Raw genomic sequence first — 57,671 nt, forward strand, 5'->3', positions numbered from 1 at the left:
AAATGAAAAGACAACATTCACCGAAGCCTTTTCGATGGCCGACGATGTTCTCTATCAGGGCGTGAAGGGTGTGACCGATCTTATGGTCCGTCCCGGCCTGATCAACCTTGATTTTGCCGACGTGCGCGCTGTCATGGACGAAATGGGCAAGGCGATGATGGGCACCGGTGAGGCCGAGGGCGAAGATCGCGCGGTTCAGGCCGCCGAAAAGGCAATCGCGAATCCGCTGCTGGACGAAATCAGCCTGCGCGGTGCCAAGGGTGTGCTGATCAATATTACAGGTGGCCATGATCTGACCTTGTTCGAGCTTGACGAGGCGGCCAACCGCATTCGCGAAGAAGTCGATCCAGAGGCGAACATCATTGTCGGCTCCACATTGGACGAGGATATCGGCGGCATGATGCGCGTCAGCGTTGTCGCGACGGGTATTGATGCGATGGATGTGAACACTGAAATGCCAGTACCGCGCCGCTCCATGAGCCAGCCACTGCCTCAGCAAACAACCGATGCTCCCGCCGCGGCAGTCGCAGCCTCCGTTTCAGCCCCTGTTGCCACTGAAGAGAAAGAAGAGCAGGCACCCCTGTTCGAAGACATGGATGTGCAAAAGGTCGCTGCTCAGGAACAGGCTGAAGATATTTTTGCTGAAGATTCATCGGATGCCGACGATTTGCCACCACCGGCCTATCAGCCGCAGGTTGCCGCGTTTGAACCGCGCCGCGAAGAAGACATCGAAGCAAAACCGGATTCCTTTGTTGCACCACGCGCACCGGCCCCCGGCACACCTTCCCCCGAAGCGCTGGCGCGCCTGCGTGCCGCAGCCCAGAAAAGCAACGGTGCTGAGCAGAGCCAGCCACAGCAGCAGCGCCCCGATGCCGCAGCTCAAGGACCCGCAGGCGGTCAGGCGGGTGGCGAAAAGCCCCGTTTTGGCATCAATTCACTGATCAACCGGATGACAGGTCATGCCGAAGGTGAGGGCCAGTCACAGCAACGCCCAGCCCGTCAGCAACCGCCCGTCCAGCAGCAGCAACCACGTGTTGCCGCCGCACCGCAATCGGTTCAAGAGCCGGACCCGGAACAGGAACGCATTGAAATCCCGGCATTCCTGCGCCGTCAAGCGAACTAATTCGTTCAAAACCGTTACAATTTGGACCGCCTTCGGGCGGTCCTTTTTCTTTTGATTACAGGCAATTGGGTGCTGATCGGCGTCATTGTGCCCATTTGTTACAGCCATGTTTCAGTCGGTTGCAAAGTTTGAGTTGAGTGCAGCAACAGCAGCGCATAGGTCATACTCAACTTAGACTATGTTCTATGAAACCGGGGTTAATGCGTGCAGACAACTATCAAATCACCGATCAGTTTCGGCGGCAAAGGCCTGCATTCAGGTGCCCCTGCCACTGTTACAGTTCGCCCTGCAGGCATGCACCATGGTATTTGGTTTTCCCGGACTGACATTTCTGTCGGCGACCGGATGATCCCGGCACGTTGGGATGCGGTCAATCGTTCGCCATTGTGCACCAAGATTGAAAATGCTGCAGGTCTTTCTGTTTCGACCGTCGAACATTTGATGGCGGCGCTCGCGGGCTGCGGTATTCATAACGCTCTGGTTGAAATCGACGGTCCGGAAGTGCCGATTCTCGATGGATCGGCCGTACCATTTGTACGTGGTTTCATGCAGCGCGGTATTCGCCAGCTTGCCGCGCCTGTGATGGCTTTCGAAGTTTTGCAGACTGTCAGTGTCTCCGAAGGCGATGCAACAGCGACCATTTCCCCTTCCGATACGTTGCGGATCGATTTTGAAATTGATTTTGTCGATGCCGCTATCGGGCATCAGGCCAAGTCGTTGGTGATGAACAACGGGTCTTTTGCCCGTGAATTGTGCGACAGTCGTACATTCTGTCGTCAGGCGGATGTTGATGCAATGCAGGCCAATGGCCTTGCGCTGGGCGGGAACTCTGGCGAAAATGCGGTGGTCTTTGACGGTGACACCGTGGTCAGCCCCGGCGGCTTGCGCCACGCGGATGAACCTGTGCGTCACAAGATGCTGGATGCTCTGGGCGATCTGGCTCTGGCAGGGGCACCATTGCTGGGACATTATACCGGTCTGCGTGCAGGACATTCGCTCACCAACACCTTGTTGCGCAAATTGTTTGCAACACCTGGCGCGGTGCGTCTGATTGAATGTGATGCCGCCATGGCGCAGCGTCTTCCTGGGTATGGTCTGGTGTGGGACGAAGTCCCGCAGGTCGCATAACCCTCTGCCTTGGCCTGTCGGGGCCGGCAATCAACCCGTTTTTGTACCATTCTGCTGCTGGATGTACCTGTGACGCTCGGGTTCGCACTTGATGATTTGTTCGGATCGTGGTCAGAAGCATTGCAATCGGCGTTTTGCATTGCAGATTAATGTGCTAGCAAGAGCGCAAGATAGGTTGCAAAGACCAAAGGTGTGACGATGCGAATGGTGCAGGCAAGACAGGCAACACTGGCAAAGCTGTTAGGCGGATTGGCGGCGCGCAAGCGTTTGGTGGGTGCAATTGTTGTGGTGGCCAGCCTTGCCGCATGTGGCGGCAATCGCAACGCGGGACTGGTGGGAGGGAGCCTTTTCAACCCGCAGGATATTCCGCTTGAAACCTATTCGGCCGAACAGATTTTCGAACGTGGTGAATACGAGTTGAATCGCCGACAAGCAGGCGAGGCGGCATTTTACTTCTCTGAAATCGAACGGCTTTATCCTTATTCCGATTGGGCCCGACGTGCCTTGATCATGCAGGCCTTCAGCTATCACCGTGACAAGGATTATCCGAATTCACGCTCTGCCGCGCAACGTTTCATTGATTTTTATCCGGCTGATGATGACGCAGCCTATGCGCAATATCTGCTGGCGCTCAGCTATTATGACCAGATTGACGAAGTAGGCCGTGATCAGGGGCTGACCTTTCAGGCGTTGCAGTCGTTGCGAACGGTGATCGAGAACTATCCAGACAGCGAATATGCAAAATCCGCGATCCTGAAATTCGACCTCGCTTTCGACCACCTTGCAGGTAAAGAGATGGAAATCGGGCGGTATTACCTGCGCCGCGATCATTACACGGCGGCAATCAATCGGTTCCGCGTCGTAGTTGAGGATTTCCAGACCACAACCCACACTGCCGAGGCGCTGCACCGCTTGGTTGAAAGCTATCTGTCGCTGGGTCTGACCAAAGAAGCCCAGACCGCCGGTGCGATACTTGGCCACAACTTCCGCTCAACCGAATGGTATCAGGACAGTTATAGGCTGCTGACGGGACAAGGGCTTGAGCCTGCGTTCTTCAAGGACAATTGGTTGGCTGCCATGTATCGCCAGACGATCAAAGGCGAGTGGCTCTAGAATCGGTGGGTTTTGCCCACCCGACGGGACAGACAGATGCTGCGCGGCCTTGATATTTCTGACATGCTGATCATTGAACGGTTGGAACTCAGCTTTCAACCGGGGCTGAACGTGCTCACCGGTGAAACCGGTGCAGGTAAATCCATCCTGCTGGATTCCCTTGGTTTTGTTCTGGGCTGGCGGGGGCGTGCCGATCTGGTGCGACAGGGGGCGGCACAGGGCGAAGTTACGGCATGGTTCGATCTCACCGACAATCACCCGGCCCGTGCAGTCCTGCAAGAGGCGGGTCTGCCTTGCGGGGATGAGCTGATCTTGCGACGGATCAACACCAGTGAGGGGCGTAAGACGGCCTGGGTCAACGACCGCCGCTGTTCGGGGGAGGTGCTGCGGGCCTTGTCGGAAACGCTGGTTGAATTGCACGGGCAGCACGACGATCGCGGGCTTTTGAACCCGCGTGGGCATCGTGCCATCCTTGATGATTTTGCTGACACAGGGGCCGCACGGGCGAAAGTACGCCAGGCTTGGACCACTCTGGGAGCAGCGCGAAAAGCAGCGGCAAGGGCGGCAGAGGAACGCGCCGCGATCATGGCAGAAGAGGATTTTCTGCGCCATGCCGTTGCGGAACTGGACAAGTTGAACCCGGCTGAGGGAGAGGAAGCGCTGCTCGACGCGCGCCGTCGTCAGATGCAAGCAGCCGAAAAGATCCGCGCCGATGTTGTAAATGCATATGAAGCGATGGGCCAGAACGGGGCGGAAGGTAGCCTGGGGGAGGCGCTGCGCTGGCTCGACGGTGCGGCAGAGCGGGCGGAAGGAGCACTGGAGAGCCCAATGGCTGCGCTCGGGCGGGCGATGGTGGAACTGGACGAAGCGATGACTGGCGTGGCCAGCGCGATGGATGCCATGACCTTTGACCCGATGGAACTGGAAGAGACAGAAGAGCGTCTGTTTGCAATCCGCGCAATGGCACGCAAGCATGATGTCTCACCAGAAGAACTCGCCGGATTTGGTGCGACGTTGCGCGCCAAGTTGGACGCGCTTGATGCCAGCGAAGTGGCCGAAATCGCACTTGCCAAAGCGGTTGAGGAAGCCGAAGCGCATTATGACAACGCCGCCGCCGCCTTGAGCGCGGCACGCAAGAATGCAGCCAAGAAACTGGACAAGGCCGTGTCAGGAGAACTTGCGCCGCTCAAGATGGAGCGGGCGGTTTTCGAAACACAAATCACCTTGGAAGAAGCCGGTGCAGAAGGGCGCGATGCAGTAGGTTTCACGGTGGCCACCAACCCCGGTGCACCCGCCGGTCCATTGGGCAAGATTGCCTCGGGGGGCGAACTCAGCCGTTTCTTGTTGGCGCTCAAGGTTTGTCTCACGCGGGGGCAATCCGGCATCACGATGATATTTGACGAAATCGACCGCGGCGTCGGCGGTGCCACGGCTGATGCTGTCGGGCGGCGCCTGTCCGCGCTTGCAAGTGGCGGGCAGGTCCTGGTCGTGACGCACAGCCCGCAAGTGGCCGCGCTGGGTGCCCATCACTGGCGGGTTCAAAAAGGGGTTTCCAAGGGGGTCACCACCTCAAGCGTGGTGCCCCTGTCGCCGCCGGAACGGGTTGATGAAGTGGCGCGGATGCTGGCCGGTGATACCATCACTGATGCAGCGCGCGCCGCAGCCGAAGTGTTGCTGGCTGGCTGATGACAAAGGGGCCTCAAAACAAGAACGCGCCCGGATTCATCGCACATCAGGTCGGCTTGAGCGTCGAAACGCTAAAGCATGCATTGCAGGTGATCCGCCATCGCGGTCCCGGCAAGGTCACCTTTTGGTTCATCGCTTTGGTCATCGGCGTCGCCGCGGGCTTTGCCGCCCTGTTGTTTCGCAAGGGCATCGATTTCCTGCAGGAAACGCTCTACGGCACGGAAGATGTGAATACACTTCACAGCTTTATCAGCGGGTTGGAATGGTATTGGGTTGTTCTGATCCCGACGCTCGGCGGGCTGACAGTTGGCCTGATCCTGCACCACTTTACCAATGATGCGCGGGTAAGGACCGTCAGCGACGTGATCCTCGGCGCGGCCATGCACGAGGGTCGGGTCGAAATCAAAGCGGGCATTGCATCGGCCTTTGCCTCCTTGATAACACTGTCCACTGGGGGCTCGTCAGGGCGTGAAGGACCGGTGGTACATATTGCCGGCGTGGTTTCAACTTGGGTCAGCGATCGCATTAATGCGGATGGGATTACGGGACGCGACCTGTTGGGCTGTGCGGTTGCCGCAGCGGTGGCGGCATCGTTCAATGCGCCGATTGCAGGGGCATTATTCGCCCTTGAGGTGGTGTTGCGCCATTTTGCGGTCCACGCCTTTGCACCGATTGTGATAGCCTCTGTTGCGGGGGCTATCATCAACCGGATTGAATTTGGCGGGGTCACGGAATTTGTCCTGCCAACCTATGGCGATCTGCAGTTTTATGTAGAGCTTCCTGCCTTTCTTCTATTGGGCCTGACCTGTGGGGCAGTGGCCGTGGCGTTGATGCGCAGCGTCTTCTGGGCCGAGGATATTGGCGATTTTCTGGAAAAATTCACGGGTTGGCCCCGCTGGCTGCGCCCCGCAGTGGCAGGGGCGATGCTGGGCATCATCGCGCTGTGGTTCCCGCATATCATCGGCGTCGGATACGAAACAATGTCGCTGGCTTTGACCGGGGCGCTGACCCTGCATGAGGTGGTGGTCTTTGCCATCCTCAAGGTGACAGCGGTGGCTATTACCATGGGGGGTCGCATGGGCGGCGGCATGTTTTCGCCCTCATTGATGATTGGTGCACTGACAGGGCTGGGATTTGGCCTGATTGCGACGGGCGTGTTTCCAGATGTGTCGGGTTCTTCGACGCTTTATGCCCTTGCCGGCATGGGGGCTGTTTCAGCGGCGGTATTGGGGGCGCCGATCTCGACCACATTGATCGTATTCGAATTGACAGGCGACTGGCAGACCGCAATGGCGGTGATGGTGGCGGTAAGCATGTCCACAGCGCTGGCCAGCCGGCTTGTTGACCGCAGTTTCTTTCTCACCCAGATCGAGCGGCGCGGCATCCATCTTGCCGCCGGCCCACAGGCCTATCTTCTGGCAATGTTCACCGTCGCGCGCATCATGCGCAGGCCCGACGATACTAATTCAGCAGACCAAGAGACCTGTTGGGAACTGATCAACGCGGGCGTCTATATTGACGGGAGCGCGACCCTGGAAGCGGCAATGCCGATGTTTGAAACCAGCGGCGCCTCGCTGATCCCGGTTGTTGCCCTGTCGCCCGATGCACCTCCCGAGCTATTGGGCGCGCTTTTTCAGGTAGATGCGCTCAAGGCCTATAACAGGGCATTGGCGGCCACAGCAGCCGAGGAACACTCGTAAACAATTGGTAAAGTGTTTCAAGTTGCTGGGTAATTTGCCAAAGGACGGCGCAACTGTTTCCGCCAAGGCACCAATTGACGCGGATTGGTGATGGAAAGTCATAGCATTGGCTTCGCCATTGGGTATTGTTTCAATAGTTGATGCAATTACAGGAGCTTTGTTGCCATGCTCGCCTACCTTCTTCTTCCATTGCTTGGAATTGGCCTTCTTGCGACCCTTTTCGACAATGATGATGATTCCGTTGTCGAACCACCGGTTGACCCGGAAAATGAAATCAACGGCACTGACGGCCCAGACAAGCTGACGGGGACCGGTGCCAATGACCTGATGCTCGGGCATGGCGGTGATGATGAATTGCGCGGTTACGGCGGTGACGACACCTTGATCGGCGGCAGCGGCGATGACCTTGAAGTTGGTGGCGACGGTGACGATTCGATGCAGGGGAACAATGGAGAGGATACCCTATGGGGCCGCGACGGCGATGACCGGATGAACGGCGGCAACGGCGCGGATACCCTGCGTGGTGACAATGGGGACGACATCATGCGTGGCGGTGGCGGCGACGATGTCTTGCTGGGCGGACCGGGCGATGATGCGCTGCTGGGGAACCAGGGCGATGATGTACTTCAGGCCGGTAACGGCGCGGATTCTCTCTTTGGGGGCAATGGTGCGGATACGCTTACCGGCTACAACCTGCCTGTCGGCGAGGGGATGCTGGCGGGCGTGGACGATCTGCTGGTGGACCAGCTTGACGGTGGGAGCGGCGATGACGTCATTACCGGAAACAAGGGTGATCTGGTGACAGGTGGCACCGGCGCAGATCTGATCCGCACCATCGGGTTCGATCAGGAAGACGGGGGCGGAGTAACCGTCACGGACTTTGACCCGGATGAGGATATGCTGTTGATGGCGTCGAGCACGGGACCGGACCTGTCGTTGGAGGCCGACGATGACCGCATCGATATCGTTCAGGATGGTACCAGCACGAATATCTTATTTGAAGATACATTGATCGCCGTGTTGCAGAATACAAATGCGGCCGCATTGGCGGCGGATACCTCCTGGTTCGCGAATTTTGCGTCTGAACCCGTGAACCAGATCGACGGGACCAGCGGAAATGACCGTATTTCAGGCACTGGCGGCCCTGATAACATTGACGCAGGGCCGGGCGACGACGAAGTTCGCGCCTTCGGCAATGATGATACGGTCTCAGGTGGAACCGGCGATGACTTCCTTGTCGGTGGCGAGGGCGTGGATGCACTGCGCGGCGAGGATGGCAATGACACGCTTTGGGGTCTGGTCGGCGATGATGTGATTGATGGCGGCGACGGCAACGACATCGTGCGCGGCGATCCCGGTAATGATCTGATCAATGGAGGACACGGTACCGACGCGCTGGTTGGCGGTGACGGGAATGATACGATCAACGGAGGGAATGACAACGATGTCATCGTTACCGGTAATGGCGCCGATGTTGCCAACGGCGATGATGGCAGTGACCGGATCACCGGGTTTCAGGAAGGTGCCTCTGGCGCGGCCGGGGTCGGACTGGATGACGGCGCAGCCGATACGTTGAACGGTGGCAATGGCAACGATACCATCACGGCCAATGACGGCGACGTCGTCACCGGCGGCAATGGAAATGATGTGGTGCGTGCCCTGGGGCTGGGACAATCCGAACAGGATGCTGTCGTCGTCACAGACTTTGACCCTGCTCAGGATGTGCTGGTGCTGGTCGGCCCGGATGGCGAGGACGCTGCGATCAGCGATGGCGAGAACCTGCTGGTGCGTGCAACTGCCGATGGTCAGAGTACCGAGGTGGTTTACCGCGGTCAGGTTATGGCGCTCTTGCAGGGCACCGAGGCAACCGGTCTGAGCCTGACGCAGCCCTGGTTCGGCACCCCCTTCGCCTTGCCAACGACACCGGCTGCGGTTGCCTGAGGGGGACAGGCCTGTAGCATCGCCAAGGCAGGCGTTGCCTTGCCTCAACGGGCGTCGCAATCCTTGCGGCGCTCAAATCTGTTCGATGGTGATTTCATCCATGCGGTGAAAGGCCAGATAACCCTTGATTTCGGCCACATCAGGCTTCGGGTTTTCATAGGACCAGACCGAATTTTCCAAGGTCCGGCTTTTGGTCACCACGGAATAATAGGTGGCATCGCCCTTGTGCGGACAATGGCTGGTGCTGTCGCTGGCATCAAGGAAAGCCACGGCAATGTCTTCGCGCGGGAAATAGATGACCGGAGGATAACCGCCCTCGTGCAGCTCAAGCGCATTCCGGCTTTCGCCCAGAACAGCTCCGCCAGCGCGCACCGTCCAGGATCCCGGTGCCTTGGTAATCTTGATGTGACTTGTTGCCATCTGCTTTTCCCTTAAGTGCCTGTTCTGCGCATTAGATTGGCGCGGTTGCGGCATCCAACCACAATTTTGTCTCTGGCGATACCCGTGGACCGATCTTTTCAGCGACCTCGGCATGATAGCTGTTGAGCCAGGCCAGTGCCGCAGGATCCAGCAATTCGGCAACAATCAGCCGCTTGTCGATGGGAACAAAACTCAGGGTCTCCCAGACAAACATCTTGCGGTGGGCATCGCCCTCGGACAGGGCGGGGGCAGGACGGACGACAAGCAGGTTTTCAAGGCGGATGCCAAAGGCGCCTTCACGATAATAGCCCGGTTCATTGCTCAGGATCATGCCCGCCTGCAGGGGGACCAGGCTGACGCGGCTCAGGCGCTGGGGGCCTTCATGCACGCTGAGATAGGCACCGACGCCATGGCCCAGCCCGTGATCAAAATCCTGTCCCGCCTGCCAAAGCGGCACGCGCCCCACGGCTTCGATATGGGCCCCTGCCAACCCCTCTGGCCAACGCAGGCGGCTCATCGCGATCATACCGGCAAGCACACGGGTAAAGGCGGCGCAGGCCTCTTTCGGCGGGCGGCCTATGGCGATCGTCCGGGTGATGTCAGTGGTCCCGTCTAGGTATTGACCGCCGGAATCCAGCACGATCAGATCTCCCTCCTGCAGGTGGCTGTCGGTTTCCTCGGTCACACGGTAATGAATGATGGCCCCGTTTGCTCCCGTACCCGCGATGGTCTCAAAGCTGATGTCGCGCAGGGCGTTGTCCTTGCGTCTTTCGGCTTCGAGGTGCGTCACAAGCTGTGTTTCGGTGATGCTGCCCGGAGACTGCATATCCAGCCAGGCCAATGTCTCGCACAAAGCGGCGCCATCGCGCAAATGCGCCTGTGCCGTGCCCTTGATTTCGGCATCGTTCTTGCAGGCTTTGGGCAGGGCGCAGGGGTCATCCCCCCATACGGCCTTGTCACCCAGTGTTTCCGCGACGATCATCGGTGCCGATTGCCTGTCCAGCCTGACAGGCGCTTGCAGGGCTGTGATGGCCTCCAGAAAGGTTTCAGGCGGATGGCAACGCACCTGCGGACCAAGATGATCCGCCAGCCCCTCCACTTTGGCCGCAGCCATGAACAGATCTACCGTCGCATCCCTGTGCAGCACGGCAAAGCCATGGGCGACGGGATTGCGCGGAATGTCTGCACCTCTGATATTGAGCAACCAGTTGTGACTGTCCGGCAAGGTGATGACTGCCGCGGATTGCCCCGACTCTGCCAGGTCCTGGGCCAGTCTTTCGCGTTTTACAGCATGGCTCTCGCCGGCAAATTCGACCGGATGGGCTTTGGCGACCTGCATCGGTGGCGGCGGTTGATCTTTCCAGATCCGGTCTACAAGATTTGTGCCGGGCTGCAAAAACACACCGCTGCCCTTCAGGGCATCGCGGGCCTGCGTGATCTGATTGGGGGTATGAAGCCAGGGATCAAAGCCGATTGTGCCTCCGTCGGGCAATTGTTCCTTCAGCCAATCGGCCAGGGACACTTCGGGCCATGGTACTGGCGTATAGACTGGTGCTACCTGTGCCTTGACCTGCGTACGATAGCGCCCGTCAATGAACACGCCTGCCACAGCCTGCAGAACACAGCAAAAACCCGCTGATCCGGTAAAACCGGTCAGCCAGGTCAGGCGGTCGTCATGGGGTGCAACATATTCTCCCTGATGCGCATCGGCGCGTGGCACCAGAAATCCGTCCAGCCCTTCGGCATCCAGTTCATCGCGCAATGCCGACAGGCGGGGTGGCCCCTGTTCCGGCCTCGCGGTCACCTCGAAACTCTGGAACATCCGCCCCTCCTTCATCTTGCCTTTAAACTCATTTTCGACCGATCAACCTGCGCGGCGCATGCCCATGACACGCGCCCGTGCCCGTGGATCGCTGTCAAACAGCGCCGCCAGTTGTTCGGTCATTGCCCCTGCCAGTTGATCCACATCGGTAATCGTTACCGCACGGTCATAATAACGGGTCACATCATGGCCGATGCCGATTGCCAGCAATTCAACCGCTTTGCGTTTCTCGACCATGGCGATCACGTCGCGCAGGTGTTTTTCCAGATAATTCGCCGGATTCACCGACAGGGTGGAATCGTCCACCGGTGCGCCATCAGAAATCACCATCAGGATCTTGCGGGCCTCATGACGCGCGGTCATCCGGCGATGTGCCCATTCCAGGGCCTCGCCGTCGATGTTTTCTTTCAACAATCCTTCTTTCATCATCAAGCCCAGATTGTCGCGGGTCCGTCGCCAGGGCGCATCGGCACTTTTATAGATAATGTGGCGCAGATCGTTCAATCGGCCCGGTTGCACGGGACGGCCATCGTTCAGCCATGCCTCGCGGGCCTGGCCGCCTTTCCACGCACGGGTGGTAAAGCCGAGGATCTCGACCTTGACGTTGCAGCGTTCCAGGGTGCGGGCCAGAACATCGGCGCAGATCGCCGCAATCGAAATCGGACGGCCCCGCATCGAGCCGGAGTTATCCAGCAAGAGCGTCACACAGGTATCGCGGAATTCAGTGTCTTTTTCCTGTTTGAAGGACAGGGGCGTGGTCGGATTCGCCACCACACGCGCAAGGCGTCCGGCGTCCAGCGTGCCTTCTTCCAGATCGAATTCCCAGGAGCGATTCTGCTGGGCCTGCAGTCGGCGTTGCAACTTGTTGGCAAGGCGGCTGACCGCCCCTTTCAAGGGCTCCAACTGCTGATCCAGGTAGGCGCGCAGACGCTCCAGTTCAATCGGATCGGCCAGATCTTCGGCTCCGATCACCTCGTCATGACTATCCAGATAGACCAGATAATTCGGGTCCGCGTCGGAAACCGGTTGCGGGGCGGGGGGCTCCATCGGAGCGTCGCCCTCGGGCATCTCTGCTTCTTCGCCCAGTTCCTGATCGGCCATGTCGTCCATGGAAACCTGGGCTTCGGAAGAATCCTGCTGGTCTTCCTGTGACTGCTCGGCGCTGCCCTCGGCATCATTCTCGTCCTGATCATCCTGACCGGTGCTGTCGGGGTCCTGTTCCTCTTCGGCACCTTCTTCGGCTTCATCCTCCTGATCCTGGTCAAGCATGTCAGGATCGTCACCCAGTTGGTCACCATACCCGAGATCACTGATCATCTGGCGTGCAAGTTTGGCAAAGGCCGATTGGTCCTCAAGGATGTCGTTCAGATGATCAAGCGTGCCGCTGGCCTGTTCCTCGATAAACCCGCGCCAGAGTTCCATGGCGGTATCAGCCCCGGCGGGCAGGTCGCGTCCCGTTGCCAGATGGCGCACCAGATAGCCGGCGGCAGTTGCCAGCGGCACCTCGCTGGCCTGCTTGGCCTGATCATAGCCCTTGCGCAGGGCTTCGTGTTTGATTTTCACGTCAATGTTGGTCGCCGTGCCCGGCATGTCGCGGGCTCCCATGGCCTCACATCTTGCGGTTTCCATCGCTTCATAGAGATCACGCGCCATCTCTCCCTGCGGGGCGTAGCGGGCATGGGTCTGGCCGTTGTGGTACCGCCGGTTCAAGGCAAGGGCGTCGGCAGTGCCACGGGCCAACAGAACCTCTTCGCGGGTCATGCGGCGGGATACCTGCGGCAGGCGCATGGTCTCGCCGGACAGGCCCGAAGGGTCGACGGAATAGGTGACATTCAGATCGGAATCATTTGCCATGACCTTTGACGCTTCGGCCAGGGCTTTCTTGAAGGCATCTGCGGGATTGTCGGTCGATTTGCTCATGCGGATGTCCTTCGCCTAATTCAGATATGGTTTCGCAGGTTTTGACGGAGGGGTCAAAGGGGGGCTTTGGGGATTACTCCAAGAAATATGGAACCCGGCTCAGGCGGGGGGTGTTTATGATATGAACGCCCCAGCGGCCGACGCGACATGGCCGCATCCATTCGGGGGGCAATAAAGAAGGAAACGAAATGACCAAGCTCAAAAACGCCGCCACCCTTTTTACGATTGCGATGTTGTCGACGGCACCTGTGGCCGCTTTCGCAACGCAAACAGGCTCGCCACAACAATCGGTGGATGCCGACCCTGATGAGGATGTTTCCAAGAAAAAAGTCGAAGGTGACTCTCTGGAAGACACGGCCAAGGCTGACCAGGGCGCGAAAGCCTATGAGGATGCGGATATCGTGGATGACGCAGAGGGGTCACTTGTCGAGGATGACGCCAAAACCGACAGCTAACCTTTCCCCGAAAGGTAAAACAACAGCCCCGCAGGCAATGCCTGCGGGGCTGTTTTCATGGGGTTTGATGCCTGCCGGTGGCCGATTAGCCCAGGCTGACGTTTGCGGCGCTTTCGGGCAGTTCCTCATCAAACAGACGCTGATAGAATTCAGCCACGGTCTGGCGCTCCAGTTCATCACATTTGTTCAGGAACGAGAGCCGGAAGGCATAACCGACGTTGTGGAAAATCTGTGCATTCTGCGCCCAAGCGATCACGGTTCGGGGTGACATGACGGTGGATAACTCGCCGCTCATGAAAGCCGTGCGCGTCAGATCGGCCACTGTCACCATCTGCTTGACGATCTTGCGTCCCTCAGCCGTGTTGTAATGGGGGTTTTTGGAAAGGACGATGGCCGTTTCTGCATCGATTGATAGATAGTTGAGCGTAGCGACCAGCGACCAGCGGTCCATTTGGCCCTGGTTGATCTGCTGGGTACCGTGGTAAAGACCTGTTGTATCGCCTAGTCCCACGGTGTTGGCCGTGGCGAAAAGGCGAAAATAGGGGTGGGGTTCGATTACCTGGTTCTGATCCAGCAGTGTCAGTTTTCCATCTACTTCCAGCACGCGCTGGATCACGAACATCACATCGGCGCGCCCGGCGTCATATTCATCAAACACGATTGCCGTCGGGTTACGCAAAGCCCAGGGCAGGATTCCTTCTTGAAATTCAGTTACTTGCACGCCGTCTTTCAGCTTGATTGCATCTTTGCCGATCAGGTCGATACGGGAAATATGTGAATCGAGGTTTACGCGGACACAGGGCCAGTTCAGCCGAGAGGCAACCTGTTCAATATGGGTGGATTTGCCGGTACCGTGGTAACCCTGGATCATCACGCGCCGATTGTGGCCAAAGCCTGCGAGGATCGCGAGTGTGGTATCGGGGTCAAACTTGTAGGTCTTGTCTTCCTCCGGCACACGATCGGTGCGATGGGCAAAACCTTTGATGGTCATGTCGGTGTCGATGCCAAAGACGTCACGGACGCTGATGTCTTCTGTTGGTTTCGTATCGATATCCAGCGTGCCGTCAGCCATAGGGTCGTCCTCTCATTCATGCTCCACCAGGGAGGTCAAGTTCCGCCCAGTGGTGCTACAATTCGTGCCTACCTGCAAGGGTTGGACGGTGGGTTTTTGCCTTGTACGGGCCAGTTATCAGCCCCGACGTCACGACATCGCGGCCTGGGCACAGCCGCAAGCCGCCTTGACTGGGCGGTCGCTGCGGGCTTCGGCCAGGTCGAGGCGCAGCTTGATATGAGCGGTTTCTGCGGTCTTGCCCTGCGCCACCAGACAGTCATATAGCCCACGCAACGCCCAGATATTGTCGGGGTGCTGACAGGCGCGCGGCAGACCGGGGGAAAGGCCGAGATCCTGGCGGAACACCTCTTCGGCGTCGCGGTGATGGCCCTGTTCAAACAACAAGGCACCCAACGCATGACGTGTCGGTTGCATCCACCCCCAAGGTTCGTCGTAGGGAAGGGCGTCATCCAGCGCAACCGCATCGCGCAACCGCTTGAAGGCATGGGCATAATCGCCCTTGCGATAGGCGAGTTCTCCGTCCAGCATCGCCGTTGCGAGGTCCAGCAGGTCGACGACACGCACATTGTGCAACAGCCGACTGTCAGGAACACGGGCTTTGGCGCGGGCAAACACCTCATATTGCGTTTCGGCCTCGGATATGCGCCCCAAAGCGGACAGGGCCAGAGCCTTGGCATATTCGATCATCGCAACCTTGGTACACCGGGTTTCAATATCGTCCGGCAGGGTCAGCCTCAGAACCTCTTCCCACTTGCCAAAGCGGATCAGCACATGGGGTTCCATGCTGAGATAGCTTTCCAGAAAATCCGCCATGGGAGGGGACTGGACCTTGAGCAGGGCCTCCGGGGTTGTGTCGTCCATCCCACGCACCGCCCGCATCGCTGGTTCAAATTGCCCAAGAAACAGCGCCCCATAGATGACAAAATGATAGTTGTGCTGACGGTAGCCGGTGTAAATATTGAACGCGCCTTCGGCCTCGTAATAGATCAGGTCTGCCTCTATCGCTTTTTCGTTCCAGCGCACCACGTTTTCATACTGCCCGCAGAGGACATCAATGTGGCTGGGCATATGTACGAGGTGCCCTGCGTCCGGCACAAGAGTGCGCAACACATCGGCGGCTTTCAGGGCCAGTTCTGGATGCGGCGACATTTCCATGAGATGTACATAGAGATGCAGAATGCCCGGATGGCTCATACCGCCAGGCAGGGCCATCTGGCGCTCTAACACCTGTCGGGCCTCAACTGTGGCTGCACCGGATGCGATCTTGCCCTCGGGCAGGTCCCACATCTTCCAGGGTGTGAGGTTCATCAAGGCGTCAACGAAACAGGTTGCAACCTCGGGATCATCAGGAAACCTGCCATGAACCGCCCGCATCGCATCGGCAAAATCACGATCCCAGGGGGCCATGTCATCAACGGGTTTGCGTTGTGGATAACGGTGGATCAACGTGTTGATAAGCGCTTTTTCGACGGGGGTCACATGGGCGATATGCACCAGTGCTTTGCGGGTGGCTGTATAGGCCTCGTTCAAGGCCTCCTCCAGGCCTTTGGAATCGTAGAGCACCCACGGCATATTATAGTTGGGTCCCGCCGCATAGGCGTGCCCCCAATAGGCCATGGCGCAGGTCGGATCAGCGCCATAGGCGCGTTGGAAACAGGCAATCGCCTCTTTGTGGTTAAAGCCGTAGATCCAGTTCAGCCCACGGTCGAACCACATCTGAGCCTCAAGGTTATCCGTGGTTACCTTGCGCGAAAATCGCCCTAAATCATAGGGATAGTCCATATTGACCTCCTTGAGGGCTGCGCAGGTGAGGGCCTGTCAATCCTTGAAACTGCGGCTGCCCTTGATCTGGTCCCATGCCCACATGACCTGTTGTAACTGGTCTTCCTGTGACCGGTCGCCGCCATTCATGTCGGGATGCAGCACTTTGATCAGCATCTTGTAGGCTTTGCGGATCTCCGGTTTGGTCATGTTGTCCTTGACCTCCAGAATTTCGACCGCACGGCGTTCTGTCGGCGGCAGGCGTCGGCCCGATTGCGCACCTCTGCCGGGGTTTTGTGTGGCGTTCTTTCCCAGAACCTGATGCGGATCCTCGATGCCCAACCGCGCCCATGCGCGGGCTTCGGGGTCTCCCATCGGCTTGGTCTTGCGCTCCCATACCTTGTCTTCGGATTGCTGCGCGTTCATTTCGGCCTCGGTGGTGCCGTCAAAGAAGTTCCACTTGAGGTTATATTCCCGCACGTGTTGCTGACAGAACCAGAAATAATCGTCCAGTACATCGGGTGCCTTGGGTGCGCGGAACTTGCCTGCTTCGTCGCAATCAGCATGATCACAGACGCGTGTAGATGTCTCGGATGCACCGGACATGCCGCGACGGCCACGGGGGTTCTTTTTTTTCGAGGTCGACACGGACATGTCGAAACCGAAGGGATCAGATTTGCTCATGGGATAGACCTTTCCGACTCAAGGCGACGAGTTTAGACCTTGTGGACAGAGATAGAAGGGGGCGGGAGAAAAAAATGTCGAAAACGCAGGAGATAGAAGCACGGTTACGGGCGGCATTGGCACCACGGGAGCTGGATGTGGTAGATGACAGCGAAAGCCACCGGGGGCATTCAGGGTTTCAGGAAGGCGGGGAGAGCCATTTCAATCTGCGTATCCGGGCATCGGCATTCAAGGGCATGTCCCGTATTGCGCGACACCGGGCGGTGCATGCCGCGCTGGGGCCGGACCTGATTGGGCGCATACACGCGCTGGCCCTTGATCTGGACGTTTAACTTTATCCTTTAACTGTCTGTTTTAGGGGTTTTTCTGGCAGCGGCGAGGGTTTTTAACGTCGACCCAAGTCCGTCAACATCGCTGGTATCTTCGACCCCGTTGTCCCATGGATCCTCACTGGATTTTTCAGCTTCTGCCGGCGTATCCCCGGGGGTTTCGCCTGACGTTTCGGGGCTGTTTTCAACCACTGGTTCAGGCTTTGGTTCCGGGGACTGGGGTGCCTCTTGGGGGGGCGGGAGGAGTTCGGGGGCGAAGGCCTCCACATCCTGTTCGCGGGGACGGCGGAACACCAGCACATTGCGCCATTCAGTGGTGTTGGAGGTGAGACCGGAACGTTCGACCGACGGCAGGGTTTCGGCGCGCTGATATTCCCAGCCGTAGCCAGCCAGCCCGTTCATAAGCTCTTGAATCGCATGGGAAAACCTGCCTTCGGCAGTTTTGACGCCCTTGGCCTTCAGACCTTTGGTAGGGGCAGGCACAACTTTGTATTCGTAACGGGGCATGGGGTGTCTCCGACTTGGGATCAGGGCGTTCTAGCGCATGGATTTGGGAAAGGGAACGGGGCAAGGTTAACGATTTGGTAACTGTCACCCAGCATACACCCCGCGTGCACCCCCGTACACCGCCGCGGCGCAGCATTGCGGGTTAGAGATCCAGCTTGCCCTGCGATCTTGTATCTTTCTCAACGGCTGCTTTCTTGAAGGTATCGTCGCGGCGGGCGGGAAGGCGCAATGCGCGGTCGCGCAATTCCATCGCCTGTTCGATTGTCACGATCTGGATGCGGGGAACAGGTTCGAACCCTTCCATCTCGAACTGGCCCGCGCCTGCGGCTTCGGTGACCATCGGTTTGGTCGGCGCGGTAAGGGTGAGGAAAATGCCGACGGCGGCATTTTCGCGTTCGATCACGCCGCGCAGATCGCGGATCATGGCAACGCCGACGTTGTCGCCTGCCTTGACCGAGACAATGGCCGTGCCTTCGGATTTGGAGCCGAAGTAGATGCGCCCGTCGATGCCCTTGTCCGCGCCTTTCTTGCCCATGTTGCCCGGTTGCGCGGCGATGAGGGAGAGCGCCCATTTTTCAAATTCGAAATAGTAGTTCTTGTCCTTGCGACCGCGCTGCGCCATGTCCCGCGCGCCTGCGATGTCCTGTGGCACACCGTGGGTGGTGAAGGCGACCTTTGGGAAGGCATCGCGCAGGCGTTTTTCGATGAGACCGATGGCAAGATGGGTAACGTCAATGCCGATCCACTGACGGTCCATTTTCTGTGCCGCATGAACGGTGGTGCCGCAACCGCAGAACGGGTCAAGCACGACATCCCCTTCGTTTGAGGAGGCGGCAAGGATGCGTTCGAGGAGGGCGACGGGTTTTTCAGTGGGATAACCCATTCGTTGCCCTGATTGGAGAGGAGGGAGGTCTGTCCATACATCTCCTATCTTACGGCCATCCTGTTCTGCCAAATAATGTTTGCGCGATATTCGACCGTCCTTAGATTTAGGAAATGCTAGTCTGCCCTCCGCATCTAACTTTTCCATAAGCTCGCGATTGACGCGCCAACCCTTACTAGGTGGTGCATATCCTTTGTATGAATATGTCAAGTTTGGTCGAGGACTTGGGCTATCTAGCGGCGCTAGACGATACGCGCCTCTACCATCTTTGTCGTCTAGCCGAAATCGACCATTGTATTCGTCAGTTTTCACGGCGAATACCGGATGGAAAGCACTATTATCTGATTTCGCCAAAGCAAGAATTATATCATGGTTCCAAGCCATTTTCTTTGTAGCGTCGCCCTTGGCAGATGACCTCTGCCAAACAATCTCATTCCGGAAATTCCGCGCCCCAAACACCGCATCCAGCAATATTTTGAGATAGTGACTCGCCGTGGGGTCGCAGTGCAGATAGAGCGAGCCGGTGTCCTTCAACACCCTGTGCAATTCCAGCAGGCGCACGGCCATCATCGTGAGATAGGCCATCATGTCGTTGTCGCCCAGAAACGACCGCATGGCGCGCAGCATTTCGGCGACGTTGCCGTTGCCCGAGCGCATGACCTCGCCAAAAGCGGATTCAGCTGAATCGTTCCAGTGCCATGTGTCGTCAAACGCCTCGATCTGCGCTGCGCTTTCGTTGCCCTGCGGTCCCTTGAACAACACGTTGTAGCTGGCGTTGGAGTTGAACGGCGGGTCGAGATAGATCAGATCGACAGAAGCATCTGCAATTGAGTTCCGCAGGACAGAGAGGTTATCGCCATAGTAGAGGTGATTCATAATGCCTGTCCTGCCCTGTTACGCGATTGGCGCTTATTATGTTGGAACAACATTAAAGGGAGGTTCGCAGGGGTGGCAAGGGGTGGGTTGCACCCACCCTACCGTTTGAGGCTGATCCGGCGGCTGATGTTTTCGGGGGCGGGCATGTCGGTCTGACCGGCTTTGTAGGCGGCCATGGCGTCCTGAATATGCTGCGGCATGGGCGCGACACGGGGGCCGGATTGGTCGACGTGCAGGGTGACGCCTTCGGCAGTGGCGGCAAGCCAGCCGTCGCGGTGGTAGAGTTCGGAGTAGCTGTGAAAGCGTTTCTCGTCAAAGTCGATGAGATAGAAGGTGGCGAAGACTTCATCGCCTTCATGGAGTTCGCGCACATAGCGGATGTGCCATTCGGCGACATATGTGGTGCAGCCGGTGGATTGCACATAGTCAAGGCCAAAGCCGATGTGGGGGTAGAGTTCATCCACGGACTCGTCGAACAACACGTTGTAATAGGCCATGTTGAGATGGCCGTTGAAGTCGATCCACTCCGGTTTGACGGTCATCAGGGAAGAGCGGAAGGGGATTTGCATGTTGGTTCCTGTCGGTGGCGATGCGGTGAGGGGGCATGAACGGGCATCCTGCGGATACCCTGCCTCGCGCTGATCGTATTACCCAAGCGCGGGCTATGCCCCAAGCTTGGCTGCAACGATCTGGTTTACTGCTTTGGGGTTGGCCTTCCCGCCTGTGGCCTTCATCACCTGACCAACGAACCAGCCGGCAAGTTTCGGGTTTTCCTGCGCCTTGGCAACCTGATCGGGGTTGGCGGCGATGATCTCGTCCACGGCGGCTTCGATGGCACCGGTGTCGGTGACCTGTTTCATGCCTTCGGTTTCGACGATTTCCGCCGGGTCGCGGCCTGTGGTGTAGGTGATTTCAAACACGTCCTTGGCGATTTTGCCACTGATCGCGTCGGAGGCGATGAGGTCGATGATTTCACCCAGATGGGCCGGGGTGACGGGGCTTTCTGAGATGTCCTTTTCGTCCTTTTTCAGACGGCCGAAGAGTTCGTTGATCACCCAGTTGGCGGAGGATTTGCCGTCGCGGCCCTGTGCCACGGCCTCGAAATAGCCCGCTGAGTCAAGGTCGGCGGTGAGGACGGAGGCATCATAGTCCGTAAGCCCGAAATCATTGATGAATCGCGCTTTTTTGGCGTCCGGCAATTCGGGGAGACTGGCGGCGATGTCGTCCACCCAGGCCTGTTCGATCTCCAGCGGCAGCAGGTCGGGGTCGGGGAAGTAGCGATAGTCGTGGGCTTCTTCCTTGGACCGCATGGAGCGGGTTTCCTGTTTGTCAGGGTCAAACAGGCGGGTTTCCTGGGTGACTTCGCCGCCCGCTTCGACGATGGCGATCTGGCGCTTGGCCTCGACCTCGATCGCCTGCTGGATGAAGCGCATGGAGTTCATGTTCTTGATCTCGCAGCGGGTGCCGAGGTGGGCGAAATCTTGCGTTTCGACGTATTTTTCGTACTGGCCGACACGGCAGATGGAGACATTCACATCGGCGCGCATGGCACCGGATTGCATGTCGCCGTTGCAGGTGCCCAGGTAGCGCAGGATCTGGCGCAGTTTGGCGAGGTAGGCGGCGGCCTCTTCAGGGCCACGGATGTCGGGGCGCGAGACGATCTCCATCAGGCAGACGCCGGTGCGGTTGAGGTCGACAAAGGACATGTTGGGGTCCATGTCGTGGATGGATTTGCCTGCGTCCTGTTCCATGTGGATGCGTTCGACCCGCACCAGACGGGCGGTGCCGTCGCCGAGTTCCACCAGCACTTCGCCCTCGCCGACGATGGGATGGTAAAGCTGGCTGATCTGGTAACCCTGGGGCAAGTCGGGGTAAAAGTAGTTCTTGCGATCAAAAGCGGATTTGAGGTTGATCTCGGCCTTGAGACCCAGCCCGGTGCGCACGGCCTGTTCCACGCAGTATTCGTTGATCACAGGCAGCATGCCGGGCATGGCGGCGTCCACGAAGGCGACATTGCTGTTGGGTTCGGCACCGAACTGGGTTGAAGCACCCGAGAACAATTTTGCGTTTGAGGACACCTGAGCATGGACCTCCATGCCGATGACCAGCTCCCAGTCGTGTTTTGCGCCTGCAATGACGCGGGGTTTTGGGGTGTCGTAGGTCAGATCAAGCATTGGAGCCCTCGTGTGCGCTGGTGTTGGCCACGGTTTAGGGCAGGTGGCGTTGTGCTGCAAGTGGATCAGCGCGGGTCGGCTGGCCCCGAGCGATCGAAGACGGCCAGCATCGCAGTGCGCAAACGGGCCACATCATTGTCGACAGAAGCCTTCGGGTCACAGATGAAGGGGGGCAGGGCCTCCAGGCGAATGATGCCGCTGGCAGGATTCATCTTGCCTCGTGGCAGCAGGCGGTCGCTGTCGTGGATCACGATAGGTTGGATACTGCGCCCGGTGGCACGGGCCACAAGAACAGCCCCCGCCTTGAATTCTCCAAGGGATTGGCTTTTCGTGCGGGTGCCTTCGGGAAACAGAACGACAGAACGGCGCGGCGGCATGTCGCGCACGGCTGCCGTCAGGGTTTCCATCGCTACAGAGCCGCTGGCGCGCTCAATCGGGACAAGCCCCGCGCCGTCAAATCCTGTGCGCAGCAGTCTGCTTTTCCAGAATTCGCTTTTCGCCGCAAAAGTGAACCATTTGGCGTCCGGGATCACATGCATCAGCGCAAATCCGTCCAGGTGGCTGCGATGATTGATGACGATGATGCTGTTGGTGTTTGCGGCCAGGGCAGCCCTGTCTTCTGCGCTCATTTCCGCCCGCAGGCTAAGCAACCACAACAGGCGTGAACAGGCGCGTTTGACGCGCCGCCAGTACCATCCGCGAAAGCCGCGGCGTCCTGCACAGATCAGGGGAACAAAAGCGATGAACAAGAAGTAGATGGGGCCGAGCAAAACCAAGGCAAAACGCTTGATCAGCCGGACCGGAAAGGGATCAATCGGACCGTCGATGGGTGAGGAAGGATTTTGGTTCATTTTCTCCGCCGGATGGCCACCTGTCTGAGGGCGGCATGGGGTCATGCAACGGATGACAAAAGGGCGCGCAGCTCTGTCGAGGTGCAGCGCAGGTGCCCCTTTCATGTGTCATATGACACAGGACTGCAATGGGAAACCTGATTGCTGCGGCTCTGTGGTGGTCAACATTCCATTGCGACAGGGCCGGTTTCGGTAAAGACGATGCGTTTTCCCGACGAGATTTCGGACTTGAACAGCGACGAGATCAGGCGCATGGCGTCATCCTTGCCGGAGGCGGCGAAACGCCCCGGAGAATGCACACGCAGGTTATTGTCAAATCCGCGCGCTGCATGGGCCCAGATCATCGGATGCAATTCCCTGAGGTGTTCGCGCACAATCCAGTGGGCGCAATCGGCGATCTGGCTGCGGATCTGGTCTGCCTGATCATTGCCAGAAAAGCTTTGGCCGATGGAATTGGCACAATAGGCCGCCATGAGGTTGGCGGTATAGGCGTCAGGCTTGCGGGTCAGGATGTCGCGCATGCCTTCGACAAAGAATTCAAGGTCAAGGTTGGCGCAGGCATCGTCGTCACAGGAGATGGCGTCGAACTGAACCCAGGTGTAGCCGCCGGCACCCCAGATGCTTTCGGTGCGTGCGGCGGTGCGGCGCGCTTCGAGTTCAAGTTCTGCGTAGGTGCCGTACCAGCGCGGCAGAAGATGATTGCCCATGGCCCGCATCGGGCGCGGATTTGCCGGGTTGAGATCTATGAGCGCTTCATAGCGGTCGGACACCCTGCGTTTGCCACGTTCGACCCCTCCCAGAAGGGCGCAGCATGTGGCGGCGAGAAGCGGTGAATCCAGCGTAAGCGGACAATATTCTGCCATGATGTCAGCCGCGCGATCAAAATGCGCGGTAAATGCCTCGCGGTTGCGGGCGGGCACTTCGACGTCCCAGCCTTCGCCACGCCAGGCCCAGGCAATGTCCATATGGGCCTGTGCGACGATACAGGCCATGATGTGATTGCCGGGTTGGGCGGTCAGTTCGTGTTCCAGTGCTTCGATGCCGGCCAGAATGGGGGCACCCTTGGCCGGTCTGCCGTCCATCAGCACATGTTCGGCAGCGTGGACGACATCGGCGCGGGCACCGAAAGACAAGAGATCAGCGATCGGCATGGTGCCTGGGGTCATGTGGCGGTTCGAATCGGCCGTGTGGATTGCCGACAGCAGATCGTCCCAGCGTTCCTGGCGTACAAGATGCTGTGCCTTAGCAAGATGTTTGTCACGTACGCTATCTTCTGCGGTAGGATCGGGACAGGCAATGTGGAGCGTGCCGTCTGCCACAGTCTGCATTGCAGTGCGCGGCATGCGCCGGCGAATTGGCATTGGCGGCACAGGTTTTACCGGCGCTGGCGCGGGGGGAACCGGGCGCAGCATGCTCCCCAGGGGGCGCATATGCTTTTGAAGGAAGGCGCTGAATGGTCTCATCAAACGGGGTCCAATAACACGTTGTGGTTGCATATAATTTGTCCGAGCATTGAGGCGGAAGCGTGGCGGCCTTGCGGAGATATCGCGTTGTTTCTTCTAGGCAGGCGGGTATTCGCCGGTCTGCAAAGGGCGTTGAAACCCTGGGATTGTCCAATAAATGCGAACGATCTAAGGATTAGAGTACGTTTGTTGCCTTTTCCTGGGGAGTTGAGGTGCTGAATTTGCCAAATGCCTTTGTCGACTTGCATAGTCGCGCGATGAATAGAATTGCGTTCACTTTGATCTCTGCACTTTTAAGTTGTGCGTCGCCCGCTGTGGCGGAACCTGTTTTGCGACCGCAGTCCCTTGCGCTGACCGAGTCGGCCGCTGTGCCGGGGCTGGATGTGCAGGAGATTCGCGTCAAGGGACAGAACGCAGAAGGACCGATTGACGGTGCCGCGACGTCGTCGTTTGTCACCAACCTGCGTCCACCTGCGCGGCCTGGCCACATTCCGCGCACGCGCTGGCAGCACATGGGCGGCAACGAGATCTGGACGCGCGCTGCTCTGTCAGCGCTCAAGGATCATGGCAAGCCGCTGGTCGATCTGGTGCCCGCCGATATTGCGACCTGGTGTCCCAAATACCCTGATGCCACATCTGCGGAGCGGCGTGCCTTTTGGGTTGGGTTCATGTCGGCGCTTGCGAAATATGAAAGCACCTACAAGGCAAGCGCTGTCGGCGGCGGCGGGCTGTGGTACGGATTGTTGCAAATCCTGCCGTCCACTGCGCGGGGCTACAAATGCAACGTCGGAACGGGTGCCGCGCTGAAAAACGGTGCGGCGAACCTGAGTTGCGCGGTACGCATCATGGCCCATACGGTGCCACGCGACGGGGTGATTCACGGTTACAGGAAGCGCAAGGGACTGGGCGTGACTGCGGACTGGGGGCCGATGCATTCGGCACCTAAGCGGCGAAACATGGCGAATTGGTTAAAACAGCAGAATTATTGCAAGCCGGTGAATGCGACACGCCCCCGGATGCGGCCCTGAAGTCGCAGGCCTGCTGGTTTCCGGATTTATTGCATCAGTTGAAAATGATGGCGTTCCGTCTTGAGGCCGCGCTGGATCAACGCTTCTTCAAAGGGCTGATGCGGTGGTGTGCTTTCGAACGGCAGGCGCAATTTGGTGCCCGTGTTCAGGATCAATGTAACCTTGACGGAGAGATCAAGCCGCGTGTCAAGGCGGATCATGGCAACTTCCTCAAGCGCGACGCTGACCTGGCGTTTTCCGGAATACCAGTGAAGGGTGTTGTTGGTCAGGGTCAATCCGCTGGCGGGATCACGCATCAAATCCCATAACGCGGGCAGGGTGAAAGCCAGGAGGAAGGCCATCATCAGCGCAGACATCTCCCAGAACAGACCGGCGGCGAGGACCGCAAACCAGATTGCCGCCACCACCATCGCGGTACGCCTGTTGCGTCCGGAGTGTGCAAAGGTGAAATCGGGATTCACCGTCCGCCCGTGACCGAGAGGGTGGAGCCAGTGACATAGGACGCCTCTTCCGACATCAGCCAAAGCACGGCTTGCGCGACTTCCTGCGGTGAGCCGATGCGGCCCATCGGCACCATATGGGCCAGCCGTGCCGCGCGCTCAGGATCGCCGCCCTTGGCGTGAATTTCGGTGTCGATGAGACCGGGGGCAAGCCCCATGACGCGAATGCCCTGGCCTGCAACCTCGTCCGAGAGGCCCTTGGTAAAGACGTCCATCGCAGCCTTGGAGGCGGCGTAGTCAACATATTGATTGGCCGACCCGAGGCGGGCAGCAGCAGAGGTGATGTTGACGATCACGCCGCTGCCTTGCGGCTCCATCCGGCGCACGGCCCCCTGCGCGACCATGATTGCACCGATGACGTTGACATCGAACATGCGGCGCAGTCGGTCGTGGGTCATATCGGTGACACGGGCGGCCTGATCGACGATGCCCGCATTGTTGATCAGCGCGTCGAGGCGGCCGAACCTAGCATCGATTTCTGCAAACATTGTGTCGATGTCGGCGGGGTTGGCTACATCCGTCTGAAGGATCAGGGTTTCGACTCCGGCTTCGTAGGCAGCGGCGGCAACCACCTTGGCCCCTTTGAGGTCGGAATTATAGGTCAGGGCAAGGTCGTACCCACGCCGTGCGGCAAGGCGGGCACAGGCGGCACCAATGCCAGCGGAGGCTCCTGTGATCAGGCAAACCGGGCGCATCGATCACGCGCCCTTGATGCGGGTCAGCATCTCGGTTGTGTCGCGGCTGAGGTTGGGGGCGGCCAGGATGCGGTCGATTTCAGCCAGTATTTTGGCCTGACGGTCCGCGCCATAGCGTTTCCACGTCTGGAAGGCAGAGCACATGCGCGCCGTGGTTTGCGGGTTGAGCGGATCAAGGGTGATCAGCCAGTCAGCCAGCAGGGTGTAGGCCGCACCGGAGGCATGGTGGAATCCGGCGTGGTGTGCCGTGAGGCTGCCGAAAACGGCGCGGAAGCGGTTGGGGTTCTTGTGGTTGAAGTCAGGGTGCTCTGTCAGGCGCTGGGCGGTGGCGGCGGCGTCCTGGGGTTTGGCCGCGCTGACCTGAAGGCCGAACCATTTGTCCATGACAAGGCGATCCTCGCGCCATTGGTCGTAAAAGGCGGCAAGCGCCGGCCCGGCATCACCGTGGCGCAGAATCTGGCCGAGGGCGCTGATTTGCTGGGTCATGTTGTCAGCGGTGTCGAATTGTTCCTGTGCTGTTGCGGTACCGCTGTGGTGGCTGATGAACGCGAGCATGGCATTGGTCAGTGCGCGTTTGCCGGACTGGTCGGCGTTTGGCTGGTAGGGGTGCTTAACGCTGTAGCGGGCATAGAGGTCAGCTGCGGCATCGCCAAAGGTTTCGGCCATGGCGTCGCGCATCTGTTCACCGGCGTTGTACAGCGCTTCTGGGTCTGGTGTTGTTCCTGCCTCATGCAGCACGGTGGCAAGTTCAGCGGCACCAGGCCAGCCGATCATCAGGGCACGGAACGCGGGATCAAGTGTTTCGTCCATGGCAATGTCTTTGATTGCTGTCAGAAAGGCCGGGTCGGCGGCGGCCCCCTCACAGATCATGGCAAGCATCGCTTCGCGGCCAAGCATATTGCCCGCTTCCCACCGGTTGAACGGGTCGGTGTCCTGGGTCAGCAGCAGCCTGCGGTCTGCCTGAGACAGATCGTGCTTCAGGACTACGGGTGCGGAAAAGCCGCGCAGGATTGAGGCGACAGGTTGATCCTCAAGACCGGTAAAGCGGAAGCTTTGGGTTTCCTTGGTCATTTCGAGAACCTGGGTCGCCAGCGCCTCGCGGCCATCTGGATAGATCAGGCCGAGGGCAATCGGGATCAGCTGTGGCTGCGGCGCGGGGGTGGCCGCGCTGGGTGGTGTGTGTTGCGTGAAAGTCAGCGTGAGCGTGTCGAGTTCGAAAGATTCCTCGACCGACAAGCGCGGGGTGCCAGCCTGGGAATACCAGCGTTTGAACTGGGTCAGGTCGCGCCCTGTGGTTTCTGCAAAGACGGCAAGCCAGTCCTCGATCGTGCAGGCCTGACCGTCGTGGCGGTCGAAGTAGAGTTCCACCGCCTTGTGGTAGGCGTCATCACCCACCAATGTTTTCAGCATGCCGATGACCTCGGCACCTTTTTCATAGACGGTGGCGGTATAAAAGTTGTTGATTTCCTGAAAGCTTTCGGGACGCACAGGATGGGCAAGCGGGCCCTGGTCCTCGGGGAACTGGCGGGCGCGCAGGTCGATGACGTCCGAGATACGCTTGACAGGAGCTGAGCGCATGTCACTGGTGAACTGGCTGTCGCGGTAGACGGTCAGCCCTTCCTTGAGGCACAGCTGGAACCAGTCGCGGCAGGTGATGCGGTTGCCGGTCCAGTTGTGGAAATACTCATGCGCGATGATCGCCTCGATCCTTTCGAAATTCATGTCGGTCGAGGTTTCGGGCGAGGCAAGAACAGCAGATGAATTGAAGATGTTCAGCCCCTTGTTTTCCATCGCCCCCATGTTGAAGTCATCCACCGCGACGATGTTGAACAGGTCAAGATCGTATTCGCGGCCGTAAACCTGTTCGTCCCATGTCATCGACGCCTTGAGCGCCTGCATGCCAAAGGCGCATTTGCCCTGGTCACCGGGACGGACATAGAGATTCAGATCGACCCCACGCCCGTTCATCGTGGTAAAGGTGTCGTGGTGCGACACAAGATCGCCCGCGACCAGCGCGAAGAGATAGGCGGGTTTGGGCCAGGGATCGTGCCATTCGGCGTGGTTTTCGCCGGTCTTGACCGGGTTGCCGTTGGACAAGAGCACCGGATGCGGGCCGTCGATTGTGACGGTAAAGACCGACATCACATCAGGACGATCGGGATAGAAGGTGATCTTGCGAAAGCCTTCGGCTTCGCATTGGGTGCAATACATGCCGTTCGACATATAGAGGCCTTCAAGCGCGGTGTTGTTGGCGGGATCGATCTCGACCTCGGATTCCCAAGTAAAGGGGCCGTCGGGAACGCCAACGGTGAGGCCTTCGTCGGTGACAACGGGATCACAGGGGATGCCATCGATCCGGGCCTGGATGAGCTTTACCTGTTCGCCGTGCAGGAACATGCTGTCAGGGTGTTCCTGATCATGCGCAGGGTTCGGCACAAGGCGAAGCACGCTGCGTACGCGGGTGGCATGGGGGTCGAGGGTGAAATGCAAATCCACGCTTTCTACGGTCCAAGGGTAGGGGGTGTAGTCAGCCAGATAGATGGTCTTGGGGGCAGCATCGCGCATTTGGCACCTTTAAAATTTTGGAACAATTGTCTGCGCCGCACGTTAGTTCGGTAAGCCAGTACCCTCAACGGGTCAAATGAGACCAAGCAAAGGAGATCAAGATGTCAGCTCCCGACACAAATATCGAAAAACAGGAACAGAAACACAAGGCGTCGCTTTTCGGGATAAAGGGGGCGATGCTCTTTGGTGCCTTGATGCTTGTTTTGGTTGCCGTGTTCACTGCGATCAACGCGAGTGATCCGCAGGGCGATGCGGGATTGAATGCAACGGACGGTGCCGCGGCATCGACCGCATCGGGTGACTGAACCGGGATCGCGCCAGCGCCATTGATGCCTGTGCTATCAACGATGCCAGGCCAATACGTCAAAGTAGCGGCAACAATGCTGCAGCAAAGCGGTGCGGGCGCAAGCCTGCGCCGTTTTGGTTGTTGGTCTGTCCTGTTCGGGATTGTTTTGTTTTTGAAGAGACACCTATTGCTGCAACAGGGAGGCGCGGTGCTTGAAGGGGTTTTCCTTTGGTCTTACTAATTTCCGAAAGGAAACACCCTAGGGAGACTTGGCGATGGCAAAGCGTATGAACAGGGATGGCCTTCAGGTCGACGCGCAACTGGTGGCGTTCTTGGAAGAGCAGGCTTTGCCCGGGACCGGGGTGACAGCGGCGGAGTTCTGGACCGGGTTGTCCGAGTTGGTGCATGAAATGGGGCCAAGGAACGCGGCGTTTCTGGCCAAACGTGAAGAACTTCAAGGCAAGATTGATGATTGGCATCTGGCGCACAGGGACAAGGTGCATGACCATGCAACCTATATCCGCTTTCTTGAGGAGATCGGGTATCTGGTGCCAGAAGGTGCAGATTTCACGATCGAGACCAAGGGAGTGGATCCGGAAATTGCCACTATAGCGGGGCCGCAGCTTGTTGTGCCGATCACCAATGGTCGCTTTGCCTTGAATGCAGCGAATGCACGTTGGGGCAGTTTGTATGATGGCCTGTATGGTACCGATGCCATGGGGGGTCAACCGCCTGCAGGAGACTATGATCAGGGACATGGAGCGCGGGTCGTGGCGCGTGCCCGTGTGTTTCTGGATGAGGTCTTTCCTGTCGAAGGTGTCAGCCATGCAGATGCACGGCGTTATTGCGTGCGCGCGGGGGCCTTGCGCGTGGATGATCACCCTCTGGTGACACCTGAAAAATTCGTGGGATACCGTGGTGACCCCGATACGCCGGACGCGGTGGTGCTTTGCAACAACGGGCTGCATGTGGAATTGGTGTTTGATCGGGGGCATCCGATTGGCAGCCGCGACCAGGCGGGGCTAGCGGATGTGCAGCTTGAATCCGCGCTCTCGGCGATCATGGATTGCGAAGACAGCGTGGCCTGTGTCGATGCCGAGGACAAGGTGCAAGCCTATGCCAACTGGCTGGGCCTGATGCGCGGCGATCTGGAAGAGAGTTTCGTCAAGGGTGGTGCGCAGATGACGCGCCGGTTGAATCCGGATCGCAACTATACGGCGGCGGATGGCGGCATCCTTTCCTTGAAAGGGCGGGCGCTGATGCTGGTGCGCAACGTCGGGCATCTGATGACAAATCCGGCCATTCTGGACCGCGATGGCAATGAAGTCTTCGAAGGTCTGATGGATGCGATGATCACGACGTTGATTGCCAAACATGATCTGCTGCGCGATGGGGGAAATTCGGTTGAAGGCTCTGTCTATGTGGTGAAACCCAAGATGCACGGACCCGAGGAAGTTGCCTTTGCCGACGAGATATTCAGCCATGTGGAGGGGGCGCTGGGCCTTGCCGCCAATACCGTCAAACTGGGCATCATGGATGAGGAACGGCGCACTTCGGCCAATTTGAAGGAATGTATTCGGGCCGCGAAACATCGTGTGGCCTTTATCAATACCGGGTTTCTCGACCGGACGGGGGACGAGATACATACCTCGATGGAAGCGGGGCCATTCTCGCGCAAGGATTTCATCAAGAACAAGCCCTGGATCGGCGCATATGAATTGCAGAACGTCGATATCGGATTGGAATGTGGCCTGTCGGGACGGGCGCAGATCGGCAAGGGCATGTGGGCGATGCCGGATCAGATGGCTGCCATGCTTGAACAGAAGATCGCCCACCCCAAATCGGGGGCAAATTGTGCCTGGGTGCCGTCACCGACGGCGGCAACCCTGCATGCGCTGCATTATCACAAGGTGGATGTCTTTGCGGTCCAGGACAGGCTGCAAAAAGACGGGCGCCGCGCCTATAAGGAAACGCTGCTGGAGATTCCGCTGGCGACCTATCAGCAATGGACGCCGGAGCAGGTGCAGCGCGAAGTGGAGAACAATGTACAGGGTATTTTGGGCTATGTCGTGCGCTGGATCGATCAGGGAGTCGGCTGTTCCAAGGTTCCCGACATCAATGATGTCGGACTGATGGAAGACCGCGCCACCTGTCGCATTTCAGCCCAGCACGTGGCGAACTGGTTGCATCATGAGGTGGTCAGCAAGGATCAGGTCATGGAGGCCATGCGCAAGATGGCCAGGGTCGTCGATGGCCAGAACGCGGCGGATCCGATGTATCGTGCCATGTCACCGGGGTTTGACGGGATCGCCTTCCAGGCGGCTTGCGATCTGGTGTTTGAGGGGCGTGCACAGCCTTCGGGCTATACAGAGCCTGTGTTGCATGCGCGGCGGCTGGCACTGAAAGCCGCCGGGTAAAGCGGTTTGTCGCAGCCGTGGGACTGAGGGGCTGGCCCCTCAGACTCCCCACGGTATTTACGGCCAAAAAGAGAACCTGGCGGCTGTGAGAGTGGGACAGGGTTTTGAATGCGGGGGCAGGCGGGATGGTGTCTGCGGTAAAAATCACCTCGGCAAGGGGGGCGTGATCAAGGCCGCTTGAGGGATTGCAAAGCCTGTCATATACAGGGGCAATCTTTGGCAAAGCTTGGTGACATATGGCCCGACCCGTTGTTGGTATTATCGGAAATTCCTACCTTTTAAACGATCAGTATCCGGTGCATGCCGGTGGGCAGATGAATTCGGATGCCATTTCGGAAGTGACGGGCTGTATGCCGTTGATCATTCCCTCGGACCCGCGCCATGTCTGCGTCGAGGACCTGCTGGAAGTCTGCGACGGTTTCCTGCTTACCGGCGGGCGGCCCAATGTGCATCCAGAAGAATATGGCGAGGTTGAGACCGCTGCCCATGGCGAATTTGACCGGCCGCGTGATGCGGTGGTGCTGCCGCTGGTGCGGGCCTGTGTGGCACGGGGGCAGCCGATTTTGGGAATTTGTCGGGGGTTTCAGGAGATCAATGTCGCGATGGGCGGCACGCTTTATCCTGAAATCCGCGATCTGCCCGGCCGCATGAACCATCGCATGCCCCCGGATGGTACCATCGAAGAGAAATTTCAGTTGCGCCATGATGTGACCTTTACCGAGGGTGGTGTGTTTCACGCGCTGATGGGCAATACAGTCGTGCGCACCAATACCCTGCACGGCCAGGGGATCAAGACTGCGGGCGCGAGGATCGTGATTGACGGATTTGCAGAGGATGGGACGCCGGAAGCGATCTATGTGCAGGGGGCACCTGGGTTCACGCTTGCCGTGCAGTGGCATCCGGAGTGGAACGCTGCCGCGGACCCGGTTTCGTCCAAACTGTTTGGGGGTTTTGGTGAGGCAGTGCACAACTGGGCGGCAGCGCGGGGCGCTGTCGCGCTCAAGGCGGGCTGAGGGCGCGGGGCTGCGACGGAGAGCGGGCAGAGGCGGCCCATTGTCGATTCTTGTAATCAAGCGATATGGGTATTGAAGCATTGTTGCGCTCAGCACGGCCTGCTTGAAAGATAGCTTCGAGATCAATCCGCTGCAGGTTGCGCGAAAAACGCCACGTCGCTTTTGAAAATCGCGCAACTTTGCCGCTTTTGCGCGGTGCTGGCTTGTGGACAGCCTGCCATCACGCTATTTGCTGCGGGTGCGAAATTGCGTCCCTTGCTGGGGGCGTATGCCGTCAGAGTGATCAATCAAAGGGGGGAAGACCGAGTGAAGATCGGAACGCCAAAAGAGATTTTCGAGGGTGAGAACCGCGTTGCAATGACGCCGGATTCCGCCACTGCGCTGCAAAAGCTGGGCCATGAGTGTCTGATCGAGACCGGCGCGGGTAGCGCTGCGGGTTTTTCCGATGCCGATTATAAGGCCGCCGGTGTTGAAGTCGTCAAGACGGCTGCTGCCTTGTGGAAAGCCGCCGATGTTGTGGCCAAGGTGCGCGTGCCCGATACCGCCGAGATGAAACGCTTGCGCGCGGATCAGACGCTGATTTCTTTCTTCAGCCCGGTGGGCGATGAAGCGAAGATGAAAAAGGCGGGGGAAAAGGGCGCGACTGTCATTGCGATGGAGATGATCCCGCGGATTTCCCGTGCGCAGAAGATGGATGCGCTGTCTTCCATGGCGAATATTGCCGGTTACCGTGCGGTGATCGAAGCTGGCAATAATTTCGGTCGCTTCTTTACCGGACAGATCACGGCGGCGGGCAAGGTGCCACCGGCGAAGGTTTTGATTGTCGGGGCCGGTGTGGCGGGTTTGGCGGCAATCGGCACGGCGACCAGTCTGGGTGCGATCACCTATGCCTTTGATGTGCGTCCCGAAGTGGCCGAGCAGGTCGAGAGCATGGGCGCGGAATTCGTCTATCTTGATTTCGAGGAGGAGCAGCAGGATGGTGCGGCGACAGGGGGCTATGCCTCTGTGTCCAGCCCGGAGTTTCGCGAAGCCCAGTTGGCCAAGTTCCGCGAAATGGCACCGGAAGTTGACATCGTTATCACCACGGCACTGATCCCCAACCGCGAAGCACCGGAAATCTGGACCGCTGACATGGTTGCGGCCATGAAGCCGGGGTCGGTGATCGTGGATCTTGCGGCAGAGAAGGGCGGCAACTGCAAACAGACGGTCATGGACGAGAAGATCGTGACGGAAAACGGCGTTACCATCATTGGCTACACCGATTTCCCCAGCCGCATGGCGACGCAGGCCTCGACCCTTTATGCCACCAACATCCGTCATCTGTTGACCGATCTCACACCGGAAAAAGACGGTGTGATCCATCACAACATGGAAGACGACGTCATTCGCGGGGCCACCATTGCCCACGCCAAGGAGGTGACCTTCCCGCCGCCACCGCCAAAGGTGGCCGCGATTGCGGTGCAGAGCAAGAAACCTGCCCCCAAGGAACTGACGTCAGAGCAAAAGCGCGCAGCGGAGATTGCCGCGTTCAAGCAGCAGACCAAGAACCAGGTCACTTTGCTGGCCGTTGGTGGCGCAGTGTTGCTGGCTGTTGGCCTTGTCGCACCGGCGAGCTTTATGCAGCATTTCATCGTTTTTGTACTGGCAGTCTTTGTCGGATTCCAGGTGATCTGGGGTGTGGCACATAGCCTTCATACGCCGTTGATGGCGGTGACAAATGCGATTTCCTCGATCATCATTCTGGGGGCGCTGATGCAGATCGGATCGGCCTCTTTCCTGGTGATCCTCCTTGCTGCCTTGTCGATCTTCATGTGCGGGATCAATATCTTTGGCGGCTTCCTCGTGACACGGCGCATGCTCGCCATGTTCCAGAAATCTTGAAGGAGGCTGGATAAATGGATTTTGGTTTTACAACAGCAGTCTATGTGGTTGCGGCAATCTTGTTCATCCTTTCCCTGGGGGGGCTATCAGGACAGGAAAGCGCCAAGCGCGCGGTCTGGTACGGTATTGTCGGCATGGCGCTGGCGGTGGTGGCCACGCTGATCGGGCCCGGGTCCGGGTACTGGTTCCTGTCGCTGATCCTGATCGCGGGCGGCGGTGTTATCGGCTATCAACTGGCGACAAAGGTGCAGATGACGCAGATGCCGGAACTGGTTGCGGCGATGCATTCCCTGGTTGGTCTGGCCGCGGTCTTTGTCGGCTTTATCGCGCATTTCGAAATCGGCCGGGTGGCAAGCTATGTCGCCGGCGGGGGGGATGTTTATGCGCTGGGCACTTTTGCCGGTTTGATCGCGAAAAAGACCGCGGTAGAGATCAACATCCTGCGGGTTGAGGTCTTTCTTGGTATCTTCATCGGTGCGGTGACCTTTACCGGGTCTGTGATCGCCTATGGCAAACTGGCGGGCAAGGTGGATTCAGCGGCCAAGAAACTGCCCGGCGGGCATATGTTGAACGCGGGCGCGGCGGGTCTCTCACTGCTTTGCCTGATCTGGTACTTCAACACCGGCGGGTTCTTTCCGCTGTTTCTGATGACATTGGCGGCGCTGTTCATCGGGTATCACCTGATCACCGGGATTGGCGGGGCGGATATGCCTGTGGTTGTTTCCATGCTGAACAGTTATTCTGGCTGGGCAGCGGCGGCGATCGGTTTCTCGCTTGGCAATGATCTGTTGATTGTTGTGGGGGCGTTGGTTGGCTCCTCCGGTGCGATCCTGTCCTATATCATGTGCAAGGCGATGAACCGGTCCTTCGTTTCGGTGATCCTGGGCGGCTTTGGCGGCCCTGCAGGAGAACAGATGGCGGTCGAGGGCGAACAGATCGCCATCGAAGCGGATGGCGTTGCGGCAGCTCTGAACGAGGCGGACAGCGTGATCATCATTCCGGGTTACGGCATGGCGGTGGCACAGGCGCAGGGTGCGGTGAGCGATCTGGTCAAGAAGCTGCGCGCCAAGGGCAAGAACGTGCGCTTTGCCATTCACCCGGTTGCGGGGCGTTTGCCCGGTCACATGAACGTGCTGCTGGCGGAGGCCAAGGTGCCCTATGACATCGTGATGGAGATGGATGAAATCAACGATGATTTCCCGGACACGGATGTGGCGATTGTCATCGGGTCCAACGACATCGTGAACCCTGCGGCGCAGGACGATCCGAACAGCCCGATTGCGGGGATGCCGGTTCTGGAGTGCTGGAAGGCCAAACAGGTGTTTGTCTCAAAGCGCGGGCAGGGCACGGGCTATTCTGGCATCGAAAACCCGTTGTTCTTCAAGGACAATACGCGGATGTTTTATGGAGATGCCAAGGCATCGCTCGACAAGTTGCTGCCGATGATCGACTGAGTGTTTTCTTTCAAAGGAAGCGACTGGAAATTTTGAATATCTTCGATCTATTGACGACACGCCCTGCCAGAAATGGCGGGGCGTTTTTTTGGCGGGTTTGCCGGCGGCGCTGAGGTCAGCATTCAATGACCGGGCCGGTTTGCGAAAAGGTTGGAGCTCCGGGGGATGCACGGGCGACGGTATACAATTGTATTCAGTTAACGCATTGAAAAATATAAATATTTGATTAGTGCGGAAAAGCGTTCTATGTCATTGGCACCCAATGCAGGAACCAGACATGGCACCGATCATAGACTATCCGCAACGCCATGGCTTGACCGGCGAGTTGCACGCGCGTCCTTTTCCCTCGTTAAAGGCACCTTCTACGGTCGTGTTTCTGGCCATCAAACAGCCCGAGGATGCAGCCAGTCGCGACAAAAGCCGGGATCTGGCGCATCTCAATGCGTTGCTGGATCATTATGGTGCCCCGCGCCCGGATGCCGATGCCACGCATTACTATGGTGAATTGGGGAAATATCGGTTGAAGTGGGAGCAGCATACCGAACTGGTCACTTATACGGTGTTCCGTGATGAACTGTGTGAGCCTGCTTTTGGCGGGGCGGCATTTGATGTTTTTCCCGATTACTGGCTGGCGGATGCACCGGGCGGGCGGATCACCTCGGCAGTGTTGCGGCTGATCCCGATGCCCAAGAACAAAGCCGAGATCAACGCCGGGCTCGAGGATTGGTTTGTGCCCGAAAGCCTTGCTGTTGCGACGGTTTTGGATGGAGCGGCGATTGTGGCCTCTGATTTCCGGATTGATCCTGCGGGTCATTTGCGGCTTGCGATCTTTGCCGAAGCAAAAGCAGGGGAGCGGCGTATCGGCCGGATCGTGCAACGTCTGTGCGAGATCGAGACCTACAAGGCGGCGTCGATGCTGGGCTTTTCGATGGTGCGCTGGTTGTCGCCGCAATTGAATCTGCTGGATATGAAACTGACCGAGTTGATGGCGCAGATGCGCGGGGAGCGGGCAAAGGCCGAAGACACGCTGCATGCGCTTTTGGATATTTCTGTCGAACTTGAAACCCTAGCCGTCAGGACGGCCTTCCGCTTTGGGGCGACGGGGGCCTATCGCAGGATTGTTGGCCAGCGGATCGAGGTGCTGCGCGAGGAACGTTTTCAAAGCCGTCAGGGTTTTGCCGAATTCATGATGCGACGCTATGATCCTGCGATGCGGACGGTGCAATCCTGCGAGCGCCGGTTGCAAGCCATGGCCGAGCGTGCAAGCCGTGCAGCAGAACTGCTGCGCACGCGGGTCGATGTGGAACGTTCAGCCCAGAACCAGTACATCCTTGCTTCGATGGACAAGCGTGCGGATCTGCAATTGCGGTTGCAAAAGACGGTGGAGGGGCTTTCGGTTGTGGCCATCAGCTATTATGCGGTCTCGCTTGCGGGATATTTGCTTTATCCCGTTGCGGATGCCTTTGGGGTGAGCAAAGGCATCCTGCTGGCACTGGTCACTCTGCCGGTAATTGCTGCCGTGTGGTTGATGCTGCGGCGTCTGAAAAAGCATCTTGGCTGAGCAGCGCATGCATCAGCTTTGCGCCCAGAGCAATCATCACAATGGCCAGGATTGCCGCGACGGAGAGGGTCGGGACACCTGACAGGCCTGCGCCCAGGGTACAGCCACCGGCAAGCACACCGCCCAGCCCCATGAAGGAAGCGCCAAGAACATAGCGTCCGGTCTGGCGTGGGGTATCAAAACTTTGCCATTGGAAACCGCCGAAGATCAGGCTCGACGCCAGTGCGCCCAGCAGGACACCTCCCAGTAGGCCGGTGCCGAAACCGGCGGAGATCGAGGTGCTGGCAATGCCCCAGAACAAGGTTTCCGCAGCAGGCGAGGTGAAAGACAGGCTTTCCATGGCAACGGGATCAAAGTCGTCAAACAGGACAAAGCCGGTGCCGACCCAGGCCGCAGGGACCAGCAGCCCGATCAGCAGCGCGAGGCCCAGCATGCCTGCAGAATTTCCAGAGCGGTAGGCAACGCCGAGGGCGGCCAGCGCGATCAACGCGGTCCAGAGCCAGGCACCACCGGGCAGGGCGGCCAGACTGATGGCGTCGCCCATATCCACGGTCACGGACCCCAGGGTGCTGCGCAGGGGGGCAAGAAGACCTTTGAGGGTCATATGGGCCACAATGGCAAAGACCAGCAGCACAATGCCTGCCCGTAGGTTGCCCGAACCGGCAAGGACGGTGAGGCGGGAAACGCAGCCGCGGGTCAATACCATGCCCGCCCCGAACAAGAGTCCTCCGATGACGATAGCCAGAACAGGCAGATCAGAGATCATGAAACGGTGGTCATCAAAGCTGATCCAGCCGGCGGCAACGCTGGCCTGGGTGCCAATCACGGCAACAGCAAGGGCTGCAGCCCAGAGACCAGCAGCGGCGCGCCGGTCCTCACCCACCAATGCACGGCGGAAACAGAACTTTGTGATCTGGGCCATCACGCCAAACAGCAGGCCAATGATCAGGGCGAAAAAGACTGCGGCTTGCGGCGCTGTCAGCGTTTCGAATTCGAAAGTTTCGAACATTGTCTGTCTCCTTTTGGAACGTTTGTTCCATCTGGAGTGACTTTTCGTCGTGATCAAGCGTGGGAGCGGAAGAAGGCGGCAGGAAGCGAGGAGGAAATTCCTGTCTGCCAGGATTTACAGGGATGGAGTTCTGCATTTTTCCGGCAGGCGGAACCAATGGTTCGTGCCTTGAGGAAGGATGGGGTGGTGATCCTTATTTTCGCGTGCCGGTCTATCGCACCGGTCTGTGGACCGGGGCGACAGATCAAAGCAAGTGAGGTTCAGCGGCCGCGAATACGCGGGTCAAGCGCGTCACGCAGGCCGTCGCCGAGGTAATTCACGCTGAGCACGGTCAGCGAGATCGCGATGCCGGGCAACAGGACACGTTCGGGATAATCCTGCATCCGCTGAACCGCGTCCGCCAACAGCTTACCCCATGTAGGGTAGTCCGAGGGGAAACCGACGCCGAGGAAACTGAGCGCGGATTCGGTGATGATTGCGGTAGCAAGACCAAGGGTTGCGGATACCATGATCGGCGAGATCACATTGGGCAGCAGATGCCTGCGGATGATCTTGCCCGAGGTGGTGCCGATGGAGCGGGCGGCGAGAATAAATTCGCGTTCTTTCAACGCCAGAATATCGCCGCGCACGATCCGTGCGGTCTGCATCCAGGAGGTCAGGCCGATGATGCCGACGATCAGGATGAACATGCCGCCTTCGGGACCGAAACGAGCATTCAGCGGCTGGCGGAACAGGGTTACAGCCAGCAGGGTGAGAGGCAGGATCGGCAGGGAAAGCACCAGATCGGTAAAGCGCATCAGCCAGAAATCCAGGCGTTTGAAATAGCCCGACAGAACGCCGATGGCAGTGCCGATCAGCAGGGCCAGGCCCATCGCCAGCCAGCCGACAGCCATCGAGACACGCCCCCCCGCAATCATCTGTGCGAGAATATCACGGCCCAGTTGGTCGGTGCCAAAGGGATGCACCCAACCTGCATTGGCCTCGCTATCCCAGAGCAGGGTATAGATCGGACGCCAGTTTTTGCTGCGGATGTCCAGCGCCTTGGGATCCACGTCCCAAAGCCAGGGACCGATGACCACTCCAAGCGTGATGAACAGCAGGAAGCCGCCACCGAATACCGCGCCCTTGTGTTTGCGGAACTGGTCCCAGACATCGCGCCACTGGCTTTGTGGTGGCTTTTGCGGTTCTTTGTCCTTCAGCGCCCCGTAGATTTCGATGTCTGCCTCGATCGGGCTTGCAGGTATGGCTTGCTCAGTCATAGCGGATCCTTGGGTCTAACAGGCCATAGAGGACATCGGCGATCAGGTTAAACAGAACGATGAGAATGGCGAAGATGAAGGTCAGGGTCATCACCATCGGCAGATCGTTTGCGAAGAGGGCGGTAAGAAGAAGCTGGCCAATGCCATTCACCTTGAAAACGTTTTCGGTGATGATTGCGCCGCCGAAAATTGCGGGCATACCAAGGGCGATGACGGTGACAACCGGGATCATGGAGTTGCGCAGCACATGCACCATGACCACGACACCTTCGCGCAGGCCTTTGGCGCGGGCGGTGCGAACGTAATCCTGATTGAGGTTGTCCAGCATCGCGCCACGCATGTAGCGGCTGATCTGTGCGGTGGTTTGCAGGGCCAGCACCATGACGGGCATGATCATCTGAAAGAACTGGATTTTGAAACTGGCCCAGTCGGTGACCACATGGGTGGTGTCATAGATCGATGGCAACCAGCCCAGTGAGACAGAAAAGATCACGATCAGCAGCGGTCCGGTGAAAAACGGCGGGATCGAAAAGCCGACCATGGTGATAAAGGTACCGGCCTGGTCGAAAACCGAATAGTGGCGGTAGGCAGAATAGATGCCGATCGGGATCGCAATGACGATGCCAACGATATAGCTGAGCCCGACAACCCAGAGAGTCTGGGGCATACGCTGGGCCACGATGTCCATCACCGGGGAGCGGGTCTGCCAAGAGATCACACGCAATTCACCCTGATAGAAAGAGGTGTCGGGCAGCCATCCCAGCAGGAAGCTGGTGTTGGTCAGATAGTCGATAAAGACCTTGGGTTCGATCCAGAAAAACTGGATCAGCCATTTGTAGTACTGCACGTACCAAGGGGCACCGAGACCGAGGGCCTCGCGCATTTTTTGTTTCACTTCGGGAGGGACAGTGAGAGGAACCTGAGCCATCGGATCGCCGGGCGCCAATTGCAACAGGCCGAATATGATAAAACTAATGAACAAAAGCGTCGGAACGGACAGGATCAATCGTCGGAGGGTGAAGGTCAGCATGGGTGGCCGTCGCCTTTGTTTATTGGTCTTGAGAGGATGGTATGTAAGGCGGGTATAGCCCCGCCTTACCGATTAGCGAAAGGGCGGGGATTCCCCCGCCACTCTCATTTATTTCATGCGATACCAGTCGGCAACATTCCAAAGTTCGGAGTCCCATGTATTCAGAACCACACCACCAAGGGTTACGGAAGCGCCGGAGACACGACCACGGTCAACCAGTGGCAGCATGGAATAGCTTTCCTTGGTCAACATGTCGTTCAGCTTTTTGGCGATCTCGCCGCGTTTGGAGAGTTCACCTGTGCGGCCGAGTTCGGCAACCAGTTTGTCGTATTCTGGGTCGCAGAAGCGGTTGATGTTCTCACCCTGCCACTGTGATTCGGGGCTAGGTGCCTTTTCACAGGTGCGCTGTGCGAGATAGCTTTCCGGGTCTGTGCCGTCAAAGTTGTTGGCATACATTTCGACGTCTGCATAGAAACGCTGGAATGTGTCAGGGGAACCGGGGTCGCCACCAAAGTAGACAGAACCGTCAATGTTGCGCAGCTCGGTTTCGATGCCGATCTGGCTCCACCAATCCTTGATCAGAGCCTGGAAGTCCTGACGTACGGCGTTTGTGGATGTCTGATAAAGGATCGACATCTTGACGCCGTCCTTGTCACGGATGCCATCACCATCGGAGTCGACCCAGCCCGCTTCGTCGAGCAGCGCTTTGGCGCCTTCGATGTCCTGTGTCATACAATCGGTGTTGTCTGACGCATAAAGCGCAGGTGCAGGGACTACGTTACATGTCGGACGCCCGGCCTGGCCATAGCCCACTTCGGTCAGCAACTCGCGGTCGATGGCCATGGACAACGCCTTGCGGACGTTCAGGTCTGACAGGAAGGGGTGTGGGTGCGCCGCTGTAGAACGCTCGCCTTCAGGCAGGTCAGGTGATGGATCTGTCAGGTTGATTTCGATTCGCTCGACCAATGTGCCGAAAGCGGCATAGAGTTTGCCCTTGCCGGCTTCTTCCATCTTGGCAAGAACGTCTGGTGCCAGTTGCAGGTTCCAGGCGTAGTCATATTCGCCGGTTTCCAGAACCGAGCGGCCCGCGGAAACAGCGTCACCACCACCTTTGAAGGTCAGCGTTGCAAATGCGGGCTTGCCTTCGTGGCGGAAGTTTTCGTTTGCTGCCATCGTGATCACGTCGTTCGGACGGAATTCGGTAACAGTGAACGGACCTGTGCCAATCGGGTTGAAGTTGGCTTCGGTACATTCAGGTGCTTTGGCCCCCATGCAGTCCTTGAACTGGGCCGCCTGGATGATGGGCGACTGGCCACCCATGAACGGGCCATAGGGGTTTGGCTTGGCTTCGGAGAAAGTGACCGTGACTGTCAGATCATCCACGATGTCTACGGATGAAACACCTTCGAATTTCGCGAGCTGTGCGCAGCCGCCTTCCGGGTCCATGCAGTAATCTGCAGTGAATTTCAGGTCTGCGGAGGTAACGGGTGTACCGTCGGACCATACCAGCCCGGACTGCAGTTTCCATGTGATGGACTTGAGATCCTCGCTGACGCCGCCATTTTCGACTGTCGGGATTTCTTCGGCCAGATAGGGAACCAATGCGCCTGTATCGTCATAGCGTCCCATTGGTTCCAGAACCAGTGAAGCTGATTCGATGTCCTTGGTCCCGCTCGACAGATAGGGGTTCAGGATGGAAGGGGCCTGCCAATAGATAATCTTGACGTCGCCATCGCGCCCACGCTCGCCGGAATGACCGTCGGCAAAGGCAGCGGGGGCAAGTGCAGTCGTCGCAATTGCACCCATAAGAAGGGTTCTTAGTTTCATTCATACTCTCCATGTCGGACACGTGTAAGTTGTGCCGCGTGTTGGGGCAGGAGTGTTTCCTGCCCAGTTTTGTCGATCTGGGGAACTTTAAGAATTGTTGCTAACCCAACGAAAAATCGGGCAATAGTTACAAAACGTATGCGTACCCCCAGAGCGCATGGGCGCAATGACAATCATATTTCTCGGGAAATGCAAGCCTTGAGATGGTCCAAGTTGAATTTTTACTCCAAAAAGTTGTCGTGTCGTTTGACCTGACTCGACAATCGCCGTAGCTTTACGACCAATGCGCCAAAGAGCCGCCAGGGAACTTCAGGGGATAACATGCTCGACCAGACTACACCGACCGATCTGTCGCAGGATCGGCCAAATACCGGACCGATTGCTCAAATCAAGGGGCTCAGGGTCCAATTCCAGACCAAGGACGGACCTGTCGTCGGGGTGGAAGATGTTAGTTTTGACATCAATCCGGGGGAAACTGTCTGTGTTGTCGGCGAATCCGGGTCAGGCAAATCTGTGTCTTCGCTGTCGCTGATGCGGCTTGTCGAATACGGTGGCGGTGAAATCGCCGCGGGCCGGATGTTGTTTGATCGTGACGGCAAGGACCAGATTGATCTGGCCCAGACAAGTGCGCAGGACATGCGCCGGATTCGCGGCAACGAGATCGGCATGATCTTTCAGGAGCCGATGACCGCGCTGAACCCGGTATTCACCGTGGGCCGGCAAATGACCGAAGGTCTGCGCCTGCACAAGGGAATGAGCAAGAAGGCAGCCGAGGCACGCGCTCTTGAACTGATGAAGCAGGTGCGGATTCCAGAGCCTGAAAGGCGTCTAAAGCAATACCCGCATGAATTGTCAGGCGGGATGCGTCAGCGTGTGGTGATCGCCATGGCACTGGCCTGCGAACCCAAACTGCTGATTGCGGATGAACCGACGACGGCACTGGATGTGACAATTCAGGCCGAGATTCTGGCGTTGATGGACCGCCTCAAGCGTGAGACAGGGACTGCCGTGATGTTCATCACGCACGATATGGCCGTGGTGGCGCAAATGGCGGATCGTGTCGTCGTCATGTTTCGCGGCAACAAAGTTGAGGAAGGCACGGTTGAGGAGGTTTTCGAGAATCCCAAGCATGCCTATACCAAAGCGTTGCTCGCGGCGGTGCCCAAACTGGGTGAAATGACCGGCAAGGCCTATCCGGAACCTATGAAACTGCTTGGCTCGGAAGGCAAGGAAATCAAACCGATCAAGGGGACGGAAGAGGTGTTGCTCACCGTCAAGAACCTGACGACGCGGTTTCCGGTCAAAGGCGGTTTTTTCCGCCGTACGGTGGCGAATGTTCACGCGGTCGAGGATCTGTCCTTTACCATCAACAAGGGCCAGACCCTGAGTCTGGTCGGCGAATCAGGTTGCGGCAAATCTACGGCGGGACGATCGATTCTGCGGCTGGTGGAACCCCTGCGCGGCGAAATCAATGTCGCCGGCAAGGACATCATGGCGCTGAACCAGCATGACCTGCGTACGGCGCGACTTGATATGCAGATGATCTTTCAGGATCCTTTCGCCTCGCTCAATCCGCAAATGCAGTTGTCCGATCAGGTGGCCGAGCCGATCCATAATTTCGACACGCTCAAAGGCAAGGCGATCACCGAAAGGGTCGAGATGCTGTTTGATCGCGTGGAATTGCCACGTAGTTTCATGCGGCGTTTCCCTCATGAGTTGTCGGGGGGACAGCGTCAACGGGTGGCGATTGCCCGTGCCCTTGCGTTGAATCCAAAGCTGATCATTGCGGATGAAGCGGTGAGCGCACTGGACGTGTCGGTGCAGGCGCAGGTGTTGAACCTGATGATGGAACTGCAGCAGGAGATGGAATTGAGTTTCCTGTTCATCTCGCATGACATGGCCGTTGTGGAACGTGTCAGCCATTGTGTCGGTGTCATGTATCTGGGCCGGATTGTCGAGATAGGCACGCGCCAGCAGGTTTTCGAGAACCCGCTGCACAGCTATACTCAGGCATTGATGAAGGCGGTCCCGATTGCCGATCCGCGCAAGCGCAAGGATGAGAAAGATCTGAATTTCAAGCCGATTCCCTCGCCGATACATTCTGCGCGCTACCAGCCCAAGCCGTCGGAATATGTCGAAGTGGAGCCGGGGCACCATCTCTTGATCACAGACAGTGGGTACTGATAAATGACCAGTCGCTTAACTGCGTTTCAGGTGATGGAAAAGCTGATCAGCTTTCCCACCGTCTCACGTGATTCGAATATTCCCTTGATCGACTGGGTGGCGGATTATCTGGCCAGTCATGGGATCGAGAGCCATCGATATATTGATCCTGATCAACCCAAACATGCGCTGTTTGCCCATGTCGGCCCCTGGGAAGAGGGCGCGGTTGTATTGTCGGGGCATACGGATGTGGTGCCGGTCGATGGCCAGCCATGGGATACTGATCCTTTCAGCGTTGTTGAAAAAGACGGCAAATACTATGGGCGCGGCACCTGCGACATGAAGGGGTTTGACGCGCTTGCCATCTGGGCGCTGGTCGAAGGGAAATATGCCGGTCTGAAACGGCCCTTGCAAATCGCGCTGAGCTTTGACGAAGAGGTGGGGTGCACCGGTGCGCCGCCGATGATTGCGGCGATGCAGCCGGTACTGCCCAAGGGCGCAGCGGCCATTATCGGAGAGCCGTCTACGATGCAGGCGGTCACCGGGCATAAGGGCGGCACCGGATTTGATACCCATGTTGTCGGCTTCGAGGTACATTCATCGTTACTGCATACCGGGGTCAACGCGATCATGGCCGGTGCCAAGCTGATTGAATGGGCCAACGAGATGAACACCGCGAGCATGGCGGCAAAGCCGAGCGATTTGGCGGCGATGTTCGATCCGCCGTTCACGACGGTGCATGTGGGTATGATTTCCGGCGGGACAGCGCATAACATCACGGCCAAGGATTGCCGGTTCGCGATGGATTTCCGTGTCGTACCGGGCGAGGACAAGGATTACTGGGGCAAGCTTTACCTTGAGAAGGTGCGCGAAGTCGAAAAACAGATGCAGTCGGTTGTGCCCGAGACCGAGATCAGAATCAGCGAACGTTTCGACGTGCCTGCGCTGCAACCCGAAGAGGACGGCGTGGCCGAAACGCTGGTGCGCCAGATCACCGGCGACAATGCGAGCCACAAGGTCAGTTATGGTACAGAAGCGGGGCAGTTTCAGGCTGCGGGCTATTCGGCGGTGATCTGTGGTCCCGGAAATATCGCTCAGGCGCATCAGCCCAACGAGTTCATCGAGGTGGCGCAGTTCAACGCAGGCCAGGACTTTATGCGCAAGCTTCTGGAGAGGCTGGGCACTTAGGACGCGCCGGGATGCAGCCGTTTCCGATAACAGATCAAACGCCGATTACCTATACCGGCACCTTGCCCGACAGGGCAGAGGTGGTGGTGATAGGGGGCGGAATCATCGGCGTTTGTACCGCGCTCTATCTGGCGCGAGCGGGACAAAGCGTGGTTCTGCTGGAGAAGGGGCGGATCGCGGGCGAACAATCCTCGCGCAACTGGGGTTGGATCCGGCAGCAGGGGCGTGACCCGGACGAATTGCCGATCATGGTCGAATCGGTGCGGCGATGGCAGGAACTGGCGGCTGACAGCACAATTGATTTCGGTCTGCGACAAGGTGGCGTGACCTACTTTGCGCGTAGCGCCCGGAAACTGGCGGCTTTCGAGGCCTGGTTGCCGCATGCGCGTGCAAATGGTGTTGAAAGCCGCATACTGTCCCCGGCGGAGACCCATGCGATGTTCCCCGGAGTCGGCGGGCCGGTGGCGGGGGCGCTGGTCAGTCCGACCGATATGCGCGCCGAGCCCTGGGTGGCGGTGCCAGCACTGGCCGCGCTCGCGAGGCGGGCGGGTGTGCAATTGGTGGAAAACTGCGCGGTGCGGATGCTGGACATACAGGCCGGACGAATCGCAGGGGTCGTTACCGAAAGCGGCGTGGTGAAAACCTCCAGTGTCGTATTGGCGGGAGGGGCCTGGTCGGCATTGTTCCTGCGTAATCACGGGGTCGACATACCCCAACTGTCGGTACGTGAAAGTGTTGCCGCGACACATCCGCTTCCCCAAGTGTACGGCGGTGCGGCAACGGATCAGCGCGTGGCGTTTCGCCGGCGTCTGGACGGTGGCTATACCCTTGCTCCCAAAGGCATCGCGGAATTGTTCATCGGGCCGGATGCCTTTCGCGCCTTCCGGCACTACCTGCCGCAACTCATGAAGGAGCCTTTGGGGCAAAGCTATTTTCCGGCGGCACCGGGCGGGTTTCCCGATGCCTGGGGCACAGTGCGCCAATGGGCGGGGGACGAGCAGACACCTTTTGAACGCATGCGTATCCTCAATCCTGCACCGAACAAACGTCATGTGGGGCGGCTGGCACGGGATTTTGCCGCTTTATATCCGGCACTGCCCGAGATACGATTGAAAGCCGCCTGGGGCGGGATGATCGACACGATGCCTGATCTGGTCCCCATCGTGGACCATTGTGCCGGAATTCCGGGGTTGGTGATTGGTACGGGCATGTCGGGCCATGGATTTGGCATCGGCCCTGGCATGGGGCGGGTTTTGGCCGCACTGGTCACGGGGGATCAGGTGGGGCATGATCTGAACAGATTCAGAGCAAAGCGATTCACCGACGGTTCCAGCATCCGTTTGGGGTTATCCATCTGAGCCACCGTTTTCAAAGGAACATCCCATGCCAATCAAGAACCGCTTTGCCGAGACCCACGCCGAAATTACCGCCTGGCGGCGTCATCTGCATCAATATCCTGAATTGCAGTTTGACGTCCACGAGACCGCCAAGTTCGTTGAAGAACGGTTACGTGAATTTGGTATTACGGACATTACCACGGGCATCGGTCAAACCGGCGTGGTGGCCGTGATCGAGGGGCGCAACAACAGTTCGGGGCGTACGGTCGGGCTGCGGGCGGATATGGATGCCTTGCCGATCACCGAAGCGACGGGGCTAGACTATGCCAGCAAGGTTCCGGGCAAGATGCATGCATGCGGGCATGACGGGCATACGGCGATGCTGCTGGGGGCGGCGCAATATCTGGCGGAAACGCGCAATTTCGACGGACGCTGCGTGTTGATTTTTCAGCCCGCCGAAGAAGGCGGCGGCGGCGGCAACGAGATGGTCAAGGACGGGTTGATGGAGCGTTGGGGCATCGACGAAGTCTATGGCATGCACAATATGCCGCATTATCCGGTGGGGCAGTTCGCGATCAGAAAAGGTGCCCTACTGGCGGCTGCCGATCAGTTCGATATTGTCATCGAAGGTCAGGGGGGGCATGCCGCTGCCCCGCATGAGGCGGTGGACAGCAATCTGGCGGCGGCCCATGTGCTGATTGCCCTTCAAAACATCGCCTCGCGCAATGTGGACCCGGTGAAACAGGTGGTTGTGTCGGTCTGCACGCTGCGCTCGGATACGGACAGCCATAACGTGCTGCCGCAGACCGTGCGTCTGCGCGGAACGGTACGCACCCTGGACGAGGATGTGCGTGATCTGGCCGAGGCACGACTGCGCGACATCGCCACACATACCGCAGCGGCCCATCAGTGCCGGGCCGAGGTCGATTATGAGCGCGGCTATCCTGTGACGGTGAACCATGATGCCGAAACCGATTTTGCAGCGGACATTGCTGAAAAAATCACGCCCGGGGTCTGGCGCGACACGCCGCCGATCATGGCGGGCGAGGATTTCTCCTATATGCTGAATGAACGTCCCGGTGCCTATATGATGATCGGTAACGGTGAAGAGGGTGCCACGGTGCACCACCCGAAGTATGACTTCAACGACGAGGCGATTCCCGCAGGCTGTTCGTGGTATGCGGAGGTAGTGGAGACCCGATTGAAGGCAGGTTGAACGCCACGGGACTGCTTTGAAGGCAAGACCAGCGCGCAAGCGGGCAGCGAATCCGCCGGATTATTCCGGTGTGGCGCGATACCCATTGTCAGGACTGGCGCACCTTGCAGGCCGCGGGGGGATAAATGCGCGTGTAAAAAGAGATGGGATACTTGTCTGGGCTGGCGATATGAGCGCCAGTTGCGCGGCGCAGGTAGCTTGACCCTGTCAAAGGTATCAAAATATGCGCTGTCTGCCCGGAAGCGGCTTTAACTTTCTGAAAATACCTGTAAATTCCGCGTCGGGTGACGCTGGGGAAACCGCCCCTGTACTGGGCGTGGCGGCAAGATCCGCGCCCGCTGCCGAGGGGAGAACCTTGCCGATAACAGCACCTTTCCTCTTGCCTGCGGAAACCCTAAGTTGACGAAAATACACTCCATTTCAAAGGACCCTCGCAATGCCGATCAAGAACCGTTTCGCTGAACTGCATGATGACATCACCGCCTGGCGCCGTGATTTGCATGAACATCCTGAAATCCTGTTTGAAACCCACCGGACCTCTGCGACCGTGGCGGAAAAATTGCGCAGCTTTGGGTGCGACGAGGTTGTTGAGGGCATCGGGCGTACCGGCGTTGTCGGTGTAATCAAGGGCAAGCAGGACACCAGCGGCAAGGTCATCGGCCTGCGTGCGGATATGGACGCGCTGCCGATCCATGAGCAGACGGGTCTGGAATATGCCTCTAAAACCCCGAATGCGATGCATGCCTGCGGGCATGACGGGCACACGGCGATGCTGTTGGGGGCGGCACAATATCTGGCGGAAACGCGCAATTTTGACGGCACTTGCGTAGTGATCTTTCAGCCTGCCGAAGAAGGCGGCGGCGGCGGGCGCGAGATGTGCAAGGATGGCATGATGGAGCGGTGGGGCATTCAGGAAGTTTATGGCATGCACAACTGGCCGGGCATGCCAACGGGGTCTTTCGGCATTCGGACCGGGCCTTTCTTTGCTGCGACCGACCTGTTGGAGATTGAGATCGAGGGGCTGGGCGGTCATGCTGCCAAACCACAGGAAACCATCGATACGATGGTTGTGACGGCCCATATCATCACCGCATTGCAAAGCATCGTCAGCCGAAATGCCGACCCGATTGGCAATATCGTGGTGTCCATCACCTCGATTGAGAGTTCGTCAAAGGCTTTCAACGTGATCCCGCAGCGTGTGAACCTGATGGGTACCGTGCGCACCATGTCGAATGATCTGCGCGATCTGGCAGAAAAGCGGGTCGTGGAAATCTGCGAAGGTATTGCAGCGACCTTTGGCGCGGTAGCGCGAGTCGATTACCGCCGCAACTATCCGGTTATGGTGAACCACGACGAACAGACCGAATTTGCCGCCGATGTGGCACGCCAGATTTCTGGCCAATGTGATGAAGCACCTCTGGTCATGGGCGGCGAGGACTTTGCCTTTATGCTTGAGGAGCGGCCCGGTGCCTATATTCTCGTCGGCAACGGCACGGAAGGCGCGGCGGTGCATCATCCGCTCTATAACTTCAATGACGAAGCGATCCCGGTCGGCTGTTCCTGGTGGGCTGGAATCATCGAACAGCGGATGCCTGCTGCTTGAGATTAGGCTGACAGCAGGCGGCGGTAGAGCGCAACAAGTTCTGCCGCCTCGCGCTCGATTGAGAAATTCCTGGTGATGTGCGGGCGGCTGTTTGCGGCCCAGTTACTCAACGTTGCATGACTGTCGAGCGCGGTCTGGGTCGCTTTGGTGAGTGCGGGAATGTCGTCGGGGTCGACCAGGGCACCTGTCAGGCCATCAACCACCAGCGCGTCGAATGCACCGACCCGCGTGGCGATCACCGGGACACCACAGGCCATGGCCTCGATCGGGGTCAGGCCAAAGCCCTCCCAGCGTTGCGGCGCGATATAGAGGTCAAGCACGGGATACCAATCGGGCATCTGTTCAACCGGAACTTCGGGCAGGAACAAGAGCTGTTCTGTCAGGCCTTCGGCGGCGACGCGATCTTTGAGACCTTGTTCAAAGGCACGGTATTTGTCCGTTGCGCGCCCCATAACCAGCGCATAGGCGTCGGGGTGAGCGTGCAATACGGGGATCATGGCCTCGACAAAGGCATCGGTGCCTTTTTGTGCGCGAATGCGGCCATAACAGCCAATCAGCACACCGTCCGGCAGGCCGAGCCTTGCGCGCAGAGCGGCGCGGTCCTCGGGCGGGGCGTAGTCGTCCAGATCGATGCCGTGCATGATCACCTGCGCGGGGTTTTCGAGATAGGCATCGGTGCGTTTTGAGGTTGCGACAACTGCATCCATTTGACGGATCAGCCATCGGGTGAGGCCGGTCTGTTTGCGTTGCGACGCAGAGGTGAAGACCAGCTTGAGCCTTTTGCCCAGCAGATATTTCAACGCCAGCCCGCCGATCATTTCCACATTGCGCCGTGCATGCCAGATACGCGGGCCATCGGGGCCGCAGCGCGGCATGGTGATCAGCGCGGACAGCGGGATTTGTGGCACATGGGACGGGATCACGGGACCGGTCGCGGCGATGTTGATGTCGCGGGCCTGCACGGGGACAAGGCGCATCACGGTAGCGGTGACACCGGAGAGGCGTTTCTTGAAATTCGGCGCGATGACCTGAAGTTTGCGGATGTCGGTTTTGGTCATGGAGTCAGCTCCAGCGCAGTAATCAGGCGGGTGGCGATGGTATCGAGCCGGTCGGTTTGGCCAGAGACAAAGGCCTGCGCCGCTGTACAGGCCTTGGTACGGTCGAATTCGTCCGTCAACAGGTGGTCGACGCGCGCAGCAAGGTCGGTGCCATCGGCGATCAGGAATGCGGCACCTGCTGCCTCCAGTGCGCTATAGGTTTCTGCAAAGGCAGCCACATGAGCACCAGAGAGGACGCAAGCCCCTGATTGCGCCACTTCAAAAGGGTTATGTCCGCCAATCGGCTTGAGGGATCCACCCAGGAACACAATATCACCCAGCGCATACCATATGCCCAATTCGCCCATAGTATCGGCAAGAAACACCTGTTCGCCGGGCATGTCGCCGCGCGTGCGGCGGGTGAAGCTCAGCCCCGCTGCGGCGATCTTGTCACGTACCTCGGTGCCACGTTCGGGATGGCGGGGGGCAAGGATCAGGCAGAGATCCGGATGCGATTTCAACAGGGCCTTGTGGGCGGCCAGGACGGTCTCTTCTTCCCCTGCGTGGGTTGAAGAGGCAATCCAGACCGGGCGCTGGCCGAGGGCGGTGCGGGCCATGGCCAGAGTTTCAAGGTCAACAGGCAGCGGGCCTGCCATGGATTTGAGGTTGATACCAGGTTCGACACGTTCGGCTGGAGCGTGCATGTCGCGCATTCCCTGCGCCATTTTGTCGTTCTGGGTCAGGATCAGTGAAAACAGATCAAACAGAAACCGTGCCAGTTCGGGCCGCTTGCGCCAACGTGCCATGGATCTTTCGGACAAACGCGCATTGACCAGAGCAAGTTTCGCGCCCCGAGCATGGGTGCGGCGCAGCATTTGCGGCCATAGTTCACTTTCAACAAATACTGCTGCGTCTGGTTTCCAATGGCGCAGAAAACGACGGACAGGGCCAGGCGCATCCAGGGGCGCAAATTGATGTAGGGTGCGCGGAGGCAGGCGGCCAGCCAGCAGGGTGGCGGAGGTGGCAGTGCCCGAGGTGATGACAAATTGTGCCTGTGGCAGGGCGACGCCGATGCGATGGATCAGGGCCAGTACCGACAGGCTTTCCCCGACCGATGCGCCGTGAAACCAGATCAAGGGGACGTCCGTGGCGCGTGGTTGTGTGGCATGGCCCAGTTTTTCGCGGGCACGCAGGCGGCTGACGCCGGCCTGACGCAGTTTCCTGACTTCGGATCGGGCGAAGAACGGCAGCAGAACCATGCTGGCAGCAACCCAAGCGCGATAGAGAATGGGCGTGGTCATGGACGTGATCAGCCGCCGGTGTGGCTCATGTGGCGGGGCATCTGTCCGTCAGGTTTCTGGCGCGAATAGTCGAAATCATGGCCTTTTGGTTTGAGGGTGATCGCAGCGCGGATTGCATCCTTGAGCGGGGCATCGCTGTCGGTGTGATTGCGCAGGGGCGCGCGCAGGTCGGCCATGTCTTCCTGACCCAGACAGAGATAAAGTTCGCCTGTACAGGTCAGCCGGACGCGGTTGCAGCTTTCGCAGAAGTTATGTGATAGAGGTGTGATGAAGCCGATCTTTTGACCGGTTTCTTCGAGACGAACATAGCGTGCCGGTCCGCCGGTGCGCTCTGCGAGATCGGTGACGGTATAGTGATCAGCATAGGCGCTGCGCACGTCCTTGAGCGACCAATACTGGCCCAACCGATCCTCGTTGCCGAGGTCGCCCATTGGCATGACCTCGATCCAGGTAAGATCCATCCCCCTTTCAGCGCACCAGGCGGTAAGCGTGGGCAGTTCGTCTTCGTTAAAACCTTTCAGCGCGACAGCGTTGATCTTGACCTTTAGCCCGGCCTTTTGCGCAGCGTCGATACCACGCATCACCTGTGGCAGACGGCCCCAGCGGGTGATCTGGGCAAACTTTGCCTCGTCAATCGTATCGAGTGATATGTTCACGCGGCGTACACCGGCGGCATATAGCTGATCTGCGAAACGTTCCAACTGGCTGCCGTTGGTGGTCAGGGTCAATTCTTTCAGCGCGCCGCTGTCGAGGTGACGCGAGATGCTGTTGAAAAACGTCATGATCTCTCGGCGCACAAGAGGTTCGCCCCCCGTGATACGCAGTTTTTCCACCCCCAGATCGACAAATGCCGAACACAGCCGGTCCAGCTCTTCAAGCGTGAGCAGTTCCTTTTTGGGCAGGAAGGTCATGTTTTCGGACATGCAGTAAACGCACCGGAAATCACAGCGGTCAGTGACCGAAACGCGCAGGTAGGTGATGGCGCGGGCGAAGGGATCTATCAGGGGTGCATTCATGGGATGGATGGTAAAGGTCGGCCGATGGCGGGGCAAGCGACATTTGGGTGATTGATGCGTCAAGCCACCCAAGCTAGGGTCAGGCATTGGAAATGTGAGGATTGAAACATGAAGAAATTTATGATTGTCAGCGTGGTTGCGGCGCTACTGGCAGGGTGCACCCCTCCGGAGGTGGCGGCGCCCGAGGTTGAAGAGGAACCGCCGATCGTTCCTTTGAGCATCAAGTTGCCGAGCTAAGGACCATTAGCGTTTGCGCCCTTGGCTGGTATGTCACAAGAGGTAGGCAGGCTATGAAACAAATTGTGGTGTCAGGCGTTCTTTTGGCGCTATTGTCCAGTTGTTCGGGGATCAGCGGGTTTTTCCCGAAGAAACCGGCGGTTGAAAGTGTGCCGGCTGAACCGGTTTTACCGGCCGTCAATGAGGTTGAGAGCGCTGTGCTTTCGCCTGAAACCGCAGCACCGCCGCCACCACCAGCGGCGCGCACCGTGGAGACTCTTGATACCACCACTCCGGCCCAGCGTGCCGCAGCCGTGGCCCCAGCCAAAGCGCCAAACAAGGCGCTGGGCAAGACCATCGTGACCCTGGGCAGTCCGACAGAGCCGGGCCTGTGGATCAAGACACCTTTGACGAAGGTTGAGGCACAGGGCCGTGTCACCAATCTGGCAAACGGCAAGTCTTCTGTTGTGACGATGATCCCGCTTGAAGGGCCGGCCACCGCGGGAAGCCGGATGTCGCTGGCCGCCTTGCGGTTGATCGAAGCATCCTTGGCCGATTTGACAGAAGTATCAGTTGCATTGGAAAACTAAGCCTTGTTGAGGCCTCGCAGGGCTTCTTTTACTGCAAAGGGTTTCATCTTTTCACCATGGGCCTGAATAAAGCCTCTGGTGCGGGCGGCATCATGTTTGGACAATTCGCGCAGCCACCACCCGATGGCCTTTTGTATGAACCACTGATGGTCGGTCGTGAGGCGTGCAGCCCAACCAAGGATACGGTCGCGGGCTTCAAGTTCGGCTGGCTTCGGGGTGTTCTGTTTTGTCCAGGGCAGGGTGCTGACAAAGGCAGCGCGCCGCGTCCACATGTGATCCGAGGTGATCCAGGCTTCGACCGTGTCAAGCCGCGAAGGATCCATGACAAGACGTTTCTGGCCGGCCATGCACGCATGATCGGCGATGGCCCAACTGTCAAAATCCTGCGTCCAGGAGGCGATCAGAGCCCAGGCAGCGCCATCGTCGGGGCGGATGCGGGCCTGCGTCAACAGCTTGGCTGCCGCGACGCGCGCCTCGAAAATGTCGGTTTGCCAAAGGGCATCGGCGAGGGCGACGCGTTTGGGGGTTTCCAGTTCCTTGCGCCATGCCTTGGTCAGCGCATCAATCTGCGGGTTTGCGAGACCCAGGTAAACCCGATCCGCCTTGTGATACTTGCGCATATCAAGGGCTTTGGCCGGGTTGGTGAGCGCACTCAACTGGTCAAGATAGGGTTCATGCATCGTCTGTGTCCAATATATCTGTAGGCAAACCGTCGATGGTGGTCTGGTTGTCGCGCGCCCATCGTTGGGCGACGCCGTCGGCACCATGGGTCTTGGCCTGTCGTTTCAGGGTGTCGCGTGGGCCAATGTGGTTGTAGAATGGCACCGCATAGCCACAGGAGGTCTGAAGCAGATCGACCGTAATATCAAAGATCTGCCGCGCGCCAACATCCTGTTCAAACCGGGCATTCAGCGTTGCAAATCCGGCATCGCGCGGGTGCAGGGTTTTCGCCTTGCCGTAGGCGCGCATGATCATCGGGCGGGCTTCAAAGCTGCACCACATCAGGGTAATCCTGTTCTTGTGCAATAGATGCCCAGCGGTTTCATTTCCCGAGCCGCTCAGGTTGCGCCAGATGATCCGGTTCGGGCCCAAGATCCGCAGGCAGTCCATGCCTTTGGGCGAGATGTTGACGCGCCCTTGGTCTGCTGCCGTGCCGCAAAAGAAAATGTGCTGGGCGTCGATGAACCGGCGGTGGTCCTCGGTGATCTGATCGAATTGTTTGGCGATTGTGATGCCCTTTTCAGGTGGGGTTATTCGACCGTAACGGATTTCGCGAGGTTGCGCGGCTGATCGACATCTGTGCCCTTGGCGATGGCAGCGTGATAGGCCAGCAATTGCGCCGGGATTGCATAGAGGATCGGGCCAAGAACTTCGGCAACTTTGGGCATTTCAATGGTCACCCAGACGCCTTCGCTGGCTTCAGCCAAACCGTCGCTGTCGGTGACAAGGACCACTTTGCCCTTGCGCGCCATGACCTCTTGCATGTTGCTGACCGTTTTATCAAACAAGGTATCGTAAGGGGCGAGAACGACCACCGGCACATTTTCGTCAATGAGGGCGATGGGGCCGTGTTTCAGTTCACCTGATGCATAAGCTTCAGCGTGTATATAGCTGATTTCTTTTAGTTTTAGTGCGCCTTCAAGGGCCAGTGGGAACATTCTGCCGCGGCCCAGAAACAAGACATCCTGTGCCTGGGACAATTTGTATGCCGCGTCGCGCATGGCGTCGTTTTGTTCAAGTGCCGTGTTGATAAGGGACGGCAGACCGCGCAATGCGCTGATGTGATCGGCAAGGGCGGCGTCATCGATCGCGCCGCGTTGGTGGGCAGCCTTGAGCACCAAAAGCAACAAAACCGTGAGCTGGCAGGTAAAGGCCTTGGTCGAAGCGACTCCAACCTCGACACCGGCGTAGATCGACAGGGCCAGATCGCTTTCGCGGGCGATGGAGGATTCGGGGACGTTTACCACTGACAGGATCGATTGTGCTTTGCCTTCACAATAGCGCAGCGCGGCAAGCGTATCTGCGGTTTCACCTGATTGGCTGACAAATACGGCAAGGGTGCCTTCGGGGATCGGCGGCTCGCGGTAGCGGAATTCCGAGGCAACATCGACCTCGACCGGAATTCGGGCAATCTGTTCAAACCAGTATTTCGCCGTGAGACAGGCGTAGGACGCGGTGCCGCAGGCGACCATGGTGATGCGGTCGACCTTGGTGAAATCGATGCCTTTGCCCGGCAGGATGATCTCGCCTGCGTCGCTGAGGTAATGGGACAATGCCTGGCCGATGACGCCGGGTTGTTCGGCGATTTCCTTGGCCATAAAATGCTTATGGCCACCTTTGTCGATGCGGGTGGCGTCGACCTGAATGGTTTTGATGGCGCGGTTTGCAAGTCTGCCGTTGGCATCCTTGATTTCGACCGAAGTTCGGGTGATTGCCGCAATGTCCCCTTCTTCGAGATAGGAAATCCGGTCGGTCATGGGGGACAGTGCGATGGCGTCACTGCCAACATACATTTCGCCGGTACCATATCCGATGGCCAGGGGCGAGCCCTTGCGCGCGGCGATCATCAGGTCTTCGTGGCCGTCAAACAGAAAGGCGAGCGCAAAAGCCCCTTCAAGCCGTGACAGGGTTTTGGTCGCCGCCTCGACCGGTGACATGCCGGTTTCGAGGTACTGATGGGTGAGCAGGGCAACTGTTTCGGTGTCCGTTTCGGTAACAAAGGACACGCCGGTCTTGGCCAGTTCTGCGCGTAACTCACGAAAATTTTCGATGATGCCATTGTGGACGACGGCCACAGCGCCCGCCTGATGGGGATGCGCATTGGTGACTGTCGGGGCACCATGGGTTGCCCAGCGAGTGTGGCCGATGCCGGATTTGCCCGCGAGCGGTTCATGCACCAGAAGGTCCGAGAGGTTCACCAGTTTACCCACTGCGCGGCGGCGCGCCAGGGTGCCCTCGTTCACGGTTGCAATGCCAGCACTGTCATAGCCGCGATATTCAAGTCGCTTGAGCGCCTCAACCAATATGGGCGCCACTTCGTGACTCCCAAGTACCCCAACAATTCCACACATTTTCAGCTTCCTCGCTGTTGCTTGGCCTTTTTGGCCTTTAACATATCGAACAATTTACGCGCCATGCCCGGTTTTTCGACTTGCGGGGCACGGGCAAGCGCCAGTGCCTCTGGTTCCACGTCTGAAGTGATCACCGAACCGCTGCCCGTCATTGCCCCGTCGCCAACGGTGACAGGTGCCACCAGCATGGTATTGGAGCCGATGAAAGCGCCTGCGCCGATGGTGGTGTGATGCTTCATGACGCCGTCATAATTGCAGGTGATGGTACCGGCTCCGATGTTTGCGGCGGCACCGATCGTGGCGTCGCCGATGTAACTCAGGTGGTTGACCTTGGCCCCTTCGGCGATCTGGGCATTCTTTACCTCGACAAAATTGCCGATGCGCACATGTTCGGACAATTCCGCACCGGGGCGCAGTCGTGCATAGGGTCCCACGACCGCACCGCGTGATACGTGGCAGCCTTCCAGATGGGAAAAGGCGCGGATGGTTGCGCCACTTTC

49 protein-coding genes (2 of these 49 cut by a window edge) are annotated in these 57,671 nt (G+C 58.5%); 23 read left to right on the plus strand and 26 right to left on the minus strand.

Annotated features, from left to right (window positions below):
- The 6 genes from ftsZ to OS190_RS07240 form a co-directional block, all read left to right on the plus strand.
- Window positions 1–1,123, plus strand: partial view of a cell division protein FtsZ gene (gene ftsZ / locus OS190_RS07215; protein ID WP_267157982.1) — the 3' portion only. Its footprint begins 527 nt before the window's first position; only the last 1,123 of its 1,650 coding nucleotides appear in the window; its start codon lies beyond the left edge, outside the window; the stop codon is at window positions 1,121–1,123.
- A gap of 204 nt (window positions 1,124–1,327) precedes the next feature.
- The gene (gene lpxC / locus OS190_RS07220) at window positions 1,328–2,251 is read left to right on the plus strand and encodes a UDP-3-O-acyl-N-acetylglucosamine deacetylase (protein ID WP_267157983.1); all 924 of its coding nucleotides are present in this window, start codon (window positions 1,328–1,330) and stop codon (window positions 2,249–2,251) included.
- 204 nt (window positions 2,252–2,455) lie between these two features.
- Window positions 2,456–3,364 carry an outer membrane protein assembly factor BamD gene (locus OS190_RS07225; protein WP_267158323.1) on the plus strand — a complete coding sequence of 303 codons (909 nt, stop codon included), beginning with the start codon at window positions 2,456–2,458 and terminating at the stop codon, window positions 3,362–3,364.
- Between the two features lie 36 nt (window positions 3,365–3,400).
- Window positions 3,401–5,050, plus strand: a complete 1,650-nt coding sequence (gene recN, locus OS190_RS07230) for a DNA repair protein RecN (protein WP_267157984.1) — start codon at window positions 3,401–3,403, stop codon at window positions 5,048–5,050.
- Window positions 5,050–6,750: a chloride channel protein gene (locus OS190_RS07235; protein WP_267157985.1), complete on the plus strand. Its 1,701-nt coding sequence runs from the start codon at window positions 5,050–5,052 to the stop codon at window positions 6,748–6,750. The genes recN and OS190_RS07235 overlap by 1 nt, the downstream gene beginning before the upstream one ends.
- A 165-nt stretch (window positions 6,751–6,915) precedes the next feature.
- Window positions 6,916–8,691 carry a calcium-binding protein gene (locus OS190_RS07240; protein ID WP_267157986.1) on the plus strand — a complete coding sequence of 592 codons (1,776 nt, stop codon included), beginning with the start codon at window positions 6,916–6,918 and terminating at the stop codon, window positions 8,689–8,691.
- A gap of 72 nt (window positions 8,692–8,763) precedes the next feature.
- Here the strand turns inward: OS190_RS07240 and OS190_RS07245 are convergent, their stop codons facing one another.
- The 3 genes from OS190_RS07245 to cobT are packed head-to-tail and all read right to left on the minus strand — an operon-like array spanning window position 8,764 to window position 12,853.
- Window positions 8,764–9,111 (minus strand): DUF427 domain-containing protein, encoded by a 348-nt coding sequence (locus OS190_RS07245; protein ID WP_267157987.1) that lies wholly within the window; start codon window positions 9,109–9,111, stop codon window positions 8,764–8,766.
- A gap of 31 nt (window positions 9,112–9,142) precedes the next feature.
- The gene (locus OS190_RS07250; protein ID WP_267157988.1) at window positions 9,143–10,933 is read right to left on the minus strand and encodes an aminopeptidase P family protein; all 1,791 of its coding nucleotides are present in this window, start codon (window positions 10,931–10,933) and stop codon (window positions 9,143–9,145) included.
- Window positions 10,934–10,975: 42 nt separating this feature from the next.
- Entirely contained in the window at window positions 10,976–12,853 is a 1,878-nt protein-coding gene (gene cobT, locus OS190_RS07255; RefSeq protein WP_267157989.1) for a cobaltochelatase subunit CobT, read from the minus strand.
- Between the two features lie 188 nt (window positions 12,854–13,041).
- Here cobT and OS190_RS07260 point away from each other — a divergent pair, with 188 nt between their 5' ends.
- Window positions 13,042–13,308 (plus strand): hypothetical protein, encoded by a 267-nt coding sequence (locus OS190_RS07260; RefSeq protein WP_267157990.1) that lies wholly within the window; start codon window positions 13,042–13,044, stop codon window positions 13,306–13,308.
- Between the two features lie 85 nt (window positions 13,309–13,393).
- Here OS190_RS07260 and cobS read toward each other — a convergent pair whose 3' ends face one another.
- From cobS to OS190_RS07275, 3 genes are all read right to left on the minus strand, one after another.
- Window positions 13,394–14,380 carry a cobaltochelatase subunit CobS gene (gene cobS, locus OS190_RS07265; RefSeq protein ID WP_267157991.1) on the minus strand — a complete coding sequence of 329 codons (987 nt, stop codon included), beginning with the start codon at window positions 14,378–14,380 and terminating at the stop codon, window positions 13,394–13,396.
- A 129-nt stretch (window positions 14,381–14,509) separates the two neighbouring features.
- Window positions 14,510–16,162, minus strand: a complete 1,653-nt coding sequence (locus OS190_RS07270) for a hypothetical protein (RefSeq protein WP_267157992.1) — start codon at window positions 16,160–16,162, stop codon at window positions 14,510–14,512.
- 36 nt (window positions 16,163–16,198) lie between these two features.
- The gene (locus OS190_RS07275; RefSeq protein ID WP_267157993.1) at window positions 16,199–16,825 is read right to left on the minus strand and encodes a DnaJ domain-containing protein; all 627 of its coding nucleotides are present in this window, start codon (window positions 16,823–16,825) and stop codon (window positions 16,199–16,201) included.
- A 74-nt stretch (window positions 16,826–16,899) separates the two neighbouring features.
- On the opposite strand from OS190_RS07275, the gene OS190_RS07280 reads away from it, so the two are divergent.
- Entirely contained in the window at window positions 16,900–17,157 is a 258-nt protein-coding gene (locus OS190_RS07280) for a BolA family protein (RefSeq protein ID WP_267157994.1), read from the plus strand.
- Between the two features lie 9 nt (window positions 17,158–17,166).
- On the opposite strand, the gene OS190_RS07285 is transcribed toward OS190_RS07280, so the two are convergent.
- The 6 genes from OS190_RS07285 to OS190_RS07310 form a co-directional block, all read right to left on the minus strand.
- Window positions 17,167–17,661, minus strand: coding sequence for a DUF4177 domain-containing protein (locus tag OS190_RS07285; RefSeq protein WP_267157995.1), 495 nt, complete (start codon window positions 17,659–17,661; stop codon window positions 17,167–17,169).
- A gap of 142 nt (window positions 17,662–17,803) precedes the next feature.
- Complete coding sequence (locus tag OS190_RS07290; protein ID WP_267157996.1) at window positions 17,804–19,420, minus strand: site-specific DNA-methyltransferase; 1,617 nt, start codon at window positions 19,418–19,420, stop codon at window positions 17,804–17,806.
- Window positions 19,421–19,518: 98 nt separating this feature from the next.
- On the minus strand, window positions 19,519–19,989 hold the full coding sequence (locus tag OS190_RS07295) for a thioesterase family protein (protein ID WP_267157997.1): 471 nt from the start codon (window positions 19,987–19,989) through the stop codon (window positions 19,519–19,521).
- Window positions 19,990–20,082: 93 nt separating this feature from the next.
- Window positions 20,083–21,594: an Asp-tRNA(Asn)/Glu-tRNA(Gln) amidotransferase subunit GatB gene (gatB, locus tag OS190_RS07300; protein WP_267157998.1), complete on the minus strand. Its 1,512-nt coding sequence runs from the start codon at window positions 21,592–21,594 to the stop codon at window positions 20,083–20,085.
- Window positions 21,595–21,659: 65 nt separating this feature from the next.
- Window positions 21,660–22,445: a lysophospholipid acyltransferase family protein gene (locus OS190_RS07305; RefSeq protein WP_267157999.1), complete on the minus strand. Its 786-nt coding sequence runs from the start codon at window positions 22,443–22,445 to the stop codon at window positions 21,660–21,662.
- A 161-nt stretch (window positions 22,446–22,606) separates the two neighbouring features.
- The gene (locus tag OS190_RS07310) at window positions 22,607–23,806 is read right to left on the minus strand and encodes a hypothetical protein (protein WP_267158000.1); all 1,200 of its coding nucleotides are present in this window, start codon (window positions 23,804–23,806) and stop codon (window positions 22,607–22,609) included.
- Between the two features lie 431 nt (window positions 23,807–24,237).
- Here OS190_RS07310 and OS190_RS07315 point away from each other — a divergent pair, with 431 nt between their 5' ends.
- The gene (locus tag OS190_RS07315) at window positions 24,238–24,936 is read left to right on the plus strand and encodes a transglycosylase SLT domain-containing protein (RefSeq protein WP_267158001.1); all 699 of its coding nucleotides are present in this window, start codon (window positions 24,238–24,240) and stop codon (window positions 24,934–24,936) included.
- Window positions 24,937–24,962: 26 nt separating this feature from the next.
- Here OS190_RS07315 and OS190_RS07320 read toward each other — a convergent pair whose 3' ends face one another.
- From OS190_RS07320 to pepN, 3 genes are read right to left on the minus strand one after another with little or no spacing between them, the layout of a single operon-like run.
- Window positions 24,963–25,397: a hypothetical protein gene (locus OS190_RS07320; RefSeq protein ID WP_267158002.1), complete on the minus strand. Its 435-nt coding sequence runs from the start codon at window positions 25,395–25,397 to the stop codon at window positions 24,963–24,965.
- Window positions 25,394–26,131 carry an SDR family oxidoreductase gene (locus OS190_RS07325; protein WP_267158003.1) on the minus strand — a complete coding sequence of 246 codons (738 nt, stop codon included), beginning with the start codon at window positions 26,129–26,131 and terminating at the stop codon, window positions 25,394–25,396. The genes OS190_RS07320 and OS190_RS07325 overlap by 4 nt, the downstream gene beginning before the upstream one ends.
- 3 nt (window positions 26,132–26,134) lie before the next feature.
- Window positions 26,135–28,696, minus strand: a complete 2,562-nt coding sequence (pepN, locus tag OS190_RS07330) for an aminopeptidase N (RefSeq protein WP_267158004.1) — start codon at window positions 28,694–28,696, stop codon at window positions 26,135–26,137.
- A 101-nt stretch (window positions 28,697–28,797) separates the two neighbouring features.
- Between pepN and OS190_RS07335 the strand changes: the two genes are divergently transcribed.
- The 6 genes from OS190_RS07335 to OS190_RS07360 all read left to right on the plus strand — a co-directional run bounded on the left by OS190_RS07335 (window position 28,798) and on the right by OS190_RS07360 (window position 37,308).
- A complete protein-coding gene (locus tag OS190_RS07335; protein WP_267158005.1) occupies window positions 28,798–29,001 on the plus strand; it encodes a hypothetical protein in 204 nt (67 codons plus the stop codon).
- Between the two features lie 256 nt (window positions 29,002–29,257).
- On the plus strand, window positions 29,258–31,399 hold the full coding sequence (locus tag OS190_RS07340; RefSeq protein ID WP_267158006.1) for a malate synthase G: 2,142 nt from the start codon (window positions 29,258–29,260) through the stop codon (window positions 31,397–31,399).
- A 236-nt stretch (window positions 31,400–31,635) separates the two neighbouring features.
- Complete coding sequence (locus OS190_RS07345) at window positions 31,636–32,412, plus strand: gamma-glutamyl-gamma-aminobutyrate hydrolase family protein (RefSeq protein ID WP_267158007.1); 777 nt, start codon at window positions 31,636–31,638, stop codon at window positions 32,410–32,412.
- 306 nt (window positions 32,413–32,718) lie between these two features.
- On the plus strand, window positions 32,719–34,293 hold the full coding sequence (locus tag OS190_RS07350) for a Re/Si-specific NAD(P)(+) transhydrogenase subunit alpha (RefSeq protein WP_267158008.1): 1,575 nt from the start codon (window positions 32,719–32,721) through the stop codon (window positions 34,291–34,293).
- A 14-nt stretch (window positions 34,294–34,307) separates the two neighbouring features.
- Window positions 34,308–35,747, plus strand: a complete 1,440-nt coding sequence (locus OS190_RS07355; RefSeq protein ID WP_267158009.1) for an NAD(P)(+) transhydrogenase (Re/Si-specific) subunit beta — start codon at window positions 34,308–34,310, stop codon at window positions 35,745–35,747.
- A gap of 277 nt (window positions 35,748–36,024) precedes the next feature.
- Window positions 36,025–37,308, plus strand: a complete 1,284-nt coding sequence (locus OS190_RS07360) for a DUF3422 family protein (RefSeq protein WP_267158010.1) — start codon at window positions 36,025–36,027, stop codon at window positions 37,306–37,308.
- Here OS190_RS07360 and OS190_RS07365 read toward each other — a convergent pair.
- The gene (locus OS190_RS07365) at window positions 37,244–38,317 is read right to left on the minus strand and encodes a YeeE/YedE family protein (RefSeq protein WP_267158011.1); all 1,074 of its coding nucleotides are present in this window, start codon (window positions 38,315–38,317) and stop codon (window positions 37,244–37,246) included. The genes OS190_RS07360 and OS190_RS07365 overlap by 65 nt on opposite strands.
- A 122-nt stretch (window positions 38,318–38,439) precedes the next feature.
- Here OS190_RS07365 and OS190_RS07370 point away from each other — a divergent pair, with 122 nt between their 5' ends.
- Window positions 38,440–38,574, plus strand: coding sequence for a hypothetical protein (locus OS190_RS07370; RefSeq protein WP_267158012.1), 135 nt, complete (start codon window positions 38,440–38,442; stop codon window positions 38,572–38,574).
- 3 nt (window positions 38,575–38,577) lie between these two features.
- On the opposite strand, the gene OS190_RS07375 is transcribed toward OS190_RS07370, so the two are convergent.
- From OS190_RS07375 to OS190_RS07385, 3 genes are all read right to left on the minus strand, one after another.
- Window positions 38,578–39,576, minus strand: coding sequence for an ABC transporter permease (locus OS190_RS07375; protein WP_267158013.1), 999 nt, complete (start codon window positions 39,574–39,576; stop codon window positions 38,578–38,580).
- Window positions 39,569–40,606 (minus strand): ABC transporter permease, encoded by a 1,038-nt coding sequence (locus OS190_RS07380; protein ID WP_267158014.1) that lies wholly within the window; start codon window positions 40,604–40,606, stop codon window positions 39,569–39,571. Before OS190_RS07380 ends, OS190_RS07375 begins: the two co-directional genes overlap by 8 nt.
- Before the next feature lie 108 nt (window positions 40,607–40,714).
- Window positions 40,715–42,433, minus strand: coding sequence for a peptide ABC transporter substrate-binding protein (locus tag OS190_RS07385; protein WP_267158015.1), 1,719 nt, complete (start codon window positions 42,431–42,433; stop codon window positions 40,715–40,717).
- A 321-nt stretch (window positions 42,434–42,754) separates the two neighbouring features.
- Between OS190_RS07385 and OS190_RS07390 the strand changes: the two genes are divergently transcribed.
- The 5 genes from OS190_RS07390 to OS190_RS07410 all read left to right on the plus strand — a co-directional run bounded on the left by OS190_RS07390 (window position 42,755) and on the right by OS190_RS07410 (window position 49,940).
- Window positions 42,755–44,617 carry an ABC transporter ATP-binding protein gene (locus tag OS190_RS07390; RefSeq protein ID WP_267158016.1) on the plus strand — a complete coding sequence of 621 codons (1,863 nt, stop codon included), beginning with the start codon at window positions 42,755–42,757 and terminating at the stop codon, window positions 44,615–44,617.
- A gap of 3 nt (window positions 44,618–44,620) precedes the next feature.
- Window positions 44,621–45,784 carry an acetylornithine deacetylase gene (gene argE, locus OS190_RS07395; RefSeq protein ID WP_267158017.1) on the plus strand — a complete coding sequence of 388 codons (1,164 nt, stop codon included), beginning with the start codon at window positions 44,621–44,623 and terminating at the stop codon, window positions 45,782–45,784.
- A gap of 11 nt (window positions 45,785–45,795) precedes the next feature.
- The gene (locus OS190_RS07400) at window positions 45,796–47,142 is read left to right on the plus strand and encodes an NAD(P)/FAD-dependent oxidoreductase (protein ID WP_267158018.1); all 1,347 of its coding nucleotides are present in this window, start codon (window positions 45,796–45,798) and stop codon (window positions 47,140–47,142) included.
- Between the two features lie 25 nt (window positions 47,143–47,167).
- The gene (locus OS190_RS07405; RefSeq protein WP_267158019.1) at window positions 47,168–48,337 is read left to right on the plus strand and encodes a M20 aminoacylase family protein; all 1,170 of its coding nucleotides are present in this window, start codon (window positions 47,168–47,170) and stop codon (window positions 48,335–48,337) included.
- A 436-nt stretch (window positions 48,338–48,773) separates the two neighbouring features.
- Window positions 48,774–49,940, plus strand: a complete 1,167-nt coding sequence (locus OS190_RS07410; protein WP_267158020.1) for a M20 aminoacylase family protein — start codon at window positions 48,774–48,776, stop codon at window positions 49,938–49,940.
- A 2-nt stretch (window positions 49,941–49,942) separates the two neighbouring features.
- Here the strand turns inward: OS190_RS07410 and OS190_RS07415 are convergent, their stop codons facing one another.
- The 3 genes from OS190_RS07415 to moaA are packed head-to-tail and all read right to left on the minus strand — an operon-like array spanning window position 49,943 to window position 53,294.
- On the minus strand, window positions 49,943–50,998 hold the full coding sequence (locus OS190_RS07415) for a glycosyltransferase family 4 protein (RefSeq protein ID WP_267158021.1): 1,056 nt from the start codon (window positions 50,996–50,998) through the stop codon (window positions 49,943–49,945).
- On the minus strand, window positions 50,995–52,278 hold the full coding sequence (locus tag OS190_RS07420; RefSeq protein WP_267158022.1) for a 3-deoxy-D-manno-octulosonic acid transferase: 1,284 nt from the start codon (window positions 52,276–52,278) through the stop codon (window positions 50,995–50,997). Before OS190_RS07420 ends, OS190_RS07415 begins: the two co-directional genes overlap by 4 nt.
- Window positions 52,279–52,286: 8 nt before the next feature.
- Entirely contained in the window at window positions 52,287–53,294 is a 1,008-nt protein-coding gene (moaA, locus tag OS190_RS07425; RefSeq protein ID WP_267158023.1) for a GTP 3',8-cyclase MoaA, read from the minus strand.
- Between the two features lie 108 nt (window positions 53,295–53,402).
- Between moaA and OS190_RS07430 the strand changes: the two genes are divergently transcribed.
- Window positions 53,403–53,531 (plus strand): hypothetical protein, encoded by a 129-nt coding sequence (locus OS190_RS07430; protein ID WP_267158024.1) that lies wholly within the window; start codon window positions 53,403–53,405, stop codon window positions 53,529–53,531.
- 53 nt (window positions 53,532–53,584) lie between these two features.
- On the plus strand, window positions 53,585–54,100 hold the full coding sequence (locus tag OS190_RS07435) for a hypothetical protein (protein WP_267158025.1): 516 nt from the start codon (window positions 53,585–53,587) through the stop codon (window positions 54,098–54,100).
- On the opposite strand, the gene OS190_RS07440 is transcribed toward OS190_RS07435, so the two are convergent.
- The 4 genes in view from OS190_RS07440 to glmU are tightly spaced (at most 2 nt apart) and all read right to left on the minus strand, a layout consistent with a single transcriptional unit that may run on beyond the window.
- On the minus strand, window positions 54,097–54,780 hold the full coding sequence (locus OS190_RS07440; RefSeq protein ID WP_267158026.1) for a DNA alkylation repair protein: 684 nt from the start codon (window positions 54,778–54,780) through the stop codon (window positions 54,097–54,099). The two genes, OS190_RS07435 and OS190_RS07440, sit on opposite strands and share 4 nt — an antisense overlap.
- A complete protein-coding gene (locus tag OS190_RS07445; protein ID WP_323370649.1) occupies window positions 54,773–55,435 on the minus strand; it encodes a pyridoxamine 5'-phosphate oxidase family protein in 663 nt (220 codons plus the stop codon). Before OS190_RS07445 ends, OS190_RS07440 begins: the two co-directional genes overlap by 8 nt.
- A complete protein-coding gene (glmS, locus tag OS190_RS07450) occupies window positions 55,351–57,171 on the minus strand; it encodes a glutamine--fructose-6-phosphate transaminase (isomerizing) (RefSeq protein WP_267158027.1) in 1,821 nt (606 codons plus the stop codon). The genes OS190_RS07445 and glmS overlap by 85 nt, the downstream gene beginning before the upstream one ends.
- 2 nt (window positions 57,172–57,173) lie before the next feature.
- Window positions 57,174–57,671, minus strand: the end of a protein-coding gene (gene glmU / locus OS190_RS07455) for a bifunctional UDP-N-acetylglucosamine diphosphorylase/glucosamine-1-phosphate N-acetyltransferase GlmU (RefSeq protein ID WP_267158028.1). It continues 855 nt past the right edge of the window; 498 of the gene's 1,353 nt are visible here — the last part of the coding sequence; its start codon lies off the right edge, out of view; its stop codon occupies window positions 57,174–57,176.

It is taken from the genome of Sulfitobacter sp. F26204 (assembly GCF_026410305.1).
Taxonomy (GTDB): domain Bacteria; phylum Pseudomonadota; class Alphaproteobacteria; order Rhodobacterales; family Rhodobacteraceae; genus Sulfitobacter.

What these genes read in the sequence shown, in the direction of transcription:
- gatB (WP_267157998.1), bottom strand. Translation starts at nt 21,594, where the DNA reads ATGCTTGATCTGACCTACGACACCCCAAAACCCCGCGTCATTGCAGGC.
- OS190_RS07225 (WP_267158323.1), top strand. Translation starts at nt 2,456, where the DNA reads ATGGTGCAGGCAAGACAGGCAACACTGGCAAAGCTGTTAGGCGGATTG.
- OS190_RS07325 (WP_267158003.1), bottom strand. Translation starts at nt 26,131, where the DNA reads ATGCGCCCGGTTTGCCTGATCACAGGAGCCTCCGCTGGCATTGGTGCC.
- OS190_RS07370 (WP_267158012.1), top strand. Translation starts at nt 38,440, where the DNA reads ATGGAGTTCTGCATTTTTCCGGCAGGCGGAACCAATGGTTCGTGCCTT.
- OS190_RS07285 (WP_267157995.1), bottom strand. Translation starts at nt 17,661, where the DNA reads ATGCCCCGTTACGAATACAAAGTTGTGCCTGCCCCTACCAAAGGTCTG.
- OS190_RS07430 (WP_267158024.1), top strand. Translation starts at nt 53,403, where the DNA reads ATGAAGAAATTTATGATTGTCAGCGTGGTTGCGGCGCTACTGGCAGGG.
- OS190_RS07295 (WP_267157997.1), bottom strand. Translation starts at nt 19,989, where the DNA reads ATGCAAATCCCCTTCCGCTCTTCCCTGATGACCGTCAAACCGGAGTGG.
- OS190_RS07400 (WP_267158018.1), top strand. Translation starts at nt 45,796, where the DNA reads ATGCAGCCGTTTCCGATAACAGATCAAACGCCGATTACCTATACCGGC.
- argE (WP_267158017.1), top strand. Translation starts at nt 44,621, where the DNA reads ATGACCAGTCGCTTAACTGCGTTTCAGGTGATGGAAAAGCTGATCAGC.
- OS190_RS07365 (WP_267158011.1), bottom strand. Translation starts at nt 38,317, where the DNA reads ATGTTCGAAACTTTCGAATTCGAAACGCTGACAGCGCCGCAAGCCGCA.
- OS190_RS07275 (WP_267157993.1), bottom strand. Translation starts at nt 16,825, where the DNA reads ATGAGCAAATCTGATCCCTTCGGTTTCGACATGTCCGTGTCGACCTCG.
- glmS (WP_267158027.1), bottom strand. Translation starts at nt 57,171, where the DNA reads ATGTGTGGAATTGTTGGGGTACTTGGGAGTCACGAAGTGGCGCCCATA.
- cobS (WP_267157991.1), bottom strand. Translation starts at nt 14,380, where the DNA reads ATGGCTGACGGCACGCTGGATATCGATACGAAACCAACAGAAGACATC.
- pepN (WP_267158004.1), bottom strand. Translation starts at nt 28,696, where the DNA reads ATGCGCGATGCTGCCCCCAAGACCATCTATCTGGCTGACTACACCCCC.
- OS190_RS07355 (WP_267158009.1), top strand. Translation starts at nt 34,308, where the DNA reads ATGGATTTTGGTTTTACAACAGCAGTCTATGTGGTTGCGGCAATCTTG.
- OS190_RS07340 (WP_267158006.1), top strand. Translation starts at nt 29,258, where the DNA reads ATGGCAAAGCGTATGAACAGGGATGGCCTTCAGGTCGACGCGCAACTG.
- OS190_RS07250 (WP_267157988.1), bottom strand. Translation starts at nt 10,933, where the DNA reads ATGTTCCAGAGTTTCGAGGTGACCGCGAGGCCGGAACAGGGGCCACCC.
- OS190_RS07235 (WP_267157985.1), top strand. Translation starts at nt 5,050, where the DNA reads ATGACAAAGGGGCCTCAAAACAAGAACGCGCCCGGATTCATCGCACAT.
- OS190_RS07385 (WP_267158015.1), bottom strand. Translation starts at nt 42,433, where the DNA reads ATGAAACTAAGAACCCTTCTTATGGGTGCAATTGCGACGACTGCACTT.
- OS190_RS07380 (WP_267158014.1), bottom strand. Translation starts at nt 40,606, where the DNA reads ATGCTGACCTTCACCCTCCGACGATTGATCCTGTCCGTTCCGACGCTT.
- OS190_RS07335 (WP_267158005.1), top strand. Translation starts at nt 28,798, where the DNA reads ATGTCAGCTCCCGACACAAATATCGAAAAACAGGAACAGAAACACAAG.
- OS190_RS07405 (WP_267158019.1), top strand. Translation starts at nt 47,168, where the DNA reads ATGCCAATCAAGAACCGCTTTGCCGAGACCCACGCCGAAATTACCGCC.
- OS190_RS07305 (WP_267157999.1), bottom strand. Translation starts at nt 22,445, where the DNA reads ATGAACCAAAATCCTTCCTCACCCATCGACGGTCCGATTGATCCCTTT.
- moaA (WP_267158023.1), bottom strand. Translation starts at nt 53,294, where the DNA reads ATGAATGCACCCCTGATAGATCCCTTCGCCCGCGCCATCACCTACCTG.
- OS190_RS07310 (WP_267158000.1), bottom strand. Translation starts at nt 23,806, where the DNA reads ATGCCAATTCGCCGGCGCATGCCGCGCACTGCAATGCAGACTGTGGCA.
- OS190_RS07270 (WP_267157992.1), bottom strand. Translation starts at nt 16,162, where the DNA reads ATGGACTATCCCTATGATTTAGGGCGATTTTCGCGCAAGGTAACCACG.
- recN (WP_267157984.1), top strand. Translation starts at nt 3,401, where the DNA reads ATGCTGCGCGGCCTTGATATTTCTGACATGCTGATCATTGAACGGTTG.
- OS190_RS07375 (WP_267158013.1), bottom strand. Translation starts at nt 39,576, where the DNA reads ATGACTGAGCAAGCCATACCTGCAAGCCCGATCGAGGCAGACATCGAA.
- OS190_RS07390 (WP_267158016.1), top strand. Translation starts at nt 42,755, where the DNA reads ATGCTCGACCAGACTACACCGACCGATCTGTCGCAGGATCGGCCAAAT.
- OS190_RS07440 (WP_267158026.1), bottom strand. Translation starts at nt 54,780, where the DNA reads ATGCATGAACCCTATCTTGACCAGTTGAGTGCGCTCACCAACCCGGCC.
- OS190_RS07240 (WP_267157986.1), top strand. Translation starts at nt 6,916, where the DNA reads ATGCTCGCCTACCTTCTTCTTCCATTGCTTGGAATTGGCCTTCTTGCG.
- OS190_RS07245 (WP_267157987.1), bottom strand. Translation starts at nt 9,111, where the DNA reads ATGGCAACAAGTCACATCAAGATTACCAAGGCACCGGGATCCTGGACG.
- OS190_RS07360 (WP_267158010.1), top strand. Translation starts at nt 36,025, where the DNA reads ATGGCACCGATCATAGACTATCCGCAACGCCATGGCTTGACCGGCGAG.
- OS190_RS07290 (WP_267157996.1), bottom strand. Translation starts at nt 19,420, where the DNA reads ATGAATCACCTCTACTATGGCGATAACCTCTCTGTCCTGCGGAACTCA.
- OS190_RS07420 (WP_267158022.1), bottom strand. Translation starts at nt 52,278, where the DNA reads ATGACCACGCCCATTCTCTATCGCGCTTGGGTTGCTGCCAGCATGGTT.
- OS190_RS07345 (WP_267158007.1), top strand. Translation starts at nt 31,636, where the DNA reads ATGGCCCGACCCGTTGTTGGTATTATCGGAAATTCCTACCTTTTAAAC.
- OS190_RS07415 (WP_267158021.1), bottom strand. Translation starts at nt 50,998, where the DNA reads ATGACCAAAACCGACATCCGCAAACTTCAGGTCATCGCGCCGAATTTC.
- OS190_RS07435 (WP_267158025.1), top strand. Translation starts at nt 53,585, where the DNA reads ATGAAACAAATTGTGGTGTCAGGCGTTCTTTTGGCGCTATTGTCCAGT.
- OS190_RS07280 (WP_267157994.1), top strand. Translation starts at nt 16,900, where the DNA reads ATGTCGAAAACGCAGGAGATAGAAGCACGGTTACGGGCGGCATTGGCA.
- cobT (WP_267157989.1), bottom strand. Translation starts at nt 12,853, where the DNA reads ATGAGCAAATCGACCGACAATCCCGCAGATGCCTTCAAGAAAGCCCTG.
- OS190_RS07260 (WP_267157990.1), top strand. Translation starts at nt 13,042, where the DNA reads ATGACCAAGCTCAAAAACGCCGCCACCCTTTTTACGATTGCGATGTTG.
- OS190_RS07410 (WP_267158020.1), top strand. Translation starts at nt 48,774, where the DNA reads ATGCCGATCAAGAACCGTTTCGCTGAACTGCATGATGACATCACCGCC.